The sequence below is a fragment of the Terrabacter aerolatus genome (assembly GCF_007991735.1).
In the GTDB taxonomy this organism is placed as follows: Bacteria; Actinomycetota; Actinomycetes; order Actinomycetales; family Dermatophilaceae; genus Terrabacter; species Terrabacter aerolatus.
This window is the reverse complement of sequence record NZ_BJYX01000009.1, coordinates 1-56,475: the sequence shown is the minus strand read 5'-3', so window position 1 is coordinate 56,475 and position 56,475 is coordinate 1. Positions and strand designations below refer to the sequence as shown.

General features: G+C 72.8%; 53 protein-coding genes, 3 tRNA genes and 1 pseudogene (1 of these 57 only partly in view). 27 read left to right on the top strand and 30 right to left on the bottom strand.

The window, feature by feature from the left end:
- The 3 genes from nusG to TAE01_RS10155 all read right to left on the bottom strand — a co-directional run.
- A protein-coding gene (nusG, locus tag TAE01_RS10165; protein ID WP_186815145.1) for a transcription termination/antitermination protein NusG crosses the window boundary here: on the bottom strand, positions 1 to 861 show its 5' portion. 18 nt of this gene lie to the left of the window's left edge; the window shows 861 of its 879 coding nt (coding positions 1–861); its start codon is at positions 859 to 861; its stop codon lies off the left edge, out of view.
- A gap of 83 nt (positions 862 to 944) precedes the next feature.
- Positions 945 to 1,214 (bottom strand): preprotein translocase subunit SecE, encoded by a 270-nt coding sequence (gene secE, locus TAE01_RS10160; RefSeq protein ID WP_186815144.1) that lies wholly within the window; start codon positions 1,212 to 1,214, stop codon positions 945 to 947.
- A gap of 113 nt (positions 1,215 to 1,327) precedes the next feature.
- A tRNA-Trp gene (locus TAE01_RS10155) sits at positions 1,328 to 1,400 on the bottom strand.
- Positions 1,401 to 1,668: 268 nt separating this feature from the next.
- Between TAE01_RS10155 and TAE01_RS10150 the strand changes: the two genes are divergently transcribed.
- From TAE01_RS10150 to TAE01_RS10135, 4 genes are all read left to right on the top strand, one after another.
- Positions 1,669 to 3,042: an aspartate aminotransferase type Ic gene (locus tag TAE01_RS10150; protein WP_147066055.1), complete on the top strand. Its 1,374-nt coding sequence runs from the start codon at positions 1,669 to 1,671 to the stop codon at positions 3,040 to 3,042.
- Positions 3,039 to 3,560, top strand: coding sequence for a DUF5709 domain-containing protein (locus tag TAE01_RS10145; protein WP_147066053.1), 522 nt, complete (start codon positions 3,039 to 3,041; stop codon positions 3,558 to 3,560). Before TAE01_RS10150 ends, TAE01_RS10145 begins: the two co-directional genes overlap by 4 nt.
- A gap of 136 nt (positions 3,561 to 3,696) precedes the next feature.
- Positions 3,697 to 4,722 (top strand): adenosine deaminase, encoded by a 1,026-nt coding sequence (locus TAE01_RS10140; RefSeq protein ID WP_147066051.1) that lies wholly within the window; start codon positions 3,697 to 3,699, stop codon positions 4,720 to 4,722.
- Positions 4,723 to 4,846: 124 nt separating this feature from the next.
- Positions 4,847 to 5,530 (top strand): hypothetical protein, encoded by a 684-nt coding sequence (locus TAE01_RS10135; protein ID WP_147066048.1) that lies wholly within the window; start codon positions 4,847 to 4,849, stop codon positions 5,528 to 5,530.
- Positions 5,531 to 5,654: 124 nt separating this feature from the next.
- Here TAE01_RS10135 and TAE01_RS10130 read toward each other — a convergent pair whose 3' ends face one another.
- The 6 genes from TAE01_RS10130 to TAE01_RS10105 all read right to left on the bottom strand — a co-directional run bounded on the left by TAE01_RS10130 (position 5,655) and on the right by TAE01_RS10105 (position 8,371).
- A complete protein-coding gene (locus tag TAE01_RS10130; protein WP_147066046.1) occupies positions 5,655 to 6,728 on the bottom strand; it encodes a UDP-N-acetylmuramate dehydrogenase in 1,074 nt (357 codons plus the stop codon).
- A 14-nt stretch (positions 6,729 to 6,742) separates the two neighbouring features.
- Positions 6,743 to 7,252 carry a MaoC family dehydratase gene (locus tag TAE01_RS10125; RefSeq protein ID WP_147066043.1) on the bottom strand — a complete coding sequence of 170 codons (510 nt, stop codon included), beginning with the start codon at positions 7,250 to 7,252 and terminating at the stop codon, positions 6,743 to 6,745.
- Positions 7,252 to 7,698, bottom strand: coding sequence for an FAS1-like dehydratase domain-containing protein (locus TAE01_RS10120; protein ID WP_147066041.1), 447 nt, complete (start codon positions 7,696 to 7,698; stop codon positions 7,252 to 7,254). Before TAE01_RS10120 ends, TAE01_RS10125 begins: the two co-directional genes overlap by 1 nt.
- A gap of 126 nt (positions 7,699 to 7,824) precedes the next feature.
- Complete coding sequence (rpmG, locus tag TAE01_RS10115) at positions 7,825 to 7,995, bottom strand: 50S ribosomal protein L33 (RefSeq protein WP_020143294.1); 171 nt, start codon at positions 7,993 to 7,995, stop codon at positions 7,825 to 7,827.
- Positions 7,996 to 8,160: 165 nt separating this feature from the next.
- Positions 8,161 to 8,237, bottom strand: a tRNA-Met gene (locus TAE01_RS10110).
- Positions 8,238 to 8,298: 61 nt separating this feature from the next.
- Positions 8,299 to 8,371, bottom strand: a tRNA-Thr gene (locus TAE01_RS10105).
- Positions 8,372 to 8,520: 149 nt separating this feature from the next.
- Here TAE01_RS10105 and TAE01_RS10100 point away from each other — a divergent pair.
- On the top strand, positions 8,521 to 9,762 hold the full coding sequence (locus TAE01_RS10100; protein WP_147066039.1) for an AI-2E family transporter: 1,242 nt from the start codon (positions 8,521 to 8,523) through the stop codon (positions 9,760 to 9,762).
- Positions 9,763 to 9,790: 28 nt separating this feature from the next.
- Here the strand turns inward: TAE01_RS10100 and TAE01_RS10095 are convergent, their stop codons facing one another.
- On the bottom strand, positions 9,791 to 10,684 hold the full coding sequence (locus TAE01_RS10095; RefSeq protein ID WP_147066037.1) for a hypothetical protein: 894 nt from the start codon (positions 10,682 to 10,684) through the stop codon (positions 9,791 to 9,793).
- Between the two features lie 59 nt (positions 10,685 to 10,743).
- Between TAE01_RS10095 and TAE01_RS10090 the strand changes: the two genes are divergently transcribed.
- Positions 10,744 to 11,565: an MBL fold metallo-hydrolase gene (locus TAE01_RS10090; RefSeq protein ID WP_147066035.1), complete on the top strand. Its 822-nt coding sequence runs from the start codon at positions 10,744 to 10,746 to the stop codon at positions 11,563 to 11,565.
- 12 nt (positions 11,566 to 11,577) lie between these two features.
- Here TAE01_RS10090 and TAE01_RS10085 read toward each other — a convergent pair whose 3' ends face one another.
- On the bottom strand, positions 11,578 to 11,781 hold the full coding sequence (locus TAE01_RS10085; protein WP_147066033.1) for a hypervirulence associated TUDOR domain-containing protein: 204 nt from the start codon (positions 11,779 to 11,781) through the stop codon (positions 11,578 to 11,580).
- A gap of 110 nt (positions 11,782 to 11,891) precedes the next feature.
- Here TAE01_RS10085 and TAE01_RS10080 point away from each other — a divergent pair, with 110 nt between their 5' ends.
- A complete protein-coding gene (locus TAE01_RS10080) occupies positions 11,892 to 12,095 on the top strand; it encodes a hypothetical protein (RefSeq protein WP_147066031.1) in 204 nt (67 codons plus the stop codon).
- Between the two features lie 351 nt (positions 12,096 to 12,446).
- The gene (locus TAE01_RS10075; protein WP_246111254.1) at positions 12,447 to 13,352 is read left to right on the top strand and encodes a cupin domain-containing protein; all 906 of its coding nucleotides are present in this window, start codon (positions 12,447 to 12,449) and stop codon (positions 13,350 to 13,352) included.
- A gap of 91 nt (positions 13,353 to 13,443) precedes the next feature.
- Here TAE01_RS10075 and TAE01_RS10070 read toward each other — a convergent pair whose 3' ends face one another.
- Together TAE01_RS10070 and icmF are read right to left on the bottom strand one after the other, a co-directional pair.
- Complete coding sequence (locus tag TAE01_RS10070; protein ID WP_371860832.1) at positions 13,444 to 14,208, bottom strand: helical backbone metal receptor; 765 nt, start codon at positions 14,206 to 14,208, stop codon at positions 13,444 to 13,446.
- 32 nt (positions 14,209 to 14,240) lie between these two features.
- A complete protein-coding gene (icmF, locus tag TAE01_RS10065; protein ID WP_147066028.1) occupies positions 14,241 to 17,510 on the bottom strand; it encodes a fused isobutyryl-CoA mutase/GTPase IcmF in 3,270 nt (1,089 codons plus the stop codon).
- Between the two features lie 62 nt (positions 17,511 to 17,572).
- On the opposite strand from icmF, the gene TAE01_RS10060 reads away from it, so the two are divergent.
- On the top strand, positions 17,573 to 18,160 hold the full coding sequence (locus TAE01_RS10060; RefSeq protein ID WP_147066026.1) for a MarR family winged helix-turn-helix transcriptional regulator: 588 nt from the start codon (positions 17,573 to 17,575) through the stop codon (positions 18,158 to 18,160).
- A gap of 47 nt (positions 18,161 to 18,207) precedes the next feature.
- Here TAE01_RS10060 and TAE01_RS10055 read toward each other — a convergent pair whose 3' ends face one another.
- Positions 18,208 to 18,402: a BldC family transcriptional regulator gene (locus TAE01_RS10055; protein WP_147066024.1), complete on the bottom strand. Its 195-nt coding sequence runs from the start codon at positions 18,400 to 18,402 to the stop codon at positions 18,208 to 18,210.
- A 195-nt stretch (positions 18,403 to 18,597) separates the two neighbouring features.
- Here TAE01_RS10055 and TAE01_RS10050 point away from each other — a divergent pair, with 195 nt between their 5' ends.
- On the top strand, positions 18,598 to 19,077 hold the full coding sequence (locus tag TAE01_RS10050; RefSeq protein ID WP_147066022.1) for a MarR family winged helix-turn-helix transcriptional regulator: 480 nt from the start codon (positions 18,598 to 18,600) through the stop codon (positions 19,075 to 19,077).
- 16 nt (positions 19,078 to 19,093) lie between these two features.
- Here the strand turns inward: TAE01_RS10050 and TAE01_RS10045 are convergent.
- From TAE01_RS10045 to TAE01_RS10030, 4 genes and pseudogenes are all read right to left on the bottom strand, one after another.
- Positions 19,094 to 20,336: pseudogene (locus TAE01_RS10045) on the bottom strand (D-arabinono-1,4-lactone oxidase).
- Between the two features lie 66 nt (positions 20,337 to 20,402).
- A complete protein-coding gene (locus tag TAE01_RS10040; protein ID WP_147066020.1) occupies positions 20,403 to 20,729 on the bottom strand; it encodes a hypothetical protein in 327 nt (108 codons plus the stop codon).
- Positions 20,730 to 20,810: 81 nt separating this feature from the next.
- On the bottom strand, positions 20,811 to 21,134 hold the full coding sequence (locus TAE01_RS10035) for a hypothetical protein (RefSeq protein WP_147066018.1): 324 nt from the start codon (positions 21,132 to 21,134) through the stop codon (positions 20,811 to 20,813).
- A gap of 97 nt (positions 21,135 to 21,231) precedes the next feature.
- Complete coding sequence (locus tag TAE01_RS10030; protein WP_147066016.1) at positions 21,232 to 21,423, bottom strand: hypothetical protein; 192 nt, start codon at positions 21,421 to 21,423, stop codon at positions 21,232 to 21,234.
- Positions 21,424 to 21,496: 73 nt separating this feature from the next.
- On the opposite strand from TAE01_RS10030, the gene TAE01_RS10025 reads away from it, so the two are divergent.
- The gene (locus TAE01_RS10025) at positions 21,497 to 21,973 is read left to right on the top strand and encodes a MarR family winged helix-turn-helix transcriptional regulator (protein WP_147066014.1); all 477 of its coding nucleotides are present in this window, start codon (positions 21,497 to 21,499) and stop codon (positions 21,971 to 21,973) included.
- Between the two features lie 73 nt (positions 21,974 to 22,046).
- On the opposite strand, the gene TAE01_RS10020 is transcribed toward TAE01_RS10025, so the two are convergent.
- Genes TAE01_RS10020 through TAE01_RS10010 form a run of 3 tightly spaced genes read right to left on the bottom strand, consistent with a single transcriptional unit; the run spans position 22,047 to position 26,148 of the window.
- Positions 22,047 to 22,904: a class II glutamine amidotransferase gene (locus tag TAE01_RS10020; protein ID WP_147066012.1), complete on the bottom strand. Its 858-nt coding sequence runs from the start codon at positions 22,902 to 22,904 to the stop codon at positions 22,047 to 22,049.
- 2 nt (positions 22,905 to 22,906) lie between these two features.
- Positions 22,907 to 24,628 carry a thiamine pyrophosphate-dependent enzyme gene (locus TAE01_RS10015; RefSeq protein ID WP_147066010.1) on the bottom strand — a complete coding sequence of 574 codons (1,722 nt, stop codon included), beginning with the start codon at positions 24,626 to 24,628 and terminating at the stop codon, positions 22,907 to 22,909.
- Complete coding sequence (locus TAE01_RS10010) at positions 24,625 to 26,148, bottom strand: FMN-binding glutamate synthase family protein (RefSeq protein WP_246111253.1); 1,524 nt, start codon at positions 26,146 to 26,148, stop codon at positions 24,625 to 24,627. Before TAE01_RS10010 ends, TAE01_RS10015 begins: the two co-directional genes overlap by 4 nt.
- 246 nt (positions 26,149 to 26,394) lie before the next feature.
- Between TAE01_RS10010 and lysX the strand changes: the two genes are divergently transcribed.
- From lysX to TAE01_RS09990, 4 genes are all read left to right on the top strand, one after another.
- Positions 26,395 to 29,793, top strand: a complete 3,399-nt coding sequence (lysX, locus tag TAE01_RS10005) for a bifunctional lysylphosphatidylglycerol synthetase/lysine--tRNA ligase LysX (RefSeq protein WP_147066008.1) — start codon at positions 26,395 to 26,397, stop codon at positions 29,791 to 29,793.
- Positions 29,784 to 30,899, top strand: a complete 1,116-nt coding sequence (locus TAE01_RS10000) for an alpha/beta hydrolase (RefSeq protein WP_147066006.1) — start codon at positions 29,784 to 29,786, stop codon at positions 30,897 to 30,899. Before lysX ends, TAE01_RS10000 begins: the two co-directional genes overlap by 10 nt.
- Positions 30,892 to 31,974 carry an SGNH/GDSL hydrolase family protein gene (locus TAE01_RS09995; protein WP_147066003.1) on the top strand — a complete coding sequence of 361 codons (1,083 nt, stop codon included), beginning with the start codon at positions 30,892 to 30,894 and terminating at the stop codon, positions 31,972 to 31,974. The genes TAE01_RS10000 and TAE01_RS09995 overlap by 8 nt, the downstream gene beginning before the upstream one ends.
- Before the next feature lie 255 nt (positions 31,975 to 32,229).
- Complete coding sequence (locus tag TAE01_RS09990) at positions 32,230 to 33,072, top strand: sigma-70 family RNA polymerase sigma factor (protein ID WP_147066001.1); 843 nt, start codon at positions 32,230 to 32,232, stop codon at positions 33,070 to 33,072.
- 9 nt (positions 33,073 to 33,081) lie between these two features.
- Here the strand turns inward: TAE01_RS09990 and TAE01_RS09985 are convergent, their stop codons facing one another.
- The gene (locus tag TAE01_RS09985) at positions 33,082 to 33,843 is read right to left on the bottom strand and encodes a GAF and ANTAR domain-containing protein (protein ID WP_147065999.1); all 762 of its coding nucleotides are present in this window, start codon (positions 33,841 to 33,843) and stop codon (positions 33,082 to 33,084) included.
- A 127-nt stretch (positions 33,844 to 33,970) separates the two neighbouring features.
- Between TAE01_RS09985 and TAE01_RS09980 the strand changes: the two genes are divergently transcribed.
- From TAE01_RS09980 to TAE01_RS09960, 5 genes are all read left to right on the top strand, one after another.
- Positions 33,971 to 35,341 carry a cation:proton antiporter domain-containing protein gene (locus TAE01_RS09980; protein WP_147065997.1) on the top strand — a complete coding sequence of 457 codons (1,371 nt, stop codon included), beginning with the start codon at positions 33,971 to 33,973 and terminating at the stop codon, positions 35,339 to 35,341.
- A gap of 199 nt (positions 35,342 to 35,540) precedes the next feature.
- Entirely contained in the window at positions 35,541 to 36,632 is a 1,092-nt protein-coding gene (locus tag TAE01_RS09975; protein WP_147065995.1) for a glycosyltransferase family protein, read from the top strand.
- Entirely contained in the window at positions 36,632 to 37,714 is a 1,083-nt protein-coding gene (locus tag TAE01_RS09970; RefSeq protein WP_147065993.1) for a glycosyltransferase, read from the top strand. Before TAE01_RS09975 ends, TAE01_RS09970 begins: the two co-directional genes overlap by 1 nt.
- Positions 37,711 to 38,802, top strand: a complete 1,092-nt coding sequence (locus TAE01_RS09965) for a glycosyltransferase (protein WP_147065991.1) — start codon at positions 37,711 to 37,713, stop codon at positions 38,800 to 38,802. The genes TAE01_RS09970 and TAE01_RS09965 overlap by 4 nt, the downstream gene beginning before the upstream one ends.
- Positions 38,799 to 39,743, top strand: a complete 945-nt coding sequence (locus tag TAE01_RS09960) for a glycosyltransferase family 2 protein (protein ID WP_147065990.1) — start codon at positions 38,799 to 38,801, stop codon at positions 39,741 to 39,743. Before TAE01_RS09965 ends, TAE01_RS09960 begins: the two co-directional genes overlap by 4 nt.
- A 52-nt stretch (positions 39,744 to 39,795) precedes the next feature.
- Here TAE01_RS09960 and TAE01_RS20510 read toward each other — a convergent pair whose 3' ends face one another.
- Positions 39,796 to 40,323, bottom strand: a complete 528-nt coding sequence (locus tag TAE01_RS20510; protein ID WP_186815143.1) for a universal stress protein — start codon at positions 40,321 to 40,323, stop codon at positions 39,796 to 39,798.
- Between the two features lie 181 nt (positions 40,324 to 40,504).
- Between TAE01_RS20510 and TAE01_RS09950 the strand changes: the two genes are divergently transcribed.
- From TAE01_RS09950 to TAE01_RS09930, 5 genes are all read left to right on the top strand, one after another.
- Entirely contained in the window at positions 40,505 to 41,176 is a 672-nt protein-coding gene (locus TAE01_RS09950) for a hypothetical protein (RefSeq protein WP_186815142.1), read from the top strand.
- A gap of 1 nt (position 41,177) precedes the next feature.
- Entirely contained in the window at positions 41,178 to 41,681 is a 504-nt protein-coding gene (locus TAE01_RS09945) for a pyridoxamine 5'-phosphate oxidase family protein (protein ID WP_147065984.1), read from the top strand.
- 131 nt (positions 41,682 to 41,812) lie between these two features.
- A complete protein-coding gene (locus tag TAE01_RS09940; RefSeq protein WP_147065982.1) occupies positions 41,813 to 43,531 on the top strand; it encodes a sensor histidine kinase in 1,719 nt (572 codons plus the stop codon).
- Positions 43,507 to 44,331 (top strand): response regulator, encoded by an 825-nt coding sequence (locus TAE01_RS09935; RefSeq protein WP_147065981.1) that lies wholly within the window; start codon positions 43,507 to 43,509, stop codon positions 44,329 to 44,331. The genes TAE01_RS09940 and TAE01_RS09935 overlap by 25 nt, the downstream gene beginning before the upstream one ends.
- Positions 44,332 to 44,584: 253 nt before the next feature.
- Positions 44,585 to 45,142, top strand: a complete 558-nt coding sequence (locus tag TAE01_RS09930) for a copper chaperone PCu(A)C (RefSeq protein WP_147065980.1) — start codon at positions 44,585 to 44,587, stop codon at positions 45,140 to 45,142.
- Here TAE01_RS09930 and glsA read toward each other — a convergent pair.
- The gene (glsA, locus tag TAE01_RS09925; RefSeq protein WP_147065978.1) at positions 45,139 to 46,182 is read right to left on the bottom strand and encodes a glutaminase A; all 1,044 of its coding nucleotides are present in this window, start codon (positions 46,180 to 46,182) and stop codon (positions 45,139 to 45,141) included. The genes TAE01_RS09930 and glsA overlap by 4 nt on opposite strands.
- A gap of 63 nt (positions 46,183 to 46,245) precedes the next feature.
- Positions 46,246 to 47,763, bottom strand: coding sequence for a leucyl aminopeptidase family protein (locus TAE01_RS09920; protein WP_246111252.1), 1,518 nt, complete (start codon positions 47,761 to 47,763; stop codon positions 46,246 to 46,248).
- Positions 47,764 to 47,882: 119 nt separating this feature from the next.
- Here TAE01_RS09920 and TAE01_RS09915 point away from each other — a divergent pair, with 119 nt between their 5' ends.
- Complete coding sequence (locus TAE01_RS09915) at positions 47,883 to 49,688, top strand: SLC13 family permease (RefSeq protein WP_147065976.1); 1,806 nt, start codon at positions 47,883 to 47,885, stop codon at positions 49,686 to 49,688.
- Here the strand turns inward: TAE01_RS09915 and TAE01_RS09910 are convergent.
- The 5 genes from TAE01_RS09910 to arsB form a co-directional block, all read right to left on the bottom strand.
- Positions 49,663 to 50,658, bottom strand: coding sequence for a lysylphosphatidylglycerol synthase domain-containing protein (locus tag TAE01_RS09910; protein WP_186815141.1), 996 nt, complete (start codon positions 50,656 to 50,658; stop codon positions 49,663 to 49,665). The two genes, TAE01_RS09915 and TAE01_RS09910, sit on opposite strands and share 26 nt — an antisense overlap.
- A 108-nt stretch (positions 50,659 to 50,766) precedes the next feature.
- Positions 50,767 to 50,973, bottom strand: a complete 207-nt coding sequence (locus TAE01_RS09905) for a DUF8691 family protein (protein WP_147065972.1) — start codon at positions 50,971 to 50,973, stop codon at positions 50,767 to 50,769.
- 96 nt (positions 50,974 to 51,069) lie between these two features.
- Positions 51,070 to 54,102 (bottom strand): winged helix-turn-helix domain-containing protein, encoded by a 3,033-nt coding sequence (locus tag TAE01_RS09900; protein ID WP_186815140.1) that lies wholly within the window; start codon positions 54,100 to 54,102, stop codon positions 51,070 to 51,072.
- A gap of 350 nt (positions 54,103 to 54,452) precedes the next feature.
- On the bottom strand, positions 54,453 to 54,875 hold the full coding sequence (locus tag TAE01_RS09895; protein ID WP_147065969.1) for an arsenate reductase ArsC: 423 nt from the start codon (positions 54,873 to 54,875) through the stop codon (positions 54,453 to 54,455).
- Positions 54,872 to 56,005, bottom strand: coding sequence for an ACR3 family arsenite efflux transporter (gene arsB, locus TAE01_RS09890; protein WP_147065967.1), 1,134 nt, complete (start codon positions 56,003 to 56,005; stop codon positions 54,872 to 54,874). Before arsB ends, TAE01_RS09895 begins: the two co-directional genes overlap by 4 nt.
- A gap of 132 nt (positions 56,006 to 56,137) precedes the next feature.
- Between arsB and TAE01_RS09885 the strand changes: the two genes are divergently transcribed.
- The coding region (locus TAE01_RS09885) for an ArsR/SmtB family transcription factor (RefSeq protein WP_147065965.1) at positions 56,138 to 56,475 on the top strand (338 nt) is incomplete at its 3' end.

The following is a 56,475-nucleotide window of genomic DNA, read 5'->3' as shown; positions in this document are numbered from 1 at the left end:
GGCGAAGGAGAGCTCGACCGGGGTCTCCCGGCCGAAGATCGAGACGAGCACCTTGAGCTTCTGCGTGTCGGCGTTGATCTCGGAGATCGTGGCGGGAAGGGTCTCGAACGGCCCCTCCATGACGGTCACGGACTCGCCGACCTCGAAGTCGACGACGCGGACGTCCTTGGGTGCGCTCGTGCCGGACGCGGCACCCGAGCCGTCGGCGCCCTGGGCGGCCTCGAAGGTCGGCGCGAGCATCGTGAAGACCTCGTCGATCGACAGCGGGACCGGCTGGTGGGCGTTGCCGACGAAACCGGTGACGCCCGGCGTGTGGCGCACGGCGCCCCAGCTCTCGTCCGTGAGGTCCATGCGGACGAGGACGTAACCGGGCATCCGGACCCGACGGACCTGCTTCTTCTGGCCGTTCTTGATCTCGGTGACCTCCTCCATGGGGACCTCGATCTCGAAGATGAAGTCCTCCATGTTGAGCGTCTGGATACGCGTCTCGAGGTTGGCCTTCACGCGGTTCTCGTAACCGGCGTAGGAGTGGATGACGAACCAGTCGCCGAAGCGGCTGCGCAGGTCGGCCTTGAAGTCGGCGACCGGGTCACCGCTGCCCTGGACGGCGGGAGCCTCGTCGTCGGAGCCCTCGACGGCCTCCGCGTCGGTGTCCTCGGTGTCCTCAGCATCCGCGTCGTCGGCGTCCTCGGCGTCGTGGGAGTCCTCGGCGTCGGCCTCGGGCACGTCGGAGCCGGTGTCACCAGCAGCCGACTCGACGTCGGACGCCGTGAGGTCGCCGGTCAGGGCCGCGGGGTCGACGACGTCGCTCTCGGTGCTCTCGCCGTTCGGGGCGCCCTCGTGGGCGAACTGCTCGGACACGCTCTGACCTGCTTCCTTGCTCGTGGACCAGCCGGTGGGGGCTGGCGGTGACATCCCGTTGACGCGGGCCGTGGGCTCGTGCGTCAGGTGGGCGAGCCCGTGAAGGCCCAGGAGATGAGCCGGCTCAGACCGAAGTCGAGACCCGACACGAGGGCCATCATGATCACGACGAACACGACCACGACGGTCGTGTAGCGCACGAGCTCGGGACCGGTGGGCCGCACGACCTTGCGCAGCTCGTCGAGGATCTGGCGCACGAAGAGGCTGATCGCCCCGAAGAGGCGCGACACCGGGTTGCCGCCGCGAGCCTTGTCGGCACGGCCGGACCCGCGCTTGGCGCTCGTCTCGGTCACGATTCCTTCTTTCTGCCTGGGTGTCGGCCCGCGACAGGAGCCCGCCCGTGGAGGACCACGTCTGGGCAGAAGTCGCGTGCCGCCTTGCACGACGACCACATCACTGGGATGCGCAGGGCAAGAGGGACTCGAACCCCCAACCGCTGGTTTTGGAGACCAGTGCTCTACCAATTGAGCTATTGCCCTTCGCCGGAAACGTTGGGATCTCCGGCGGGACGGCATGCGTCAGCATGGCCAGCGATGCCGTCCGAGGGACGATCATACGGGACGGATGCGGCCCAACGCGAACCGACCTCGTGAGCCCCTCCGCGAGGCTCTCCCGACCGTCTCGTCCAGCCTACGCCGGCAGGCGCGAGCACCCCACCCCGACGACCGCGCGGCCGACCCCGGCGCCCGCGACCCGGCATACGGACTCGGCCGCCCTGCCCGGGCCACGCAGTGGCAGGATCGAGGCGTGACGAACCCGCGCACCTCCCTCGCGTCCCTGTCCGACGACGACCTGGCCGGCTTCCTCGCCGAGCAGCAGGCGGCCTACACGGACCTGCAGTCCCGTGGTCTCAAGCTCGACCTGACGCGGGGCAAGCCGTCCGCCGCCCAGCTCGACCTCTCGAACGACCTGCTGCACCTGCCGACGACGACCAAGGACCGCGCCGGCGTCGACGTGCGCAACTACGGCGGCCTCGAGGGTCTGGCGGAGCTGCGCGAGATCTTCGCCGAGCTGCTCTGGGTCGAGCCGAGCCAGGTCATCGCCGGTGGCAATTCCAGCCTGACGATGATGTACAGCACCATCGTCGACTTCCTGCTCTTCGGAGGCGTCGACTCGCCCCGGCCGTGGGGCCGGGAGGAGAAGGTCCGCTTCATCTGCCCCGTGCCCGGCTACGACCGCCACTTCTCGATGCTCGCCTCGTTCGGCATCGAGATGGTGACCGTCGACATGCACGAGGACGGACCGGACGTCGCCGCGGTGGAGGCGCTCGTCAAGGACGACCCGAGCATCAAGGGCATCTGGATCGTGCCGACCTACGCGAACCCCTCCGGCGCCGTCGTGTCGCAGGAGATCGCGGCCCGGCTGGCGGCCATGCCGACCGCCGCCCCCGACTTCACGATCTTCTGGGACAACGCGTACGCCTTCCACCACCTCACCGAGGACGAGGCGAAGAGCGCCGACATCATCAGCCTCGCGGCGGCCTCGGGCCACCCGAACCGGCCGATCATGTTCGCCTCGACCTCGAAGATCACCTTCGCGGGCGCCGGCGTGGCCGTGCTCGCCGCGAGCGCGGCCAACGTCGCGTGGTACCTGAAGCACCTCGCGATGGGCTCGATCGGGCCCGACAAGGTCAACCACCTGCGCCACGTCGAGTTCTTCCGCGACGCCGACGGCGTGCGCGCCCACATGCGCAAGCACCGCGAGATCATCGCGCCGAAGTTCGCGGCGGTCGACGAGGCACTGACCAGCGGCCTCGCCGGGCTCGAGGTGGCCGAGTGGAGCCACCCGACCGGCGGCTACTTCGTCAACCTCGACGTCCTCGACGGCACCGCCTCCCGGGTCGTGGCCCTCGCCAAGGACGCCGGCATCGCCCTGACCCCGGCCGGCGCGTCCTTCCCCCTCGGCCACGACCCGCGTGACCGCAACATCCGTCTCGCCCCGACCTTCCCGGTGCTCGAGGAGGTGCGCACGGCCATGGCGGGGGTCGCCACGTGCGTCGCGCTCGCGGCGGCCGAGAAGCTGACCGCCGAGCGTGCGTCGCGGGTAGGGGCAGAGGGCGGTGGCTCGACGCTGCCGGCACCGAACGCGACGAACGCCACCACCGAAGGAGCCCCGCGATGAGCGACACCGGTCCCAACGAGAACGTCTCCGACGACCTGACGACCTACAGCGTCGACGACGAGGACCAGCTCCAGCCCGAGGACACCCTCGAGGACGGCGACCTCGAGGACGTGCTCGACCGTGGATACTCCCCCAACGACCGCCCGCAGGGCGTCACCGCCCACGGCACCACCGCCTACGAGGAGTCCGTCGACGAGACGATCGACGAGCGAATCCGCCAGGAGGTGCCCGACCCCGACTCGGCCTACGGCGCCCCCGACAACGAGAGCGGGCTCGACGACGACCGGGTCGGCGGCGACGACCCCGACTCGATCGACGCCGAGGACGACTGGCTCGGTGACAACGAGGTGGGCGACGCGCGCGCCGGCCGCCTCGTCGCCGACGACGAGGGTGCCCACGAGGACGACGAGAAGCAGGTCTGGGCCACCGACGTGGGCGTCGACGGCGCCGGCGCGTCGGCCGAGGAGGCCGCCATGCACGTCGTCGACGAGATCGCCGACGAGCCCGACGAGGGCTGAGCCCTCGCCGGGTGCCCGGCCTGCCCCCGCGCCCGCGCCGGCCTGTCGCCGAGCCCGCCCCGGCCTGTCGCCGCGGTCCGTGCGCTCCGTCGAGGAGCCCGCGGACCGGGCGGGGCCGGATGGCACACTGGCCCGCATGACGCGCTCGGTGCAGGACCTGCCCAAGGCCCACCTGCACCTGCACTTCACCGGCTCGATGCGGGTCGAGACCGTGCGCGAGCTCGCCGCCTCGCACGGCATCCGGCTCCCCGACGCCCTCGTGACGGACTGGCCGCCCCGGCTCGCCAAGGCCACCGACGAGCGCGGGTGGTTCCGCTTCCAGCGCCTCTACGACGCCGCGCGGTCCTGTGTGCGCAGCGAGGACGACATGCGCCGCATCGTGCGCGAGGCCGCCGCGGACGACGCGTCCGAGGGGTCGCGCTGGCTCGAGATCCAGGTCGACCCGACGTCCTACGCCCCGTTCGTCGGCGGCATCACGCCCGCCCTCGAGATCGTGCTCGACGAGGCCCGCACGGTGTCGGCGCAGGGCGAGATCGGGGTGGCCGTCGTCGTCGCCGCGAGCCGCATGCGCCACCCCCTCGAGGCGCGCACCCTCGCCCGTCTCGCCGCGCACCATGCGGGCGACGGGGCGGGTGACGTCGTCGGCTTCGGTCTGTCCAACGACGAGCGACGCGGTCTCGTCGCCGACTTCGCCCCGGCCTTCGCCATCGCCCGCCGTGCCGGGCTCGCGCTCGTGCCCCATGGCGGCGAGCTGCTCGGCGCGCAGTCGGTCATGGAGACGCTCGAGCACCTCGACCCCGACCGCATCGGGCACGGTGTGCGCAGCGTCGAGGACCCGCAGGTGCTCGACGCGGTGGCCGAGGCAGGGGTCACGCTCGAGGTCTGTCCCGGCAGCAACGTCGCCCTCGGTGTCTACGCCGCGGCGAAGGACGTGCCGCTCCGGCGCATCCTCCGGGCCGGGATCCCCGTCGCGCTCGGCGCGGACGACCCGTTGCTCTTCGGCACGCGCCTCACGGCGCAGTACGCCGCCGCGCGTGAGCTAGGCCTCGACGACTCCGAGCTGGCCGGGCTCGCCCGTGGCTCCATCGAGGGCAGCCGTATGCCGCAACACCTGCGCGCCGCCGCCCTCGCCGACGTCGAGACCTGGCTCACCGCGGGGTGAGACCGACCACACGCAGCACCCGGCCCAACCGGGACAAGCCGGACACCGCGTGGGGCCGTGGGGGACGCCGGGAGCGGCACCGGGTTTGCTCAGCATTGGTGCGCCCGGTCATGCTGGTGGGGAGATGAAGACTTCTGCCGCCGCCCCCGCACGCCCTCTGACCGCTTCCCGCAGCCGCCTGCGACGCCTCGCCGTCGTCGGTCTGGTGGCGCCTGTCGTCGCGCTCGCGGCCTGCAGCGGCGAGTCGGCCGTGACGGCCGACCCGACCGCACCCGGCGGCACGAGCCCGGCGACGACGAGCGCACCCGCCAGCTCGTCCGCGAGCTCGGCCACCACGAGCGCCGGCACCGATGCCGTGCCGGTCGACAAGCCGGTCTCCACGGCCATCACCGCCACGATCAAGGACCCCGACCTCGGGCACACCATCACCGCCAGCCGCATCGTGCGCCACTTCTCGTGGCCGTCCGAGCAGCCGGTCGGGGCGAGGTCCTTCGAGATCGTGGGGGTCTGGGTGACCTTCTCCGCGGGCTCGCGCTACTCGGCCTCGATCGACCCGTCGATGCTGTCGCTGGTCGCGGCCGACCCGAGCCAGAAGGTCGTCCCGACGACCGAGTTCGCCAAGCGGTGGGGCGCCACCCCGCTCAAGGCCGCCAAGCGGGCGCAGCGGACGGGCGGCTGGGTCTTCTTCAAGGTCAACCGCGGCACGACGAACGCTCTGAGCCTGGCCTTCAACCGCCCGGCCTACCAGGTCAGCACGACCGACAAGAACATCGGCGCCAAGACCTTCACCGTCGTCCTGACGAAGTAGGCCCTGAGCCGCGCTCGAAGTAGGCCCTGAGCCGCGCTCGACGCAGCGGGCCCCGGTTCCCTCGGGAGCCGGGGCCTGCTGCGTACGAGGCGGTGGACGAGCGCCGGGTGGCCCGGCGCGGGCGTCAGAGCTGCTCGCCCACGAGCACGGGCTCGTTGACGAGGGAGACGCCGAACGCGTCGCGGACCCCGTCCCGCACCTGACGGGCCAGGGCGAGGACGTCGGAGGTCGTCGCACCTCCACGGTTCGTGACGGCGAGGGTGTGCTTCGTCGACAGCGCCGCCGGGGCCGGCAGGCCGAACCCCTTGGCGAAACCGGCGTGCTCGATGAGCCACGCGGCGCTCGTCTTGACGCGGCCGTCCGGCTCGGCGAAGCGGGGCGGGGTCGGGCCCTCCCAGCCGACGCGCTCCCCCACGCGCTCGACGAGGGCGTCGAACTCCTGCCGGCTGAGGATCGGGTTGGTGAAGAAGGACCCGCACGACCACGTGTCAGGGTCGTCGGCGTCGAGCACCATCCCCCGGGACCGGCGCTGCTCGAGCACCGCCTCACGGGCGTCGGAGAGCGGGACCCGCGTGCCGAGCTCGACCCCCAGGCCCTTCGCCAGGGCGGCATACGCCACGGGGCGGCTGAGGTCGGCGACCTCGAACTGGAAGAGCACGTCGAGCACGACGTAGCGCGAGTGCCCCTTGAAGCGGGAGTGGCGGTAGGTGAAGGCGCAGTCGACGTTCATGAACGTGCGCACGGCCTGCTCCTGGCGGTCCCAGGTGCGCACCTGCGCGATGGTCTGGGAGACGTCCTGGCCGTAGGCTCCGACGTTCTGCACGGGCGTGGCCCCCGTGAGCCCGGGGATGCCGCTCAGACCCTCGACCCCCGCCCAGCCCTCGGCGACCGCGCGGGCCACGACGTCGTCCCACACCTCGCCCGCGGCGACCCGGACCACGGCGCCGCCGCAGAAGTCGGCGGACTCGGGCGTGATGCCGGAGGTGGCGACGTGCACGACCGTGCCCTCGAAGCCGTCGTCGGACACGATGAGGTTGGAGCCGCCCGACACGACGAGCAGCGGCTCGTCGGCGTCGTCGACCTCACGGACCGCGTCGACGAGCTCGTCGGTGCTCGAGACGGTGACGACCCGGGCCGCGGGGCCGCCGACGCGCATCGTCGTCAGCGTGGACAGGGGGACGTCGTGTTGCTCACGCACAGGGGTCGGCCGCGTCAGTCGAGGGCGACGACGGCGAGGGCCCGCCCGAGGACCTTCTCGCCGCCCGAGGTGGCGGTGAGCTCGACGGTGACGCGCCTCGTCTGCGGGTCGGCGGACTTCACGACGCCCGACACCTCGATGTCGGCCCCGGTGTCGTAGGGCACGACGACAGGCTTGGTGAAGCGGACGCCGTACTCGACGACGCGCCCGGCGTCACCGGCCCAGTCGGTGACGAGGGTGACCGCTGAGCCCATGGTGAACATGCCGTGGGCGATGACGTCGGGCAGGCCGACCTGCTTGGCGAACGGCTCGTCCCAGTGGATGCGGTTGCGGTCCAGCGACGCCCCGGCGTACTGGACGAGCCGCGCGCGGTCGACGTGGACGGTCAGGGGCGGGAGCACGTCGCCGACCGACACCCCGGAGAAGGCTCGGACGGGCGCGGGCGCGGGCGCCGTCGCGGCGGCCGCCGTGTCGGACCCGGTGCTGGACCCGGTGCTGGACCCGGTGCTGGACTCGGTGCTCATCACTCGCCTCCTCGGATGACGATGGTCGACGTGGCCGTGCAGACGGCCTCGCCCTGCTCGGTGGCGAGCTCGGTGCGGGTGGTGACCATCGCGTGGCCACCGGCCTCGCGCACGGTGTCGACGTGCAGGGTGCCGACGACGGCGTCACCGGCCGTCAGCGGGCGGTGGTGGGTGAAGCGCTGCTCCCCGTGCACGACGCGGGAGAAGTCGATGCCGGCCTCGGGGTCGCGGATCAGCTGTGCGTCGCACTGCTGGGCGATGAGCACGGCGAACGTCGGCGGCGCGATGACGTCCGCGTAGCCACGGGCGCGTGCCACGTCCGCGTCGACGTGGACCGGGTCGGAGGACCCGACCGCCTCGGCGAACTCGCGGATCTTGGCGGCACTGACCCGGTAGGTCTCGGTGGGCGGGTAGACCCGGCCCTGGAAGTCTGCGTTCACCGGCATACCGGCACCCTACCGACCGACGGCGACGACGGCCCGGGCCGCCCACGACGGCCGCGGAACGGGCCCGGGAGACGACAACGCTCCCCCGGCCCGAGGGCCGAGGGAGCGGTGGACGTCGAGTCGCGCTCAGCGGGTCTCGCGGTGCTCCGTGTGCTTGCCGCACTTCGGGCAGAACTTGTTCATGGCGAGACGGTCGGGGTTGTTCCGACGGTTCTTCTTGGTGATGTAGTTGCGGTCCTTGCAGTCCACACACGCCATCGTGATCTTCGGACGGACGTCGCTGCTCTTGCTGGCCACGGCAACCTGCTCTTTCGGAAACGTACTCGGGTGTTCGGTCGTCTTGCGACGGGTGTCGCGCGGCGCGTCACGCGTTCCGGACTCCCGGGGTGGCACGCAGGCGCGACGTCCAAGGTTACGCGACACCCCGATGAATCGAGAAATCCGTCCGGGTGCACGCGGAAGTGGTAGCGGGAGCGGGGCTCGATCCCGCGACCTCACGATTATGAGTCGTGCGCTCTAACCAGCTGAGCTACCCCGCCATGGGCTGTCGTCCTCCGACCCTGCCGCGACCGCGACACGGGCCGGAGACCGACCGACCAGAGCCCCAATAGGGAATCGAACCCTAGACCTTTTCCTTACCATGGAAACGCTCTGCCGACTGAGCTATTGGGGCACGGCCGACCCGGTGAAAACGTCGTGAGAACGCCTTCAGGTCGACCTGTTGTGCGACGGTGAGACTACACGGTCGGCGGCGCGGATACGAAATCGACCCGATCCTCGCGACCTCCGGTGGTGACCGGCTCGGGCTGGGAGGATCCACCCATGAGCGAGTCGCCGCCGCCGACCGGGGAACAGCTCCCGCCGCCCGAGGACAGGTCGGACGTGCGGGTCCGGTTCGACCGGCAGAGCGTCTGGCGCTCGGGCTGGACGCTCGTCGGGGTGGTGGCGCTCGCAGCCCTGGGCAAGTGGGTGCTCGACGACGGCGGCAGCGTCATCTTCACGCTGACGATGTCGATGATCGCGGCGATCGCGATGGAGCCGGCCGTCGCGCGCCTGTCGCTGCGGATGCGACGCGGCGTCGCCACCTTCGTCGTCATGTTCGGCACGATCCTCTTCCTCGTCGTGTTCCTCATCGCCTTCGGGCAGCTGCTGGCCGAGCAGCTCGCGACCCTCGTGCGCGCCGTGCCCGAGCTCGTGCGGCAGGCCACGACGTGGGCCGGTGAGCGGTTCGGGATGACGCTGGACTACGAAACGATCCTCAAGGAGCTCGGCATCGGCACGTCGGCGCTGACGTCCGCCGCGACGAGCCTCGCGGGCGGCCTGGTCGGCGCGGTCGCGACCGTGCTCGGCGCGGCCTTCAGCAGCCTGACCTTCGCCTTCTTCACCTTCTACCTCTCGGCCGACCAGCCGCGGCTGCGCCGTTGGGTCGCGCGCCTCGCGCCGCCGCGCCGTCAGGAGATGATCTCCACCGCGTGGCAGCTGGCCATCATCAAGACCGGGGGCTACGTCTCGGCGCGGCTCGTGCTCGCGGGCATCTGCGGCGGCCTCTCGGCCACCTTCATGCTCGTCATCGGCATGCCCTACTGGCTGGCCCTCGGGATCTGGACGGGCCTCGTGGCGCAGTTCGTACCGACGGTCGGGACCTACATCGCGATCGCGCTGCCGGTCTTCGTCGGCCTCGTGGGCCAGCAGCCGTGGCAGGGGGTGGCCATGCTGGGGTTCGCCCTCGTCTACCAGCAGGTCGAGAACCTCACGCTCGAGCCGAAGATCTCCGCGCAGGCGGTCGACGTCCACCCGGCCGTGTCGTTCGCGGCGGTCCTCTTCGGCGCCGCGCTCTTCGGCGTGGGAGGGGCGTTCGTCGCCGTGCCCGTGGCGGCGCTCATGCTCGCGCTCTTCGAGATCTACTCGCGCACCTACGAGCTCATGCCGGAGCTCGCGGCGATGCAGCCGGGTGAGCGGCCGCCGGGGACCGACGGCGAGGACGAGGACGAGGACGAGGAGCCCACCACGGCCGCGGGGCGCCGGCTCGTCGAGCGCGTGCGCCGGCGGTTGCGCCGGGCCTGACCGCGGCCAGGGCGCGTCGAGGTGGCCGTCAGTCGCCGTCGTCGAGGGCGTCCAGCGCCTGCTGGGCCGCCGCCTCCTGATGCTCGGACCGGTCGCGTATGCCGGCAGCCTCGTCGAGCTCGCCGGTGACCTTCTCGAGCCGGGCCCGAGCGGTGGCGAGCCGCCGCTCGAGGTCGGCGATGCCCTCGGTGACCTCCTCCTGGCGGGCGGTCAGGACGGCGACCTGGCGGTCGGCGGCGCGCAGGTCGGACCGGGCCGCGTCGAGGGCTGCCTGGAGCCGCGACCGCTCGACCGTGCGCCGGGAGCGTCGTCGCTCCTCGAGGTCGACAGGGTCACCACCGCCACCCGGCAGCACGGACAGCGACGGGCGCGAGCCGGTGCCGCACTCGACCTCCTCCCCGTCCTCGTCGAGGTCCCCGAGGGCGACGACGTCGGCGACGTCGACGGAGCCGAACCCGGAGTAGCTGAGCGCCCGGACGAGGGCTCCCGTGAGGACCGACGCCTCCGCCTCCTCGTCGGCGATGAGAGCCGTCAGCGTCTCGCGCACCTCCTGGGACACGCCGGCACCCAGCTTCTGGCCGTCCTGCGCCGCCACCTCGGCGATGCGGTCGGCGAGGGCGTCGACGCGCGTGGCCCGCTCCCGTCCGAGCAGCCGCAGCTGGTCGGCGTCGAGGGTGCGCTGGGCCTCGCGCAGCAGCGCCGCGAAGGAGCGCAGCTCGTCGAGCTCGTCGCGGTGCTCGCGGACGAAGTGGTTGACCGCCCAGGCGGCGACCGTCGGCTTGCGCAGGGCCCCGATCGAGGTGGCGAGGGCCTTCTCCCCGGCCGCCCTCGCGTCGGCCACCAGCTCGGAACGCAACGGCGTGAAGCGCGCGGGCGGGACGGCATACAGCTGCTCGACGGCGGCGCGCACGTGCAGGATCACCCGTGCATCCTCCCCCACTTCCGCTGGTGCGCACGGGCAGTGCGAGGCAGGCTGGGCCCGTGATCTGGATCTGTGGCACCTGCGCCGTCGAGACCGCCGACCTGCCGACGCCTCCCGACGCGTGCGAGATCTGCGAGGACGAGCGCCAGTGGGTGCCCGCCGCCGGGCAGCGCTGGACCACCCTCGAGGAGCTGCGCGCCGCGGGGACGCGCATCACGGTCGACGAGGTGGAGCCGGACCTCTGGGGGCTGCGTGCCGATCCCGAGGTCGGCATCGGGCAGCAGACCATGGTCGTGCGCGCGCCAGAGGGGGTGCTGCTCTTCGACTGCGTCGGCTACGTCGACGACGCCGCCCTGGAGCGGGTGCGCTCGCTCGGGCCGACGCTCGCCGTGGCCGCGAGCCACCCGCACATGTACGGCGTGCAGACCGAATGGGCCCGAGCGCTCGGCGGCGTGCCGGTGCTCGTCGCCGCCGCGGACGCCGAGTGGGTGCGCCGTCGTGACCCGCTCCTCGAGACGTACGACGACCGGCGGGTCGTCGCGCCCGGCCTGACCCTGCACCGCGTCGGAGGACACTTCCGAGGGCAGGCGGTCGTCGAGTGGACCGCCGGCGCCGACGGACGCGGCGTGCTGCTCGCCGGCGACGCCGTGTTCCCCAACCCGGACCGGCGGTCGGTGAGCTTCATGAGGAGCTACCCGAACCGGATCCCCTTGTCGGGCAACGTGGTCCAGCGCATCGCAGGCCAGCTCGAGGAGCTGCACTTCGACCGCCTCTACAACAACTTCGGCACTGCGGTGCCCGCTGACGCCAAGGCGGTCCTCAGGCACTCGGCCGACCGGCACGCGGCCTGGACACGTGGGGACTTCGACCACCTGACCTGAGGGTCGGGCGGCCTAGCCGCCGTCGAGGGTCGACTCCTTGTGGGCCGCCTTCGCGCCCGTCTTCGTCGACTCGACGATCCAGTAGGGGTCGTCGGCCGAGGCCTTGAACGTCTGCCCGTCGAAGGTGAACTCCTTGACGCGCTTCTCGACGGCCGTGCCCGTGGTGCGGCCCTGCGACGTGTTCCAGTGGACGGTGTCACCCTTGCTGATCGCCATGGACCAGATCACAACACGCCGGACGGGGTTGTGCCAGAGGCGCTGCGAGCGGGTAGGACCACGAGGACGGCGTCGTCCGGCGCCGCGGCACACCCTGTGGAGGAGAAGCCATGAGCGACAACCCGCTGGACCCCGTGAGCGACGACCCGACGACCGAGGGTCCCGCTGACGGCGGCGCCGACACCAGCACCCACGACGGTGGCGCGGACGGCGGCGCCGACTCCGAAGGTCCCGCCGACGGCGGCGCCGACACCAGCACCCACGACGGCGGTGCCGACGGCGGCGCCGGAGCGGACCCGGCCACCTCGATCTGATGTCCACCGGCACGACGAGCCGAGTGCCCGCGCACCAGCGTGGGCACTCGGCGCTGCAGCGCCTCGTACCGCTCGACCCGGAGGACTTCGCCCGGGACCAGTGGGCGCACGCGCCGGTGGTCACCCGGGCCTCCGAGCTGCCGGGAGGCCTTCTCGAGCTCTTCGGCGAGGACTCGGTCGACGAGCTCGTCTCGAGGCGAGGCTTGCGCGCCCCGTTCCTCCGGGTCGCCCAGAACGGCCGCACCCTCGGGGACCGGGAGTTCACCCAGGGAGGCGGCGTCGGCGCCTCGGTCGCGGACCAGGTGAGCGACGACAAGCTGCTCCAGCTCTTCGCGGGGCGGCTCGACCCTCGTGCTGCAGGGACTGCACCGTACGTGGGGGCCCCTCATCGACTTCACCCAGCAGCTCGCCCAGGAGCTGGGACACCCCGTCCAGGCCAACGCCTACGTGACGCCGAGCCAGAGCACCGGCTTCACCGACCACTACGACGTCCACGACGTCTTCGTGCTGCAGATGGCGGGCGAGAAGCAGTGGCGGGTCCGGCCCCCGGTGCACCGCTCGCCGCTGCGCGACCAGCCGTGGACCGAGCACCGCACCGAGGTCGAGGAAGCGGGTCGGCGCGACCCGGAGCGTGAGTTCACCCTCCGGCCGGGCGACGTGCTCTACCTCCCCCGCGGCTGGATCCACTCGGCGACCGCCCTCGGCGGGGTGAGTACCCACCTGACGCTCGGCGTCCACGTCTGGACCCGGCGCCACGTCGCCGACGAGCTCGTGTCGATGGCGCTGGCCCGGGCCAGCCTCGACGAACGCGTGCGCGACTCGCTCGCCGTCTCGCCGTCGGGCTTCGACCACGAGACCATCGCCCCGGACATCGACCTCGTACGGGCCGCCCTGGTGCGGGCCCTCGACGAGATCGAGCCGTCCGCGGTCGTGGACGCCCTCGAGGCGCGAGCGCGCGGCACCCAACGCGCCGCACCCCTCGGTCCGCTCGCCCAGGTGGCCGCCGCCGAGTCCTTGCGCCCCGAGGCCGAGCTGCGCCTGAGGTCCCACGTCGCGCCCCGCCTCGTCGCCTGCGACGACGGGTCGGCGACGCTGCGCAGCCGGCTCCCGGACTTCGCGGTGGAACCACACGACGTCGGCACGTTCGTGGCGCTCGTCGACGGGGGGATCCTGCGGGCCGACATGGTCGGGATCGACCTCGCCCGCCGGCTCATGCTCGCCGGCCTGCTCGTCGTCGCTGCCGAGGCCGTGTCCTGACCGTCGAGAGGCCGGAGTTCGCCCACGGGTGACCGTCGAGAGGCCGGAGTCCGCCCACCGATGACCGTCGAGTGGGCACGAACCGGAACGGTCAGGGCTCGACGGCGGCGCTCAGGGCGGACCGGGCGCCGACGAGGCTCGGGCCGTACCAGGTCAGCAGCCGCCCGCTCACGAGGGCGGTGCGGGCGCGCGTGAACGCCTCGGGACCGTCGTCTCGTGTGAAGACGTAGGGTTCGTCCGGCAGCAGCACCGTCAGGCCGTCGCGGTCGAGCTCGCCCACCTCGACGTGGGGATAGCGGTCGGCGGCGTCGGCCAGGACGTTGCGCCAGCCGAGCCGCGACACGAGGTCGCCGGTGAACGTGTCCCGGCCGACGGCCATCCAGGGGTCGCGCCAGATCGCCACCGCCACGTCGAGCGACGGGGCGGGCACCGGACCGCCCCACTCGTCCCGTGCGGCACCGAGCCAGTCGGGCGCGCCGACTTCGAGCACGTCTACGAAGAGCCGTTCGAGCGAGTCGAGCGCCCCCGGCACCGTCTCGATGTCGGTGACCCACACGGGTATGCCGTCACCGCGCAGACGCTGGACGTCGTGCTCGCGGTTCTCCTCCTTGTTGGCCACGACGAGGTCGGGCTGCAGCGCCGCGATCGCGCGGAGATCCGGGTTCTTGGTGCCCCGAACCCGTTGCACCGCAAGGCCGCTCGGATGCGTGCACCAGTCCGTGGCGCCGACGAGTCGCTCCGGGCAGGTCGCCGCCAGGGCCTCGGTGATCGACGGCACCAACGACACGACCCGCCGGGGCGCGCGGGCGAAGGACACGGCATACGCAAGATCGTCGGTCAGGGTCACGGGAGACACGCATCGGCCTCTCGACGGTGGGAGGTGGGGGGTCAGACGTTGCGGCGGTACTGGCCGCCGACCTCGAAGAAGGCCTCGGTCACCTGCTGGAGCGAGCACACCCGTGCCGCGCGCATGAGGACGTCGAAGACGTTGCCGCCCTCGATCGCAACCGCCTTGAGCTCCTCGAGCGCGGCCCTCGCCTCGACCTCGTGAGCCGAGCGGAACGCCCGGACCCGCGAGAGCTGGCCCTGCTTCTCGTCCTCGGTGCCGCGGGCGAGGACGACCTTGCGCGGGGTCTCGCCCTCGTGCGGGTTGCGGAAGGTGTTGACGCCGATGATCGGCAGGCTGCCGTCGTGCTTGCGGTGCTCGTAGAGCATCGACTCGTCCTGGATGCGGCCACGCTGGTAGCCGGTCTCCATGGCGCCGAGCACGCCGCCGCGCTCGGTGATGCGGTCGAACTCCTTGAGGACCGCCGCCTCGACGAGGTCGGTGAGCTCGTCGATGACGAACGATCCCTGGAGCGGGTTCTCGTTCATCGCGAGGCCCCACTCGCGGTTGATGATGAGCTGGATCGCGAGCGCGCGCCGCACCGACTCCTCGGAGGGGGTGGTGACCGCCTCGTCGAAAGCGTTGGTGTGCAAGGAGTTCGCATTGTCGTAGATCGCGATGAGCGCCTGGAGCGTGGTGCGGATGTCGTTGAAGTCCATCTCCTGCGCGTGCAGGCTGCGACCCGACGTCTGGACGTGGTACTTCAGCTTCTGGCTGCGCTCCCCGGCGCCGTACTTCTCCTTCATCGCGACGGCCCAGATGCGCCGGGCGACGCGGCCGAGCACGGAGTACTCGGGGTCCATGCCGTTGCTGAAGAAGAAGGACAGGTTGGGCGCGAAGTCGTCCACCTTCATGCCGCGGGCGAGGTAGCCCTCGACGTACGTGAAGCCGTTCGCGAGGGTGAACGCGAGCTGGCTGATGGGGTTGGCCCCCGCCTCGGCGATGTGGTAGCCGGAGATCGACACCGAGTAGAAGTTGCGCACCTGGTGCTCGATGAACCACTCCTGGATGTCGGCCATCATCTTCAGGCTGAACTCGGTGCTGAAGATGCAGGTGTTCTGCCCCTGGTCCTCCTTGAGGATGTCGGCCTGCACCGTGCCCCGGACGTTGGCCAGGGCGTATGCCGTGAGCTCCTGGCGCTCGTCGTCGCCGGGCTCGCGCCCCTCGCGCGCACGGAAGGCGTCGACCTGCTGGTCGATCGCGGTGTTGAGGAAGAAGGCGAGGATCGTCGGCGCCGGGCCGTTGATCGTCATCGACACGGAGGTGGTCGGCGCGACGAGGTCGAAGCCGTCGTAGAGCACCTTCATGTCGTCCAGCGTCGCGACGGACACGCCGGACGTGCCGACCTTGCCGTAGACGTCGGGGCGCGGGTCCGGGTCGCGGCCGTAGAGCGTCACCGAGTCGAACGCCGTCGACAGGCGCGTGGCCGGCTGTCCCTCGGAGAGCAGCTTGAAGCGACGGTTGGTGCGGAACGGGTCGCCCTCGCCGGCGAACATGCGTGCCGGGTCCTCGCCCTCGCGCTTGAACGGGAAGACGCCGGCGGTGAACGGGAAGTAGCCGGGGAGGTTCTCGCGGCGCAAAAAGCTGACGAGCTCGCCGTGGTCGCGGTAGCGGGGCAGCGAGACGCGCGGGATCTTGTTGCCGGACAAGGACTCTCGCGTCAGGACGTTGCGGATCTCCTTGTCACGGATGCGGACGACCTGCTCGTCACCGGAGTAGGACTCGACGACCGAGGGCCACGAGCCGAGCGCCGCGGCGACGTCGGCGGGGACGTCGGTCCGGGCACCGTCGAGGAGGGCCTCGACCGCCTCGACCGCGCTCTCGGCGCTGCTGATCTCGTCGGCGTGGGCGGCGGCCGCGAGCTCGCCACGAACGGCCTCGAGCCGCTGCACCCTGCTGGCGGCGGCGGCATACCGCTCGGTGTTCTCGTGGAAGCCGCGGACCGTGTCGCTGATCTCTGCGAGGTAGCGCACCCGTGCGGCGGGGACGATGGTCGCGATGCGCGTGGACTGGCGCGTGGTGACGCGCGGGAGGACGCCCTCCTCGACGGTCATCCCCTTGTCGGACAACAGGTCTCGCAGCTGCTGGTAGAGGGCCGTGACGCCGTCGTCGTTGAAGGTGGCAGCGGACGTGCCGAAGACCGGCATGTCAGACGGGCTCTTGCCGAACGCCTCGCGGTTGCGCACCATCTGCCGACCGACGTCGCGCAGGGCGTCCTCGGCCCCGCGGCGCTCGAACTTGTTGATGGCGACGACGTCGGCACGGTCGAGCATGTCGATCTTCTCGAGCTGGCTGCTCGCACCGAACTCGGGCGTCATGACGTAGAGCGAGACGTCGGCGTAGTCGACGATCGCGGCGTCACCCTGGCCGATGCCGGGCGTCTCGAGGATGACGAGGTCGAAGCCGGCCGCACGCACGATGTCGAGGACGTCGCCGAGGTGGGTCGGCACCTGCGAGCCACCGCGCGTGGCGAGGCTGCGGAAGAAGACGCGGTCGCCGTCGAGCGAGCTCATGCGGATGCGGTCGCCGAGGAGGGCGCCGCCGCCGCGGCTGCGGGTCGGGTCGACGGCGAGGACGGCCACGCGCAGCTTGTCCTGCTGGTCGAGGCGCAGGCGGCGGATCAGCTCGTCGGTGAGGCTCGACTTGCCCGAGCCTCCGGTGCCGGTGATGCCTAGGACCGGGACGTGGCGACGGCCGGCCGCCTCGCGGACGCGCCCGAGCGTCGCTGCGTCGATGTCGCCCTCCTGCGCACCGGTGATGAACCGTGCCACCGCGGCCCGCTCACCGGCGAGGACGGCCTCGAGCGCCGGCTCGCTGGTCTCCCAGGGGTCGAAGTCGCAGTCGGCGACGACCTGGTTGATCATGCCCGCGAGCCCGAGCCGCTGGCCGTCCTCGGGACTGAAGATCGTGACGCCGGAGTCGCGCAGCCGTGCGATCTCCTCGGGGACGATGACGCCACCCCCGCCGCCGACGACGCGGATGTGCCCGGCGCCGTTCTCCTCGAGCAGCCGCACGAGGTACTCGAAGTACTCGACGTGCCCGCCCTGGTACGAGCTGACGGCGACGCCCTGGACGTCCTCCTCGATCGCCGCGTCGACGACCTCCTGGACGGACCGGTTGTGACCGAGGTGGATGACCTCGGCGCCCTGCGTCTGCATGATGCGCCGCATGATGTTGATCGACGCGTCATGACCGTCGAAGAGGCTGCTCGCGGTGACGAGCCGCACGTGGTGGGTCGGCTGGTGCAGGTCACGCTTCGGTGCGTCAGGCATGCGAAAATACTAGGACTTCCTACTAATGGACGTCAACGTGTCGGCGACCCTACGATGGCGCCATGAGCGCGCAGACGAGGACGGCAGCCGAGGCAGCCGAGGTGGCCGGGGTGGCCGTCGAGGCGAGCACCGGGCCCACCGGCGTCGCGGCGGGCTCGGGGCTCGGCTTCGACCCCATCGCCCGGGCACGTGAGCAGTGGGTCGAGCAGGGATGGGGGCCGGCCGCCGACGGCATGGCGGCGATCACCTCGCTCATGCGGGCCCACCAGATCGTCCTGGCCCGGGTGGAGGCGACGCTCAAGCCGCTGGGCGTGACCTTCGCCCGCTACGAGGTGCTCATGCTCCTGTGGTTCAGCCGGCGCGGGTCGCTCCCGATGAAGGTCATCGGCAGCCGCCTGCAGGTGCACCCGACGAGCGTCACCAACGCCGTCGACCGCCTCGAGGACGCCGACCTCGTGACCCGCTCGACGCACCCGGAGGACCGCCGGGCCATGCTCGTGGCCCTGACGCCGGCGGGTCGGGAGCTCGCCGAGCGCGCGACGACCGCGCTCAACACCGAGGTCTTCGAGCAGCCGGACCTCGGGGCCGAGGACGTCCGCTCCCTCGTCGACGTCCTGACGCGCCTGCGGCGCGGCGCCGGCGACTTCTGAGCCCCCCGACGGTCAGGGACCCGGCCCGAGTCATCCGGTCGCGGGACCTACCCGTCCTGGTGCTGCTCGAGGAGCGCCCAGATCTCGCTCTCGGGATAGCGTCGATGACCCCCGAGCGTGCGGAGGGCGTGGAGCTTGCCCGACCTGGCCCACCGGCTCACGGTCTTGGGGTCGACCCGGAAGATCGTCGCGACCTCCGCCGGGGTGAGCAGTCGTTCGACCACCGCGCTGTCGCTGTCCATGTGAGCCGCCTTGCTGGAACGCAGCACCGTGTGGAGGTCCCCGGACGCCGGGGCTGGCTGCTCAACCCCGGGTCCGACGGATCCGCCACGGGCCGGGGGGCCTGCCGTGATACCGATGTCCTTCACGGTACGGGCAGTTCATTTGACAATCAAGCGATCAGACATTCAAGCGACATCGGTCACTACATTGGTGGCATGAGTCCACCCGCGGCCCCTCGCGATGCCGCGACCGCCGCCCTGCGCGAACTGATCCTCGCCGGCGAGCGCTACCGCCTGGCCGTGGCGAGCCATCTCGACCTGACCGTCAACGAGAGCCGGGCCGTCAGCCACCTGCTGGCCCGCGGACCCATGGGCCAGACCGACCTCGCGACGGCGCTCGGGCTCACGACGAGTGCGACGACGACCCTCGTCGACCGGCTGGAGCGGCGCCAGCTCGTCGCACGGGTTCCCGACCCCACCGACCGACGTCGCAGCACCGTCGAGATCCCCGAGTCCGGGCAGCGCCGGCTCCAGCAGGTGCGCGACTGGATGCCCCGGGCCTTCGACGTCATCAGCCCCGCCGACCTCCCCGAGGTGGCCGACCTGCTCGAGACCCTCGCCGGCTCCCTGCTCGAGGTGACCGGTGACATCGAGGCGAGTCGGACGCCGACCCCCGGACAGCGCAAGCGTCGCTGAGACGGCGCCCAGCAGGTCAGCCGACCGTGCGGTCGACGAAGGCGTTGCCGAAGACCCGCCCGGGGTCGACGCGGTCCCGGAGGGCGCGGAAGTCGGCCATCCGCGGGTAGAGCGGCTCGAGCTCACGGACCCCGGCGACGAAGCACTTCCCCCAGTGCGGGCGGGCCCCCAGCGGCAGCAGCGCCTGCTCGACGACGGGCAACACGGCATACACGCGCTCGGGGTCGCAACCACGTGAAGTGCACCCCGACGACGTCGTGGCCGTAGGAGGTACTGAGCCAGTGACGGTCGGCGGCGACCGTGCGCAGCTCCGACACCTGGAGCACCGGGGCGAGCAGGTCGCGCAGGCCGCGCAGCCGGTCGACGGCGGTCAGCGCGTGCTCGCGCGGGAGGAGGTACTCGCTCTGCAGCTCCTCGCCGCGGCTGGGGGTGAGCTCCCGGCGGAAGTGCGGCAGCCGGTCGAGCCACGGCCCGGCGACACCGCCCTGCGTGGTCACCGACTCGATCGCGCCGCCGTCGAGCATGTGCAGCGTGGCCGTCGCGGCCGGCGCCCCGTGGAGCTCGACCGGGGCCGCGGCGGAGCGGCTCTTGAGCCACACCTGCTCGACCCCGTGCTCGCCCCACCGCGTGAAGAGGCTGACGCTGTAGGCGCTGCCCATGACCGCGTCGATCTCCGCCGCCAGCGTCGGCCAGGAGAGGCCGGTGCGGACGACCTGTCGCACGTCGTAGGTCGGCTCGACCTCCAGCGTGACCGCGGTGACGATGCCCAGGGCCCCGAGCGCCACCACGCTCCCCTCGAAGTCGGCGTCGCCACGGCGCACCGACCGGATCTCACCGTCCGGTCCGACGATGTCGAGAGCAGTGACCGCCGTTGCGAGAGAACCGTTCTCGACACCTGAACCGTGGGTCCCCGTCGACACGGCGCCGGCCACCGAGATGTGGGGCAACGACGCGAGATTGGCCAGCGCCCACCCGCCCGCCTGGAGCCGGGTCGCCACGTCGCCGTATGCCGCGTGCCCCGTGACGCGTGCCGTGCGCGCCGTCTCGTCGACCTCGACCGTCGTGGGCAGGTCGACGCACGAGACGAGGACGCCACCGTCGGCGTCGGTGATGTCGGTGAGGTCGGTGAAGCTGTGCCGCGAGCCCAGGGCGCGCACCCGTGGCGAGGCGGCCACGACCTCCTGCAGGTGCTCGACGGAACGGACCCGCTCGATGCGCGCGCGGTAGGTGTGGTTGCCCGCCCAGTTCGTCTCCGCCATCCGGCCAGTCTGCCCCGCACGAGGCACCTCCCCCGGCACCCGCGCGCGCGTCACCCGTCGCGACGCCTAGTGGCGGTGGCGGCGCCCGCGCTCCTCGTGCAGCTCGGGGTGGACGTCCTCGGGCAGCTCGTCGAGCTCAGCCCCCTCGCCGGGACGGGCCACGCCCCAGCCGTCCGACGTGATGGTGTCGACCGGCGGGTTGCCCACGAGATGCGACCTCTCGGCCCCCTCGGGATGGTCGAGCCGCGCCCGCTCCGTGTCGTCCCGGTGCCCGTTGAGGGACTCGCTCGAGTCGCGGCCCCGGCGAGCGCTCCGAGGAGCGACGACGAGGAGCCCGACCACGAGGATCACGACGACGGCCAGCATGACGATGAGCCCTACACGATCACCCATGGCACCTCCCGGGTCCGATCCTGCCTGTCTCGACGGTACTCCCGAGCGGGGCACCGCGGACACGAACGAGGACCGGCGAGGTCAGGCCTGGTCGGGAGAGCCGGCCACGTCGTCGGGCCGGGCGCGCAGGGGGTCACGCACGTCGGCCGTCTCACCCCCGGCCCCGGCACCGGCGACCGCCGTGCCCTCCCCGGACGCGGACACCGTGTCGACGGGCGGGCTGCCCACCAGGCGGTCGGTGTCGGGCAGCGCCACGGGGCGACCACCGGCCGCCTCGACCTCGGGGTTGAGCGTCTCGTGCTCGACATCGCCACCGCCGTGACGCCGCGGGCGCATGACGAGCAGGATCATGACGAGCAGAACGGCGATGCCCAGCATGACGAGAAGGCCTCCGCGGTCGCCCATGTCTCTCCCTCGCTCGGTGGTCGGTCTCGCCGGGGACATACCCGACGCCGCCGCTCCGACACGTCCGACGACCGGTAGGGCGCCGACGGGAATCGGCTCAGTCGTCGCCACCCGGACTCGTCGTCCGGGCGGCGGCCACCTTGGCGGCACGCTCGCGCTCGAGGCGCGCCTTGGGGTCGTTGCCCTCGCCGAGCTGCGCCGGGCCGAAGATCGTCAGGCCGATGAGGCGCAGCCGGTAGCCGATGCGGTAGCCGATGGACAGTCCCCTGCTGGATCGCGAACGCGCCACGAGAGCTCCTCAATAGTTAGTGCACTAACTGTTAGTGTACACATCAATCGACACGACCCGGAGGACGACCGCGATGGCCCCACGCCCACCGACGCACCCCGACACGGCGAGCGTCTCCCCCGACGACCTGCTCCAGCTCGACCGGCAGGTGTGCTTCGCCCTCGCCGTCGCCGCCCGCAACGTCATCGCCCTCTACCGGCCCGTGCTCGAGCCGCTCGGCCTGACCCACCCGCAGTACCTCGTCATGCTCGCCCTCTGGGAGCGGTCCCCGCTCACCGTCCGCGAGATCGGCGACCAGCTGAGCCTCGAGCCGGCGACCCTCTCGCCCCTGCTCAAGCGGCTCGAGGGCGCCGGGCTCGTGACGCGCGACCGGCACCCGCACGACGAGCGGGCCCTGGCCATCACGCTGACCGAGCGCGGCCGCCGCCTGCGCGAGAAGGCTCTCGAGGTGCCGCCGCAGATCGTCGCCACGCTGGGCATGGACGTCGAGGAGCTCCAGGCCCTGCACGCGTCGCTGAGCCGCGTCATCGCGGCGTCCACGCCCCGCTAGCCACCACACGGAGGACCAGCTCCGTCAGCTCCCGGTCAGCTCCCGGTCAGCTCCGTCAGCTCCGTCAGGCTCGTCAGTGCCCGGTCGGCTGCTGGGAGGCGGCGGCGGCGCCGAGGTCGGCCAGGCCGAGCCGGTGCACCGGGTCGTGGTCGACGACGAGACGCTCGCTCACCTGCAGGTCCGGTCCGACGCGCACGAGCACGCCCGGACGCAGCAGCCGCCACCCCGGGTCGTCGTCGAGACGTTCGCTCGCCACGACGATGCTCGGCGCCTCGCCCAGGTCGTCGCTGACGACGCGGGTGCCGGCCTCGCTGCGGTGGTCGAGCCCCGCCGCCGGGTCGCGCCGGTCGAGCAGCCACAACGCGTGCGTGTCGGGGTAGCGGCACGCCCAGAGCTCGGTCGGGGTCACGAGGACGAGGTTGACGGCATACACGGGCAGGTGTCGGGCGACCCAGGACAGCGCGCGCTCGATGCCGACCGCGACGTCACCCCCGGCGGCCCTCGTCCCGGCCGTCACGAGCGCGAAGAGGCGCTCCGAGTCGGTGTCGCCGCGGACCATCGCCATGGCGTCACCGAGGTGGCGTTCGAGCGCGGGCAGCCCCTCGACGACGCCGTTGTGGGCGAAGAGGCGCCCGTCGAGCTCGAACGGGTGGGTGTTGTCGGCGAGGGGTGCGCTGCCCGACGAGTGCCGCACGTGCGCCACGAAGGTCGAGCTGCGCCGCTCCCTCGCCTCGCTCGCGAAGGCCGGGTCGTGCCAGGCCGCGAGCGGCTGCTTCTCGACGACCGGGCGCCCCTCGGCGTCGAACGTGCCGAGCCCCGTGCCGTCGGGGTTGGCGTGCGACTGGCGGCGCAGGCTGTCCGGGGAGTCGAGCAGCCAGAAGGTCGCCGACACCCGGGCACGCCCGGCGCTCAGGCCGAAGAGGCGGCACACGGCTACCGGCTCTCCACGACTTCCTTGGCCTTGGCGATGGCGAAGCCCCAGCCCTGGGCTAGCTTGGGCTTGGGCGGGATCGCGACCTCGTCCGGGTTGGTGACGACGTCGAGGAGCACCGGCCCCTCGGCCGCGAGCGCCCACGTCACCGCGTCGTCGAGGTCGGCGGGATCGGTGACCCGGCGACTGGCCAGCCCCATCGCCGCGGCCACGGCCGCGATGTCGGGGTTGTCGAGCTCGGTCCCGAACTCGGGCAGGCCGCCCTGCTCCTGCTCGAGCTTGACCATGCCGAGACGCCCGTTGTCGAAGACGACGACGACGACCGGCAGCCGGTAGGTCACGGCGGTGCGCAGGTCGCCGAGCAGCATCATGAGTCCGCCGTCTCCGGCGAACGCCACCACGGGGCGGGTGCGGTCGAGGGCCTGCGCCCCGAGGGCCATCGGCATGGCGTTGGCCATGGAGCCGAGGTTGTAGGACCCGACGAGCCGTCGCGTCCCACGCATCGTCACGAAGCGGGCCAGCCAGGCCGTCGACATGCCGGTGTCGCTCGTGAAGATCGTCGAGTCCGGCGCCAGCCGGTCGACGGCGGCGGCGAGCGCCTCGGGACGGATCCGGTCGTCGGGGTTGTCGAGGACGGCCCGGGCGCGCCCGAGGAGCGTGCGGTCGTGGTGCGGGTCGAGCAACGAGCGCTGCCGCTCCTGCCACGTCTCGTATGCCGTACGCGCCGCCTCGAGGTGGCCGCGGTCCTCGCGACGGCGAAGACGCGGCACGAGACGGTCCAGGGTGGCCGCGGCGTCACCGACGAGGGCGTGCTGGACGGGGGTGCGCCGCCCGACGTGCTCGCCGCGGGCGTCGAGCTGGATCACGGTCTTTCCGGTCGGGTACCAGTCGCGGTAGGGGAAGTCGGTGCCGATGAGGACGAGCACCTCGCAGTCGTCCATGGCCTTGGCGGCGGCATGGTTGCCGATGAGGCCGGACTGGCCCACCTCGAAGGGGTTGTCGCGTTCGAGCCCCTCCTTCGCCTTGAGGGTCAGCACCATCGGGGCGCCGAGCACGTCGGCGAGCTCGAGCACCTGCGAACGGGCCCCGCGCGCACCGCAGCCGACGAGGAGCGTCACCGGGGCGTCGCCCGCGAGGGCCGCCACGGCGGCATCGACCTGGGCGTCCGGTGCCGGAGCGGGCACCCCGGCCGGCGCGAACGTCGCCGGTCGCACCGCCTTGTCGACCGTGAGGTCGCCGACGTCCCCGGGCAGGGTCAGGACGGCGACGCCGCGCAGCGACTGGGCGGCGTTGACGGCCTGCTCGAGCAGGTAGGGCAGCTGCTCGGCCGACGTCAGGGTCTGGCTCCACACGGACACGTCGGCGAAGAGGGCGTTGTTGTCGACCTCCTGGAAGAAGTCGGTGCCGATCTCGGGGCTCGGGACCTGACCGCAGATGGCGAGGACCGGCGCGTGCGACTTCTTGGCGTCGTAGAGGCCGTTGAGCAGGTGGATCGAGCCCGGGCCGACCGTGCCCATGCAGACCCCGATGGTGCCCGTCAGCTGGGCCTGGGCGCTGACGGCGAAGGCGGCGACCTCCTCGTGGCGCACCCCCACCCACTCGACGCGGTCCTCCGTGCGGATGGCGTCGGTCAACGGGTTGAGGGCGTCACCGACGACACCCCAGACCTGGGTGACTCCCGCGTCGGCCAAGGAGGTGATGATGTGCTCGGCGACGGTGGTCATGACATCCTCCCGCCGAAGTGGTCCGCGCTCGCCGCAGCCCAGTCGTGGGCCCAAGCCTCCGGGGGCTCGGCGAGCAGCTGGCCCGGGGACAGCCAGTCGTAGAGCGCGGCATACGACTGGTTGTCGGTCGCGGAGACGTTGAGCCGCAGCTGGTGCGGCGACAGCCGTGACGGGTCGGTGACCCCCATGGCCGCCATGATGCGCATCGCCTCGTCGACGGTGGCCTGCTGGTAGCGGTGCACCCGCTCGCTCTTGTCACCGACGTCGAGCGCCCTCGCCCGCCGTGGGTTCTGGGTCGCGACGCCGCTCGGGCACTTGTCGGTGTGGCAGCGCTGGGCCTGGATGCAGCCGGCCGCCATCATCATGGCCCGGGCCGAGTTGGTGTAGTCCGCGCCCTGGATGAGGCGCTTGACGATGTCGTTGCCGGCCGCGACCTTGCCACTCGCGCCGATGCGCACCCGGTCGCGCAGCCCCACGCCGACGAGGGCGTTGTGCACGGTCATGAGCCCGTGGGTGAGGGGCATGCCGACGTGGTCCTCGAACTCGAGCGGAGCCGCTCCGGTGCCGCCCTCGGACCCGTCGACGACGATGAAGTCGGGGGTCGTGCCGACCTCGAGCATCGCCTTGCAGATGGCGAGGACGTCGACCCGCGAGCCGACGCAGAGCTTGAAGCCGGTGGGCTTGCCGCCCGCCAGCTCACGCATGCGGCCGATGAACTCGATGAGCTCGACGGGGGTGTGGAAGACGCGGTGGCTCGACGGGCTGACGCACTTCTCGCCCTGCGGCACCTGCCGGATGTCGGCGATCTCCTTGGTCACCTTCGCGCCGGGCAGCACGCCGCCGATGCCCGGCTTGGCACCCTGGCTCAGCTTGAGCGAGACACACTTCACCGAGTCGCCGGAGGCCTTGTCGGAGAAGGTCGCCGGGTCGAAGTCGCCGTCCTTGGTGCGAGCGCCGAAGTAGCCCGTGCCGATCTCCCAGACGATGTCGCCACCGTTCTCGAGGTGGTAGGGCGAGAGGCCCCCCTCACCGGTGTCGTGGGCGAAACCACCGAGGGCGGCACCCTTGTTCAGGGCCCGGATGGCGTTGGCCGACAGGGCCCCGAAGCTCATCGCCGACACGTTGAGCAGCGCCATCGAGTACGGCTTCGTGCAGTCCGGTCCACCGACGAGCACGCGGGCGGGCTGCTCCGGCGGGTCGGCGGGTGCGGCCGAGTGGACGAGGTACTCGTAGCCGACCTCGTTGACGTCGAGCTCCGTGCCGAAGGGCCGCTCGCCGTGGATGCCCTTGGCCCGCTCGTAGACCACGGACCGGGTGTCGCGGTCGAAGGGTCGACCGTCCCAGTCACGCTCGATGAAGTACTGCTGCAGCTCGGGGCGGATGTCCTCGAGCAGGTAGCGCAGGTGCCCCACGACGGGGTAGCGCCGCAGGATCGTGTGCTTCTTCTGGAGGACGTCCCAGGCCGCCAGCCCCGCTGCGCCCACGCCCGCTCCGCCGAGCACCCATCTACCTCTCGCCACGACTGCCTCCTCGTCGATCCGACGGGCCGGGTCACGGCCCTTCCGCCTGCCGGGAGTGCGCGTCCGGAAGGCGCACTCCGTCGTTCGCGTCCACCACCGACCTACCCTTGACGAGGACCAGCCCACCTGAGAGCTTCCTGAACCTCCGCCCAGCCTGAATCCTGTACACCGTCTGGGTGTCTGCTGCGAGCGCTCTCGCAGCAGACGTCCAGCAACCACCCAGCAACGCGAGGGATCGTCTGTGTCATGAGCACCCGAACACGGCGGGCGCGGGCTTCGCACCGTCCCGCGCGACTGCTCACGGGCCTCTACGCGCTCGCCACCCTGGTGGCGCTGCTGCTCACGCTCTTCGCCCGACGCCGGCCGCACCCGCTCCTCGCCGAGAACTTCTTCGGCCTGCTCAACGTGCCCGTGGCGCCCACGTTCGTGTCGGTGGTCGTGCTCGCACTCGCCACGCGGGCGCTGCTCGGGCGCAAGCGCATCGCCCTCTGGTTCGTCGCCGTCTTCCAGGTGCTCGGGATCTACGTCGGGTTCGTCGCGCTCGTGCCCGCCGCGCGCCTCCCGCGCACCGGCATGTGGGTCAGCCGCGGCAGCCTCGGCCGCGAGCTCGACATCGTCTCGACCCTCGTCGCCGTGCTGGCCCTCTGGTGGCTCTGGCGGCTCCGCCGCGAGTTCACCGGCCGGCTCCAACGAGGATCGTGGGGACTGGCTCTCGCCGCCCTCGTCGTCGGGTCCGCGGCGACCGTCGGCGTGGCGTGGCTGCTCCTCGGGGTCGTGGGCGCGCCCCGGTCCCAGGTCGACCCGCTCGTCGACACCGTGCTCGCGGTGTTCGGCGGCGTCAGCCGGCAGACGCTCTCGCTGGTGCCGGTCTGGGTCGTGGACGTCGTCGCGGTGTGCGCCGGCCTGACGATCCTCTCCGCCGTCACCCTCTTCCTCGCCTCCGCCCGGCCCCGCAGCCGGTGGTCGCCCGACCGCGAGGTCGCCATCCGGGGGCTGCTGGCTCAGCACGGGTCCGAGGACTCCCTCGGCTACTTCGCGACCCGGCGTGACAAGGCCTCGGTCTTCTCCCCCGACGGCCGCGCCGCCGTGACGTACCGGGTCGTCGCCGGGGTCTCGCTCGCGTCCGCGGACCCCGTGGGGCATCCCGACAGCTGGCAGCCCGCCATCGAGGCGTGGCGCGCCGAGGCCCGCGAGTTCGGCTGGGTGCCGGCCGTGCTCGGCGCGAGCGAGCACGGCGCCCGGGCCTATGCCGCGGCCGGCGGGATGCGCGTGCTGCTCCTCGGCGACGAGGCCGTGCTCGACGCCGGACGCTTCGACCTGCGCCGGGCATCGCTGACGCCCGTCCGCCGCGCCGTCGCCCGGGCCACCCGCGCCGGCCTCACGGTGCGCATCGCTCGCCAGCGCGAGCTGCGGCTCGAGGAGCTCGAGGAGATCGGCGACCGCGCCGAGGCCTGGCGCGGCAGCGAGTCCGACCGCGGCTTCTCGATGGCGCTCGGGCGTGCGGGAGACCCCGCCGACAACGACGTCCTCCACGTCACCGCCCACGACGCCGACGGGGTGCTCGTCGGGGTGCTCTCCCTCGTGCCGTGGGGGCGCACCGGCGTCTCGCTCGACGTCATGCGCCGCTCCCCCGAGGCCCCCAACGGCGTCACGGAGCTCATGGTGAGCGAGCTGCTGGCCCAGTCGCGCGAGCTGGGCCTCTCGCGGCTCTCCCTCAACTTCTGCATGTTCCGGGCGGTCTTCGAGGACGCCGAGCGTCTCGGTTCGGGATCGCTGACGCGCATGGGCGCCTCGGTGCTCGGCCTCTTCGACCGCTTCTGGCAGCTCGAGCGGCTCTACCGCTCGAACGAGAAGTACGAGCCGACGTGGGTGCCCCGCTTCCTCTGCTACGACGACGCGGTCTCGTTGCCGCAGGTGTCGGTCGCGGCTGGCGCGGCCGAGGGTTTCATCCGCTACCCCGCACTGCGCACGCCGCGCGCCGAGCTCGACGCGGAGCACCTCGCGCAGGTGGCTGCGCTCGCCACGACGCACGTCGACGTCTCGGCCCTCGGGCCGCGACGCACCGACCAGTTCCGCCACCGGCTCTCGACCCTCGAGCGGATGCGCGAGGCGGGCCTCGAGGCCTATCCCGTCGGCGCCGCCTCCGTCGCCACGACCCCCCTCGGCGCCCTCACCGGCCTCCTCGACGCGGACCCGCGGCGAGCGGAGGGAGCCGGTCCCGAGGCCGCCGCCATCTCCGTCGTCGGTCGCGTGCGACACGTCCGCGACCACGGCGGCGTCGTCTTCGCCACCCTCGTCGACGGCGACGCCCGGCTGCAGGTGCTGCTCGACGCCGCGCGCCTCGGGTCGCACGTGCTCGGACAGTTCACGGCGTTCGTCGATGTCGGCGACCTCGTGCGCGTCGACGGCACCCTCGGACGCTCCCGCAACGGCACCCGCAGTCTCCTGGCCGGGTCCTGGCGCATGGAGGCGAAGTCGCTGCACCCCGTGCCGTTCCAGGCCTTCGACGACCCGGCCGCCCGCGCCCGCCAGCGCTCGACCGACCTGCTGGTGCACCCGCGCGACGTCGAGCTGCTGCGGCTGCGCTCCGGCGTCGTCGCGTCGGTGCGGCGCACCCTCGGTGACGCCGGCTTCCTCGAGGTCGAGACCCCGATGCTCCACACCGTCCACGGTGGCGCGAGCGCCCGCCCCTTCCACACCTTCATCAACGCCTACGGAGTCGATCTCTCCCTGCGCATCGCTCCCGAGCTGCACCTCAAGCGGCTCCTCGTCGCCGGGCTCGGTCCCGTCTTCGAGCTCGGGCGCAACTTCCGCAACGAGGGTGCCGACGCCACGCACAACCCCGAGTTCACCTCGCTCGAGGTCTACCAGCCGCACGCCGACTACACGACGATGCGGCGGCTCACCGAGCGGATCGTCCGCGAGGCGGCCCGCACCGTCCACGGACGCGAGGCCCTGCCCCTCCCCGCCGCCGGCGCGGCCCGCGGACGCTCGGACCAGCGCCGAGGTGCGGCCGGCACCGACGTCAGCCGGGAGGTCGAGCTCGTCGACATCAGCGGCGAGTGGCCCGTCGTGCCGGTCCTCGACGCCGTCTCCGACGCGGTCGGGCAGCGGATCACCATCGACACCGACATGGACGTGCTGCTCGAGCTCGCCGAGGAGCACGGCATCCCCGTGCGACCGCAGATGCGCGCCGGGGCGGTCATCGAGGAGCTCTACGCCGAGCTCGTCGAACCCGCGACGATGCTGCCCACCTTCTACACCGACTTCCCCGTCGAGACCTCGCCCCTGACGCGGCCGCACCGGAGCGAGGCCGGGCTCGTCGAACGCTGGGACCTCGTCGTCGCAGGGATGGAGGTCGGCACGGCATACAGCGAGCTCACCGACCCCGTCGACCAGCGGGCCCGGCTCACCGAGCAGTCGCTCAAGGCGGCGGCCGGCGACCCCGAGGCGATGGAGGTCGACGAGGACTTCCTCCAGGCGCTCGAGCTCGGCATGCCGCCCAGCGGCGGCATGGGTCTCGGCGTCGACCGGCTCGTCATGCTGCTCACCGACACCTCCATCCGGTCGGTGCTCACCTTCCCCTTCGTGCGTCCCGTCTCCGCACCCCGACCCGACCGCGAAGCGAGCCCTGCATGGAACTGACCGACACCAGCCTCATCGTGCTCCTCGGCATCCTCGCCCTCGTCATCTTCGCCCTCGTGGTCGTCGGGCTGCCCCGCTGGGGCAACGCGATCGTGCGCGGCGGGGTCAGGGGTGTGCAGGTCGTGCTCCTCAACGTCGTCGTCCTCGCCCTCGCCGGTGCGGCGCTCAACGACCAGTACCTCTTCTACTCCAGCTGGGCCGACCTCTTCGGCTCGCACTCGACCTCGGTGCAGGTGCACCACGGCGGCACGACCCCCGAGGTCGTGACGGCAGCCGTGCGGGGCCCCGGGTTCAAGGGCATGTCGACCCCGGCGGTGCTCCCGGCCCTGCCGCAGCCCGGGTCGCGGACGCAGAGCTACAACGTCGTCGACAAGCGCTCCAACGCCGAGGGCCAGGTCTTCGTCTACCTCCCCGTCGGCTACGACCCCAAGTCGTCGCGGACCTACCCGGTCATCGTGGGCCTGCACGGCTTCCCGGGCGGGCCCCGGGGCTTCCTGCACCTCGACTTCGTCAACACCGTCGACACGCTGACGGCCGAGCACCGGCTCGCGCCCTCGATCGTCGTCGTCCCCCGCATCGACACCCCGGCGAGCCTCGACACCGAGTGCGTCAACGGTGGCCCGGGACAGCCCCAGACCGACACGTGGCTCTCGCACGACATCCCGGCGTGGACCGCGAAGCACTTCCGGGTCGAGCGATCGAGGACGTCGTGGGCCACGCTCGGCTACTCGTACGGCGCCTGGTGCGCGGCCTCGCTCTCGATGCGCCACCCCGACGTCTTCGGCGGAGCCATCGTGCTCCTCGGCTACTTCCGACCCGACTTCAGCGCGGCCTACGACCCGCTGAGCACGGCCGCCGAGCGCGGCTACGACCTCGTGACCCTGGCGCACACCGCGCCCCCACCCGTCGCCATGTGGGTGCTCACCTCGAGGGAGGACGCCCTGTCGTACCCGACGTCGTCGAAGTTCCTCAGCGTGGCCAAGCCACCCCTCGACGTGACTGGGAACGTGCTGGCCCACGGTGGCCACCGCGACTCGGTGTTCACGCCCTACATCCCCGCAGCGCTGGCCTGGCTCGCGCAGACCCTCCCCGGGTTCCGTGCCTGACCGCCGGGAGGGTATGCCGCGTCGCGACCGCCCGGACGCCGCCGCAGGCCCGTCGTCGCGCCGGTCGGGACGCCCGGGCGCCCACCGGGGGGACCGCTCCACCTTCCGCGCGCGGCCGCACCACGTGCTCGTAACGCTCCTCGGCGTGGTCGTCCTCGTCGCGCTCGCCGTGAGCGGTGTGGTGCCCGGCCTCAGGACCCTCTCGTCGGCCGGTGGGCCGGGCCTCCCGACCACCTCGGCGGCGCCGTCCTCCGCGACGACACCGACGACATCGACGAGCCGGTCGAGCGGCACGACGACCCCGGCCGCGCCCACGACGTCACCGGCCGTCCCGCCTGGACCGCTCACCGTCGTCGGGCTCGGCGACTCCGTGCCGTCGGCCGAGACGTGCGGGTGCGTGGGCTACGTCGAGCAGGTGGGCACCCAGCTCGCGGACCTGACCCACCGCAGCTGGGTGGTGCACAACGACGCCACCGGCGGATGGACGACGGCCGACGTCGCGGACGACCTCGGCTCCGCCTCGACCCAGGCCCACCTCTCCTCGGCCGACCTCGTGCTCGTCGAGGTGGGCGCCAACGACTTCAACCTCGACCGCGTCGACGACCAGGGGTGCTTCCCGGCGGCCGGCTCGAGCTGCTGGGCCTCGACGATCACGGGCCTGCACGACGGGTTGGTCCGGATCATCCAGGGCATCCACAGCATCGACCACCGGCCCGACCTCCGCATCGCCCTGCTGGGCTACTGGAACGTCACCGTCGACGGTCAGGTGGGGCGCCGACTGGGTGAGGCCTTCGTGCTCGGCAGCGACGAGCTGACCCGGCTCGTCAACACGACCGTCGACCAGGTGGCGACCGCCACCGGCAGCGTCTACGTCGACGCCTACACCCCGCTCAAGGGCGTGTCCGGTACGCGTGACCCCACGGCCGACCTCCTCGACGACGGCGACCACCCCAACGCGACCGGCCACGTCCTTCTCGCCAACGCGGTCCTCGACGAGCTGCGCACCTCGGGGTCGCTGGGGCCCTGGACCCTGCCGGTCGGTCCCGGTCGTCCGCCGACGCCCAGCGCCGGATAGGTCGGGCCGCCCGGTCTGCGGTCCGCGGACCGCGGACCGCGGCAGCGAGTGCGCGCGTGCGGTTCTGCCGCTCGACGAGGTGACCCGCCGCGAGAACCGCCGCGCCACCGGCATCCTCGCTCCCGTCGCGAGCCCGTGACGAGGGACTTCTCGCCCGACCATTGCGCGACGGCCCGGCGTCGTGGCACTGTCGAGACGTCTGAGCGGTCCAACCACAGCGCCGACTCCGTCATCCGACACTCCCGGAGATGAGTCATGGCGCCGTCCGCCCACCACCCCCGACCGTCCTTCGCCGAGCGTGACGCCGAGACGTCCGAGCTCTTCGACCAGCTCGCCTCGAGCACCACCGAGCAGGAGTCCGAGCACGTCGTCGAGCAGATCGTGCTCCTCTACCTCGACCTGTGCACGACGATGGCGGGTCGCTACGACGGCCGGGGCGTCGAGCACGACGACCTCGTCCAGGTCGCCCGTCTCGCCCTCGTCAAGGCCGTCCGGCGCTACGAGCCGGGGCACGCGCCCTCGTTCGCCGCGTATGCCGTCCCGACCATCTCGGGTGAGCTGAAGCGCTGGTTCCGCGACCGCGGCTGGGTCGTGCGGCCACCGCGCCGGCTCCAGGAGCTCCGGGCCGACCTCCAGACCGTCCGGGCCCGGCTCGAGCAGGAGCTGGGCGCCACCCCGACCGACGCGGACCTCGCCCGTGCCGTGGGGGCCACGGTCGACGAGGTGCGCGAGGCGACGTGCGCCGCGACCGGCTTCCGACCGCTCTCGCTCGACTGCAGCACGGCCGACGACGACCGCCCGGGGATGTCGGCGTTCCTCGCCGCCGACGACGAGCGCCTCCAGGCCGCGGACGACCGCGTCTGTCTCACCGAGGCGCTCACCGCCCTCGACGACGACGAGCGCGAGCTGCTCCTCATGCGCTACGTCGAGGGCATGACCCAGCGGGAGATCGGGCAGGCACGGGGCGTGAGCCAGATGCACGTGTCGCGCAGCCTCCGGCGGATCACGGTCCGCCTGCACGACCACCTGGCCGATCGTGCAGCGGAGGCCGTGGCCGACGCCGAGCTCGAGCCCGACCGGATGAGCACGGCCTCCTGAGCCGGGTCGTCAGTCCGCGACGTCCTCGCGCTGGCGCCGGTCGCCACCGATCGGGGGCAGCGCACCGGTGTCGGAGACCTGCAGGGCCACCTCGTGCAGCTTGCGGTTGGCGTTCTGGCTCGCCATGCGCAGGAGCCCGAAGGCCTGGTCCCGGGTGACGTGGTGCCGCGCCATGAGGATGCCCATGGCGACCCCGATCTCGCGGTTGGTGACGAGCGCCCTCTGGAGGTTCTCGACCTGGAGCTGGTTGGCCGACAGGGCCACCGCCAGGGCACCGTGGGTGGCGAGCATGAGCCCGACGAGCTCGGCCCGTTCGTCGAACGCCGCCACCTCGTCCGCGTAGATGTTGAGCCCGTCGATGGTGTCGCCCACCTCGTGGCCGAGGCGGTAGCTCAGCATGCTGAGCAGGCCCAGCTCGCTCGAGACCTTCGCGCCGTACTCCGGCCACCGGTCGTCGTGGCGCAGGTCCTTGGGGCGGTAGAGCGTGTCGTCGACGATGGCGTCGAGGCAGGGCCCGGATCCGAGGGCGTACTGGATGGCATCGGCCCGCCGGGCCAGGTCGTCGGTGGCCGCCACGGTGCGGAACCGCCCGTGCTCGTAGCTGGTGATGCTCGCGCAGCGGGTACCGGGCACTCGCTCCACGGCCAACCTGGCGAGCGCGTCCAACGTCGCCGTCGGGTCCATGGACTCGAGCTCGGTACCCAGGCGGGCGAACGACTCGGCGACCTCTCGCAGCTCCTCGTCCGCCTGCTGCCGCTGGTCCCCACCCATCTCGACACCACCTTTCGTCGTTGTCGACCGTAGACCCTCGGGCCAGGCCGGGGCGAGCACGATCGGTGCGTCGCTCCGCCGGGTAGGTCACACTGAGGCCCAACCCGAGGAGTACCCGCGTGTCGTCATGTCCATCAACCTGATCTACCTCATCGCCGGAGTCGCGATGTTCCTCGCGGCGGTGCTCCCCTCCGTGCTCGACCGGTATGCCGTGTCGGCGGCGATGGTGCTCCTCGTCCTCGGCATGGGCATCGGTCTGCTGCCGCTGCCCGCCGGCATGCGACTGGACCCCGTCGCCATCCGACCGCAGGTCGAGCGGGTCACGGAATTCACCATCCTCGTCGCCCTCATGGGCGTCGGCCTGGCCATCGACCGGACGTTCACCTGGCGCAGCGGCTCGGCGTGGGCGACGTGGTCACCGACGTGGCGGCTGCTCGTCGTCGCGATGCCCCTGACGATCGCCTCCGTGGCCCTGCTCGGGTGGGGCCTCGGCATCGCTCCCGCCGCCGCGCTCCTCCTCGGCGCCGCCCTGGCGCCCACCGACCCGGTCCTCGCCAGCGACGTTCAGGTCGAGGGGCCCCGGGTCGAGACCGACGAGGAGGCCGCCGAGAACGAGAGCGCGGACGGCGACGACCGCCCCGCCGAGGCGGCGCTCGGCGAACCGGTCGACGAGAAGGACGACGTGCGCTTCGCCCTGACCTCCGAGGCCGGCCTCAACGACGGGCTCGCCTTCCCGTTCGTCACGGCCGCCGTCCTGCTCGCCTCCGCCGGAGGTCTCTCCTCCGTCGGGTCCTGGGGTCTGCAGTGGTTGGCCTGGGACCTCGTCGGCAAGGTCGTCGTCGGTGTCGCCGCCGGTGTCGCGGTGGGCTGGGGCCTGGCCAAGGTCGCCTTCCGGTCACCCCGCAGGTCGCTGCGTCTCGCCGAGCAGGGCGAGCCGCTCCTCGCGCTCGCCGCGCTCGTCATGACCTACGGGGTCAGCCAGCTCGTCGGAGGCTACGGCTTCATCTCCGTCTTCGCCTGCGGGATGACGCTGCGGGCAGCGGAACGCAACCACCGCTACCACCGCTCGATGCACGAGGTGGTCCAGCGGCTCGAGCGGCTGCTGACGCTCATCATCCTGCTCATGCTCGGCATGAGCATGACCAAGGGCGTGCTCGACGAGCTCGACTGGCGAGGCGTCGTCATCGCGCTCACCCTCGTCTTCGTGCTCCGTCCGACCGCCGGCTGGCTCAGCCTGCGCCTCAAGGCCCGCGCGCAGGGTCTCCCGGGCGGGCTCGGGCGCAAGGAGACGCTCGCGACGGCGTTCTTCGGGGTGCGCGGCATCGGCTCGCTCTACTACCTCGCCTTCGCGGCAGGCGAGCACCCGTTCCCCGAGGAGCGCTGGCTCTGGTCGACGGTGGCGTTCACGATCCTGCTGTCGGTCATGGTCCACGGGACGCTCGCGACCCCCGTCATGCACTACCTCGAGCGGCGACGCGACCGCGCCGGGGTCGCCTGACCGCACTGACGGCATACGGCACGGTCGACCGGCCGCAAACCTCGCAAACCTCGCAAACCTCGCACGATCCGGCGGATCGGTGTCATCGAGAGGACGCGGGGGTATGGGCCCTACGGAGGCTCCAGCCCAGCGGCCCCCAGACCCGCGCCGGCGCCCCCTCCATCGGTGCGTCGGGCGGTGCGCACCGAGAGGCACCCGGTTGAGTCCCGTCATCGCATCCGTCCCCGCAGGCCATGTCTACGTCCGGCACCTCTCGCCCCCCGATGGCGACACGACGGTCCGCCGGCTCCCGGACCCGCGGCCGCGCGCCGACGTCCCGGACGCGCAGTGGTGGCCGCCGAGGATGCTCGAGCCCGGGTGGGTCGACGAGCACGCGGGCGAGTTCGACGTCATGCACGTGCACTTCGGCTTCGACGCGGTGTCGCCCGACGAGCTCGCCGACGTCGTCGCGAGCCTGCGTCGCCACCGGCGCCCACTCGTCGTCACGGTTCACGACCTGCGCAACCCGCACCACCACGACCGTGCGCTGCACGACGCCCAGCTCGGTGTCCTCCTCGACGCGGCGGACGCCGTGCTGACCCTGACGCCGGGGGCGGCGGCGGAGATCGAGTTGCGGTGGGGCCGCGCGGCACGCGTCGTCCCGCACCCGCACGTCGTCGAGGAGCCACGCCTCTCCCAGCCCCGGGTGGCAGGTTCGGGCTTCGTCATCGGGGTGCACGCGAAGAGCCTGCGGGCCGGGATGGACCCGCTGCCCGTCATCGAGGAGATCGTCGCCACGCTGCCCGACCTGCCCGGCGCCCGCCTGCGGGTCGACGCGCACACCGACGTCATGACCCCGGGCCATCCCCGGCACGTCACCGACCTCGAGCCACGGCTGCGCGAGCTCGCCGCCCGCGACGAGGTGGACCTGCACGTGCACGACTACTTCTCCGACGACGAGCTGTGGGACTACCTCCAATCGCTCGACGTGTCGGTCCTGCCCTACCGCTTCGGCACGCACTCGGGCTGGCTCGAGGCCTGTCACGACCTCGGCACGACCGTCGTCGCGCCGGACTGCGGCCACTACGCGGACCAGGGGCCGTGCCTGCTCTACGGCGCCTCCGGAGCCACCCGGTCGACCGGCGAGGGCGGCGCGCCCCCGCTGCGCGAGGCGCTCCTCGCGTCCCACCGGGACCGCCCGTCGTGGCGGGCCGACCCCGCCCAGCGCCGCCGCGAGCGCCACGAGATCTCCCGCGTCCACGAGCAGGTGTATGCCGCAGTCCTGGCCGACGTCGCGAGCCGGAGCGCCTGATGCACGTCGCCGTTCTCGGGTCGTCGAGGCACCCGATCGCCGAGCCGTTCGCGGGCGGCCTGGAGTCGCTGACCTGGCACCTGGTGCGAGGCCTGCGCGAGCGCGGCATCGAGGTGACCCTCTTCGCGGCACCCGGCAGCGACCCGGCCCTCGGGGCCCTCGAGCTCGACATCGTGCCGCTGCACCTCAGCGACTCGGCGCGCGCCGACGTGTCGATGGTGCCGGAGGCCTGGCTGCGCGAGCACGACGCCTACCTGCAGGTGATGGTGGCCCTCCAGCGCCGCGACGACGTCGACGTGGTGCACAACAACAGCCTCCACCACCTGCCCGTGGCCATGGCGCACTCGCTGCGCGCGCCGGTGCTGACCACCCTGCACACCCCTCCCACCCCGTGGCTCGAGCCGGCCATCGCTATCGACGCACGATCGCGCCAGGTCGCGCGGCACGGGCACTTCGTGGCCGTCAGCGACCACACCGCCCGCGCGTGGTCGCACGTCGCTACGGCCTCGGTCGTGCACAACGGGGTCGACGACCGGCGCTGGGTCGCGGGGCCGGGCGGCGACGACCTCGTGTGGGTCGGACGCATCGTCCCCGAGAAGGCCCCCCACCGGGCCATCGCCATCGCCCGTGCCGCGGGTCGGCGGCTGCGCATCGCCGGCCCCGTCGGTGACGTGGACTACTTCGCCCGGCACGTGGCCGGCGAGCTCGGCGACGACATCTCCTACGTCGGCCACCTCGACACCGACGGCCTCGTGGCGCTGGTCGGTGCGAGCGCCGCCATGCTCGTCACGCCGGACTGGGACGAGCCCTACGGCCTCGTGGCCGCCGAGTCGCTGGCCTGCGGCACTCCGGTCATGGCCCTCGACCGTGGCGGCCTGCGGGAGTTCGTCGTGCCCGGCGTGGGCATCCTCGTCCCGCAGGACGCCGGTGACGACGACGCGGCGCGGGCCGTCGCACGTGCTGTCGTCCTCGACCGGGCCGCCTGCCGTGCGCACGCCGTGGTCGCCTGCTCCGTCGACCGCATGGTCGAGCAGTACGTCGGCCTCTACCGTTCTCTCACCGAGCTGTCCGATGCCGCGTGATCGGCTACTACGTCCACCACCAGGGCCTCGGCCACCTCACCCGTCTGGAGGCCCTCGTCGAGCACCTGCGCTCACCGGTGACGGGGCTCAGCTCTCTACGACGGCCGACGTCCTGGGAGCAGGGGTGGGTGCAGCTCGACCCTGACGACACGATGCCGCCGGCGGAGGCGGCGGCTGCCGACCCGACCGCGCACGGGGTGCTGCACTGGGTCCCACGACACGACCGGGGACTCGCGAGGCGCGCCGCTGCCGTGACGGAGTGGATCGACCGCGCCGATCCGGTGCTCATCGTCGTCGACGTGTCCGTCGAGATCGCCGTGCTGAGCAGGCTCAGTGGGGTGCCGGTGGTCGTGCTCGCGATGCCGGGCGTCCGGACCGACCCGGTCCACGCCCTGGCCTACGAGATGGCCGACGCCCTGCTCGCGCCCTGGCCCGAGACGGCCCACACGGAGAGCTGGCCGGCGCACTGGCGCGCGAAGCTCTGGGCCGTCGGCGGCCTGTCGCGCTTCGACGGCCTGACACCCTCGTCCGTCCGACGGGTCGCACCTGTGGCCCACGCAGGGCCCGCCCGCCTCGACAACCCGGCGACGCCGACGGCGCCGACCGCGCCGCGACGGGTTCTGCTGCTGTGGGGCGGTGGTGGGCGCGGGACCTCGGCTTCGGAGGTTGCGAGCGCCCGCGCCGCCACGCCCGGCTGGGAGTGGGTCGAGCGAGGACCCGACTCGCCGTCGCCCGACCTGTGGTCCGAGCTCGCGGCGGCCGACGTCGTCGTGACCCACGGGGGCCAGAACGCGGTGGCCGAGGTCGCTGCGGCACGTCGGCCCGCAGTCGTCGTGGCCCAGCCGCGCCCGTTCGACGAGCAGGTGGCCACGGCGCGGGCGGTCGAGCGCCTGGGCGTGGCGGTCGGCGTCGACTCGTGGCCACAGGCGGACCGCTGGCCAGGGCTGCTCCACCGGGCCGTCGCCCGTGGCGGTGACGGGTGGCAGCGGTGGTCCACCGGTCACGGCGCAGCGTCGGCGGCCGTCCGGCTCGACGCGCTCGTGGCGCACCACCGTCCGGTGACGTCCTCCGGAAGAACCGCGTCGTGAGCGGCCCGGACGGCAGCCTCGCCGTCGTGACCATCGTGCACGGCCGGCACGAGCATCTCGAACGCCAGCTGTGGGGGCTGCGCCGGCAGGACCATCGTCCCGACACCCATGTCGTCGTCGCCATGGACGACCCGGGCGTCGAGGCCGTCGCCCGCAGGCATCGCGGCGACTGGGACGTGCACGTGGCCGCGACGGCGCGGCGCGACGGTCACCTGCCCCTCGCCGCCGCCCGGAACCTCGGCGTCGACGTCGCCGCCCGGGCGGGCGCCGACCGGGTGGTGCTGCTCGACGTGGACTGCATCCCCTCGCGGGGGCTGGTGGGGAGGTATGCCGGCGTGCTCGCCACCCTGGGCCGACGACGCCCCGACGTGGCGCGGTCACAGAGCCCGTCCGGGCCCGACCACGAGCCGCAGCACGCTGTCCCCGTCGGCGCGCCAGTCCCGACGGTCCTCGCCGGCGAGGTGGCCTACCTGCCGCCCCCACCAACGGGTCGCGACTACCGCGACCTCGGACTCGAATCACTCGAGGTCCTCGCCGACCCCCACCCGGCCCGACCCGTCCTGTCCCCCGACGAGGTGCGTCCCGCGACGGACCTGCGACTCTTCTGGTCGCTGTCCTTCGCCCTCACCGTGCGCGACTGGCGCGCCGTCGGGGGTTTCGACGAGGGCTACGTCGGCTACGGCGGAGAGGACACTGACTTCGGGCAGCGCCTCGGCGCCGCCTCGGGCCGCCTGCTGTGGGTCGGCGGCGCCCGGGCCCACCACCAGCACCACCCGACCTCCTCGCCCCCGGTCCAGCACGTCGACGACGTCGTCGCCAACGCCAACCGGTTCGCCGAGCGCTGGGGATGGTGGCCGATGGAGGGCTGGCTCGAGGCCTTCGCCGCACGCGGACTCGCGGCCAGGACCACCGACGGGCGCTGGCAGGCCACCCCACGATGACCCCGGCTCGGTGACCACCGCGCCTGCCACCGCGACCGTCTGGACCGAGCCGTCAGCGGGCGAGGACCACGGTGCTCAGCGCGTGCTCGAGGACGGCCCGGCTGGTCGAGCCGAGCGACATCCCCGCGAAGCCGCCGCTGCCGGTCGCGCCGAGCACGACCTCCTCCGCCGCGGCCGAGAGGTGGATGAGCTCCTCGGCCGCGTGGCCGGAGAGCACCTTCTGCTCGATCTCGACGTCGGGGAAGTCCGCCTCGACCTCGTCCACGACCTCCCCGAGGTAGGCCGCGGTGGCCTCCTGCGGGTCGGTCGTGAACCACCACGGCGACGCGCCGACACGGTCGGGCGGCGCCAGCGGGTAGAGGTGCCACACCGCGACCGCGACGACGACGTCGCCCTTGGCGCGTGCGTCGGAGCAGGCCCACCGCAGGGCGATCCGGCTCTGCTTCGAGCCGTCCACCCCCACCACGATCCGGGCCCTCCGCCCGGGCACGCCGGCTCCGGTCACCGCCTCCACGCGTGCTGCCGTCGGTGTGACACCAGCAGCTGCCGGACCGCCGTCGGGGCGTGTCGTCTCGTCCATCGCGCTCACCTCTGCTCCCAGACTGCGCCGTGGCCGGCTCGCGCGGCAGGTGCATCGGTCCTGTCCGATCCGGGACCTTGGTCCCACGGTCGGCGCGACCTTCGGCCGTACCCTCACCGGCTCAGCCGCGTGCACCATCGACGCAGCGCCGCGCCCGGCGGCTACGACCTGGGAGAGCACCATGTGCACCGTCCTCATCACGTACTCCACTCCGCAGCCGCCCGGCGAGACCACGGCCGCGGCGACGGTCCCCACCGACGAGGCGGACCACCGAGCCACTCCGGCGCCCGGCCCGCTCCCCGCCGAACCGTCCTTCGCGGCGACCACGGCCGGCATCGACGAGGCGATCGCCGCCACGGTCGCCGACGAGCTGACCCGGGCCGGTCACCGCGTGGCCTGCCGCCCGAGCGTCGCCGTGACCACGACGAACGGCTTCGACCTCGTCGTCGCCGTCCACCACCTCCGTGTCAGCCACTCGAACGGTGGGCGCCCCCGTCACGTCGACCCAGAGGACCCGGAGGGGGCGGCGGGCCACGGAGCCGCCCGGTCCTCGGGCGACCAGCACCCCGACGAGGCCTCGACGATCCCCATGACGTGGTGCGCCGACTGGCGCGCCGTCGACGCCTGGGCACGGAGCGTCGGCGACCACCTCGTCCACGTGCTCGAGCTGCGCACCGAGCTGGCTCGCGTGCAGGCCGAGCTCGACCGCTGCCGCGCCATGCTGCGGGCCGCGACACCCGAGCCACGCGCGCTGTCCGCCGTCGAGCTCGGGCGCCCGACCGCCCGGAACGTGCCCCACGGCAGCCACCGCGCCCACCGGCCCGCCGCGGCGGCCCAACCGACAGGAGCATGAGATGACGACCTTCGACCGCCGGGTCGGTCAAGAACGGGCGTCGGCGCCGCGCGGTCAGCGCACGAGCCGAAGGATCAACTACGCCGACCTGGCCTTCGCGGAGTGCCAGGCGCTCCTCGAGTCGCGTGACATCGGCCGGATCGGCTGGAATGCCGGCCACGGGCCGCAGATCTTCCCCGTCAGCTACGCGTGCGTCGCGGACATGATCGTCTTCCGCACGTCCCCGTTCGGGGTCCTGTCCGAGCTGGTCCGGCCGACCCAGGTGGTGTTCGAGGTCGACGACCTCGACGCGACCCGTCACACGGGGTGGAGCGTCATCGCCCACGGACGCGGGCAGGCCGTCGCGTCGCCGGCACTGCTCACCCACCTGTGGACGGTCGACGGGGCCGAGCCGTGGGCCGGTGGGGTGCGCAACGTCTTCATCGGGATCACCGTCGAGCGCCTGTCCGGTCGTTCCTTCGGTTCCCAGCGGGTGCCCTCCGCGGCGCGCAGACCTGCTGACTGACGTCACAGCCCCGACCTCGCCACAACGCTCCCCCGCCGGCTGGGCCGGGCCTAGCCTTGGGGCATGACGTCGACGCGTGCGACGAACCGTCGGGCCCGGATTCCCCTGGGCACGGCCCCCGGGGCCGGCTGATGGTCGAGCGCGTCGCCGCGGCCCCACCGCCCGGGGCACCCGGCTCGGCGGAGGACCGTCTGCGCGGACTGCTCGCCGCCAACCGCTCCGTCGTCTCGGAGCTCGCCCTGCCCGCCGTGCTCCGCCGCATCGTCGAGGCGGCCCGCGACGTCGCCGGCGCCCGCTATGCGGCACTGGGGGTCATCGGCCCCGACGGTGGGCTCGAGCAGTTCATCCACGCCGGGATGGACGCCGCCACGGTCGAACGCATCGGGCACCTGCCCACCGGGCGCGGCGTCCTCGGAGCACTGATCGAGCACCCCGAGCCCATCCGCCTGCACGCCATCTCAGACGACCCCCGCTCGGCCGGGTTCCCCGCGGGGCACCCGCCCATGCGCGGCTTCCTCGGCGTCCCGTTGCGCTCGCGCGGCGACGTGTTCGGCAACCTCTACCTCGCCGAGCGGGTCGACGGCTCCGACTTCGGGCCCGACGACGAGGACCTCGTCGTCGCCCTGGCCGCCAGCGCCGGGGTGGCGATCGAGAACGCCAGGCTCTACGAGGAGTCGCGACGTCGGCAGGAGTGGCTGCGCGCCTCGGCGGAGATCAGCCGTGACCTGCTGAGGCCGGGCCTCGGTGACGCGGTGCTCGTCCGCATCGCCGATGCCGTGCTCCGGCTCGCCGACGCCGATGCCGTGACCATCGACTTCCTCGAGCAGGCCGACGGGGCCGAGCCGAGCCCCACCGCGCCCGACGACGGCGCGATGCTCGTCATCGAGGTCGCGCGCGGGCCGGGCACCGACGACCTGGTCGGCACGGCATACCCCGCCGGCCCGTCGCTCGCCGGCACGGCCATGCGGGAGCGACAAGCCGTCGTGGCCGACGAGAGTGCCACGGCCAACCTGACGCCCATGGTCACGGCCGGGACGTGCGGTCCGGCCATGGCCTGCCCCCTCGTCGGCGAGGCGGGAGTGCGCGGCGCCGTCGTCGTCGCACGTCGCGCCGGCAACCGGACCTTCAGCCGTGCCGAGGTCGAGATGGCCGAGCAGCTCGCCCTGCACGCCGCCGTGGCGCTCGAGCTCGCCGACGGACGGCGCGACGAGGCCCGGGTCGCCCTGCTCGAGGACCGGCACCGGATCGCGCGCGACCTCCACGACCACGTGATCCAGCGGATCTTCGCCACCGAGCTGACGCTCGAGGCGGTCACGGGACGGGCGACCGAGAGGTCCGTGCGCGACGCGCTGCGGCGGGCCGTCGACGACCTCGACGAGACGATCCGGCGCATCCGCACGACGATCTTCGAGCTGCAGGAGACACGGTCGTCCACCGACCCCCGCGGTGTGATCCTCGAGGTCGTCGCCTCCGCGACCGCCGGCCTCGACGTCGAACCGACGGTGCGGCTCGAGGGACCGGTGGCCACCATGGTCGACCCGCCGTTGCTCCACGACGTCACGGCCGTCCTGCGCGAGGGCCTGACCAACGTCGTCAAGCACGCGCGGTGCGCCGCCGTGGAGGTCCGGGTGGCGGTCACGTCGTCGTGCGTCACGGTCGAGGTCATCGACGACGGGGCACCGGCGTCGTCGGTCGGAGCGGTCCACCACGACCGCGACACGGCCCCGGACCGCCCGCACCGCGGTCTCGACAACCTCACGAGCCGGGCCCGGTCCCGGGGCGGCGACTGCACCCTGACGACGGACGAGAGGGGCACGGTGCTCGCATGGACCGCTCCGCTGACCACGTGACCACGCCGATCACGGTCTTCCTGCTCGACGACCACGAGATCGTCCGCCGGGGACTCATCGACCTGCTCGAGTCCCACGACGGCTTCCGGGTCGTCGGCGAGGCGGGCACGGCGGCCGAGGCGCTGCGTCGGATCCCGACGCTCACGCCGCAGGTCGCCCTGCTCGACGCGCGCCTTCCCGACGGGAGCGGCATCGACGTGTGTCGCGAGGTGCAGGTGAGCAGCCCGGGCACCCGCTGCCTCATCCTCACCTCCTACGACGACGACGACGCCCTCTTCGCCGCGGTCATGGCCGGCGCCTCGGGCTACCTGCTCAAGCAGATCCGCGGCCCCTCGCTCACGGAGGCGGTGGCGCACGTCGCCGCCGGGCACTCCCTCATCGACCCGGCCCTCGTCGAGCGTCTGCTCGAGCGCATCCGCCGGCCGGGCGACGACGCGGCCGACGCGAGCCACGACGCCGAACGGGCCGGAGCGGGTCACGGAGGGCGGCCGGGACACCCGGCACAGTGGTCGCCGGCGGACTCACTGACCGACCGCGAGCAGGAGATCCTCGGCCTCATCGCCGAGGGTCTGACGAACCGGCAGATCGGCGCTCGCCTGCACCTGGCCGAGAAGACGGTGAAGAACTACGTCTCCGGGCTGCTCGCCAAGCTCGGCTTCGAGCGCCGCACCCAGGCGGCGGTCTACGGTGCCCAGCACGGCCACGACCCGGGTGCCGGCACGCCACCCGGGACCCGGCCCGAGACCCACCACGCGACGCCGCACGGGGCCCGGCGCGCCGAGGGGCGCGGGCGGGCGTGACGGCATACGCCCTCGGGTGTCTGTAACGCATCGTCGCGAACGGCGATGGTGAGGGTGAGGCGGCACCCGATCCCCCGAGCGGGTGCCGTCTCGCTGTCCGCCGACGACCCGACGCCACCGCCGCCCCTGCTGGTTGAAGGGCGACGATGCCGCCACGTGCCCAGTACCCGACGGGGGCGGGCGCGAACAAGACGCCCCGGATCACCCCCGACGGGGGAGTCGCGCGGCGACCTCGGCTCCTAGCGTGGCCGACATGAGGCCCCGCTCGATCGTCGTCGCCGCTCTCCTGACCGCCGGCCTCGGGCCGCTCGCCGCGTGCTCGTCGCAGCCGGACGCGGTGCAGTCACGCATCACCGACCCCGCCCGGGGCACGAGCGTCAACGCGCAGGTGGGCAGCCTCCGCCTCCTCGCGACGCGCATCGACGCCCCGGAGGACCGCAAGCTGCTCGGCGGGTCCAACACGGGCCTGTTCACGACGCTCGCCAACGACGGCACGGCCGCCGACCGGCTCGTGGCCGTCAGCACGGTCTACGCGCGACAGGTCGTCATGCGCCAGGGCACGGACGGCGCCGAGGGCCCGGTCCAGGTCGACGTCCCGGCAGCAGGCGTCGTCTCGCTGCAGTACCCCGGCGGCCTGCACCTCGAGATGGTCGACCTCAAGGTCGACGTCCGGGCCGGGCGGCTGCTGCCCGTGACCTTCCGGTTCGAGAAGGCCGGCAGCGTCACGGTCAACGTCTTCGTCGACGGTTTCGGGTTGCCCACCGTCTCGCCGGTCTCGCCCGCCTCGCCCGCGGCCCCTGCGACGAGCTAGTCGCGGCGCGGCTCCACGACGTGCGGGTCGGCCGCGGAGGCGAAGACGTTGAGGCCCATCGACCGGCTCAGGGTCCGGGTGACGAGGCCGCCGCGGACGCTGTTGCCGGCCGCGTCGAGCGGCGGCGACCACACGGCGAGGCCACCCTTGCCCGGCGCCACCGTCACGACGGCACCACTGACTCCGCTCTTTCCGGGCAGACCGACCTCCCAGAGCCAGTCGCCCGACAGCTCGTAGAGCCCTGCGGTCGCCATGACCGCGAGCACCTCCGAGCACGTCCGAGCCGAGACGACCCGCTCCCCCGTGAGCGGGTTGACGCCGCCGTCGGCCAGCGTCGCCGCCATGACGGCGAGGTCGTGCACGTCGACGGACACCGAGCACTGCCGCGTGTAGAGGTCGGTCGCGAGGTCGGGGTCGCAGTGGAGGCGACCGTGGCTGTGGACCAGGTGGGCGATGCCGCGGTTGCGCAGGTTGGTGCCCGACTCGCAGGCGTAGACGTCCTCGTCGACGTCGAGGCGCCGCCCCGCGAACGCCGACAGCCCGTCGATGACGACGTCCCAGTCCTCGCACGCCCCGCCGTGGTGACCGCGCGCAGCGGCGATCTCGGGGACCAGGCTCGTCGTCGCGATGGCGCCGGCGTTGACCATGGGGTTCATGGTGCGGTGGTCGTGCAGCTCGACGGCCATGACGGAGTCGAACGGCAGCCCGGTCGCGTTGGCGCCCAGCAGGTTCCGTGCCCGTTCACCCCCGACCGCCTCCACGACGAGGGCGAGCACGAAGGGCTTCGACACGCTCTGGATCGAGAAGCGCGCGTCGACGTCGCCGACCTCGAACGCACGTCCTGCGACCGAGGCCACCGACGCCGCGCACGACGTGGGATCGGCTTGCGCCAGCTGCGGGATGTAGGTCGCGACGGCGCCGTCGACGACGTGCCGGTGCTGGTCGTATGCCGCCTGCAGCAGCTCGCGGACCGTGGTGTCCTCGGGCAGGTGCCCGGTCGACACCTGCCTGAAGACGCCCTCGCTCGACACGTCGCTCACGGCCCGCTCCGCGACCGTCGGCGGGGCACCACGGGTCGCCGGTCGGTCCCGGTTGCCGTCCGCTCACGCTCCACCCGCGGCAGGCCTCTCGAACGCACAGGCGAGCTCGATGAGCAGCCGGCTGCCGAAGCCGGTGGCTCCCTTGTTGCGCCAGCCGTCGGCCTCCGGCAGCTGCGCGGTGCCGGCGATGTCGATGTGCGCCCACGGCCCGCCGCCGACGAACTCCTCGAGGAAGAGGCCCGCCGTGATCTGTCCCGCGTTGGGGCCTCCGAGGTTGGTCATGTCGGCGATGGGTGAGTCGAGCTGCTTGCCGTAGGCGCGGTGCAGCGGCAACGGCCACACCGGCTCGTCGACGGCGTCGCCGGCCGCTCGCACCTGCTCGACGAGGGCGTCCGAGTTGCCCATGACGCCGGCGATGTCCACGCCGAGCGCGCGGAGGCAGGCCCCGGTCAGGGTGGCGATGTCGACGATGGCGTCGACCCCCAGCTCCACCGCGAGCGAGAGCGCGTCGGCCATGACCAGACGGCCCTCCGCGTCGGTGTTGCGCACCTCCACGGTCTTGCCGTTGCGCATCTGGAGCACGTCGCCGAGCTTCAGGGCCGACCCGGAGGGCATGTTGTCGGTGCACATGAGGTAGCCGGTCACCTCGGTCCGGCACCCGGCGTCGCGCAGGGCGGTCATCGCGGCGAGCACGGTCGCGGCCCCGGTCATGTCGTTCTTCATCTGCGCGTGCGACTCGTCGCTGGGCTTGATGCTGATGCCACCGGAGTCGTACATGATCCCCTTGCCCACGAGCGCGAGGTGGCCACGGGAGACCCCTTCCGGCACGTAGTGCAGCCGGATCATCCGCGGCCCCTCGACGCTGCCGAGGTTGACCCCCAGCAGCCCGCCGCAGCCGAGCTCGACGAGCTCCTCCCTGCCGACGACCTCGACCTCGAGGCCGGCCGGCGGTCCGACCTCCTCGGCCACCTCCCCCATACGGGTGGCGGTGAGCACCGCCGCGGGACAGTTGGCCAGGTCGCGACCGAGGGCCGCGGCGCGCGCGAGCACCTCACCGCGACGCACCCCCTCGAGGACCTCGTCGGAGTGCGCGGCCGGGGCGACGATGACGAGGCGCTCGAGCGCACCTCCGTCGTCGGCATCACTGATCCGGAACCGCCAGCGGCCGAGCAGGACCCCCTCGGTGACGGCGCGCGCGAAGTCGCGGGGAGACAGCCCGATCTCGCGCTCGGGCAGCTCGACGGCCAGGCGCGTGTGCTGGGGCACCGCCCGCGCGAAGGTGGCCGCCAGGTTGCGCACCGCAGCCTCGTCCACGTCGTCGGCGGCCCCGATCCCCAGCGCCACGAGGGCACGCCCCCCGCTGGGCAGCACGTGCGTCTGCCCGCGCCGACCGGTGAATCCCACTGCGGCGAGGGCGGTCGCGTCCTGCCCGAGGTCGCCCGGAGGGTCGGCGCCCTCGGCGACGGGCACGGCGACCGCGCCGACCTCGTCGGCGTCGGGCAGCTGCGAGACGACGTCGACGGCGGCATACGACCGGGTCGACGGGACGGGGTCCACGGTGCGCATGGCGGGAGTGCTCACGCCGGCTCCTTCCGGAGGCATGGGTCTGGGGTCCCTCCGAGCATGTCCGCCCGACGCTTCATCCCGATTCACCCGTCAGGGGTGACCGCGCCACGGGCCTGCACCCGGACGATGGGATCGTGAGCCCGGCCACCACGAGCCTGGTCGTGCTGGCTGCGACCGTCGCCCTGTTCGTCTGGAACCGCCTGCCCGTCGGTGGAGTGGCCGTGCTGACCTGCCTCACCCTCTACGCGACGGGCCTCGTCGACGCCCACACCGCCCTGTCCGGCTTCGGCGACCCCGTCGTCGTCTTCATCGCCTCGCTCTTCGTCGTCAGCGAGGCCATCGACTCCGCGGGCGTGACGACCTGGGCCGGCCAGCGCCTCATCGACGTCGTCGGGGAGGGTGCGGTGCGGCTCACGGTGGCGGTGCTCGTCCTCTGCGCGGTCCTCACGGCCGTCATCACCCTCAACGGCTCGGTCGCGGCGCTGCTGCCCATGGTCCTCGTCCTCGCCACCCGGATCCGGCGCCCACCGTCCCAGATGCTCATGCCGATGGCCTTCGCCGGCAGCGCGGGGTCCCTGCTCGCCCTGACGGGCAGCCCCGTCAACGTGATCGTGTCCAACGCGGCCGTGGATGCCGGCGCGCAGCCCTTCCGGTTCTTCGACTTCGCGGTCGTCGGGCTGCCGCTCGTCGTCGTCACCGTGGCACTCGGGGTGCTGCTCGGACCGCGGGTGCTGCCACGCCGGTCGTCGTCCCAGCCGGTGCGCGACCTCGGCCGTCACGCCAGCCGGCTCGCGGCCTACTACGAGCTGCACGACGGCTTCTACCGGCTGCGGGTGCGCCCCGGCTCCCCCGTCATCGGGGTCCCGGCGGCGCGGCTCGACCTCGCGGCCTACCCCGGCGTGACGCTCATCGGCGTCCAGGGGTCGGGCGGGCACGCCGTGACCGGGACGGCCGAGGTCGCGGACGACGACGTCATCGTCGTCAGCGGCGCCAGCGATGCGGTCAGCCGCCTCGTGTCCGAGCTGCGCCTCGCGGTCGCGATGCAGCCGATCACGGTCGAGAGTGCCGGCATCATGAGCCGCGAGGTGGGTGTCGCCGAGGTCGTCGTGCCACCCCGGTCGCCCCTCGTGGGCGAGACGGCCTTCCCGGGACAGATGCGTGAGGCCGACCTCGTCGTGCTCGGCATCCGCCGTCTGGGCAAGGACGTCGGCGCCACGCCGCTCGAGCTCACGGCCGGCGACAGCCTGCTCCTGCACGGGACGTGGACCTCCATCGAGGAGCTCGTGCACGACCGTGACGTGCTCCTCGTCGACTCACCCGATCTCGTTCGGAGACAGGCAGTTCCGCTCGGGGCGAGGTCTGGTCGCGCCGTCGTCGTGCTCCTCGCCATGGTGGTGCTGCTCGCCGTGGGACTCGTGCCGCCCGCCATCGCCGGCCTGGCTGCCGCGACGGCCATGGTGTTGACGAAGGTGGTGAGCGTCAACCAGGCCTACCGCTCCGTCTCCTGGCAGACCGTCGTGCTCATCGGCGGCCTCATCCCGCTGTCCACCGCGATCGAGACGAGCGGCGCCGCCGACCTCGTGGCCCGCCGGCTCATCGACGTCGTGGGACAGGGGCGTCCGTACCTGTTGCTCGTCGCGGTCTTCGCACTCACGGCGGTCGTGGGACAGGTGGTGAGCAACACGGCCACCGTGCTCATCGTCGTGCCCATCGCCGTCGCGGCGGCGCACGAGACCGGAGTCTCCGTCGCGCCCGTCCTCATGCTCGTGGCCGTCGCCGGCGCCGCGTCGCTGCTGACGCCCATCGCGACGCCGGGCAACATGATGATCATGGGTCCCGGCGGATACCGCTTCGGTGACTACTGGCGGCTCGGGCTGCCGATCCTGCTCGTCTGGATGGGCGTCGCCGTCACGGTCATCCCGCTCGTGTGGCGCTTCTGACCGCATCGGCGTCGGCCGCGTGCCGCCGACGCCACCGGGTGACGGTCACCGTGCCGAGCGCGAGTGGCACGAGCATCCAGCACACCCGGAAGACGACGAGACCGGCGACCGCGGCTGCCTCCCACGGGCCCTGCTCGAGGCCGAGGATCGCGATGACCGCGGCGTCGAGCACGCCCACGCCCCCGAAGGGCAGGGCGGTGAGGGGGTAGCTGATGAGCAGCGCGACCACGACCGTGACACTCGACGCAGCCGATGCCGGCACCCCGGCGAAACGCAGCGACAGCAGCAGGAGCAGCGCCTCGCTCAGGACGAGCCCGAACTGGCACGCCATGGCCCGGGACCAGCCGCGGCGCAGCACGTGCCCGGCCTGCCGCACGAAGCCGGCAGCCCGGTCGGACCACGCACCCGGATCGACCCGCGCGGAGAGTCGGTGCGCCCGGGTGGCGACCCACTCGGCGGCACGGGCGGCTGGACGCTCACCCCGCGAGGCGATGACGAGGGCCGTCAGCACGGCGAGGCTGACCGCCCCGCTCGAGAGCGCGGTCCATGCATACGCAGGCTCGGCCTGACCGGCCGCCACGGCGAGCGCCAGCCCGAGCGTCGGCGACCCGAACCTCGCGACGTAGTAGGTCAGGGTGTTGAGTGAGATGCCGGCGATGCCCTCCGTGGCCTCGACACCCCACGAGCGGAGCATCGCGATGCGCAGCACCACGTCGCCGGGAGGGGGCGCGACCGTCGCGACGAGGTTGGCGGACAGGTCGTTCGAGACGGCCCGGCGCAGCCCCAGCGAGGGGACGAAGACGGCGAGGGGGCCGGCGTTGAGGCACTGGCGCACCGCCACGACCGCCAGCAGGGCGAGCACCTGGAGCGCGCCCAGCTGGGTGACGGCGTCCCAGACGGCAGGCCAGTCCACACGGCGCACGACGCGGGCGAACCACCACAGCGCGAGCACCGCCAGGACGATCTTCACGCCGCCCCGGAGCAGTCCGCGCCGACCCCGGGGACCGGGGAGAGGCCCGGGCGGCTGGGGTGGCTCCGGCTGCACGGCCGCCGCCGACTCGTCTGGCACGGCAGGCGTTTAGTCCGGCAGCCTGCGCAGCTCGAGCAACGTGAAACCGAGGTCCTGGAAGCGGTCGAGGATGCCGTGCAGGTGCGGCGCGTCGACGACGTCGCCGTACATGACCGAGCCCGTCGTCCCCGTCGCGACGGTCGACTCCTCGAGCTCCGGGAACGCCGAGCGGGCGACGTCCGGGATGTGTTCGACCAGGATGAACTCGTAGCGCACGCTGCTCCCTCCGTGGGCGGTCCGATGCGAAGCTCCTGGCTCGATCGTGCCGCGCCGCCCGGATCGGGGCGTCACCCCGGGCGGGTGAGCGTCGTCCTAGAGCAGGCCGAGGCGACGGGCGGCGGCGACCGCGTCGCGGCGAGAGCCGACCCCGAGCTTCTGGAAGAGGGACCGCAGCTGGGTCTTGACGGTGTTGCGGCTGACGGCGCGCGCCTCGGCGATCTCGGCCACCGTGAGCAGCGAGGGCAGCTCGCGCAGCAGGCTCAGCTCGCGGGCGCTGAGAGCCACGTCGAGGGGCATCTCGGCCGGGGCGGCCGTCACCGCGCGGGCGCGTCCACGCAGCTCCAGCACGAACGGCTCGAGCTCCCCGAACCGTCCCGCTCCCGCTGCGAGCACGTCGGCGACCTCGGGCGCGACCTCGAGGACCATCCGGAGCGCGCGCTGGGGTGCCGCGAGGGTCAGGGCTTCGACGAGCTCCTCATGGGCCACGGTCGGCTGGAGGTTGCGGTGGGCCAGGACGGCCGCGACGAGGTGCGCCGTCACCCGGACGCGCAGGCCGGGGGTCCCGTCGTCGGGGGCGTCGGGTCCCCGTGCGGTGGCTCGGACGGCCGAGAGCACCCGGGCCGCGGCCGCGCGAGCAGACGCGTCGTCGCCCTCCCGCAGGTGGCGGACGGCCGTCATGGCCGCGACCTCGGCCGCACCACCGGGCACGCCTTCGCTCAGCTGCTCGATCTCCCGGGCGAGCCGGGGGAAGCCGGCCAGCAGGACGATGCGGTGGGCGCGGGCCAGCTCGCCGCCGGCCATCCCGGGGGTCATCGTCACCTGACCCACGCTCCTGGCTCCGGCGAGGACCCGCTCTGCGACGTCCTGGCGGACCCCCGGCTGATCGGCCGACTCGACGAGGTCGAGGTTGGCATCGAGCATGCGGACCAGGCGCGCGAGCTGCTCGAGACCGCGTGCGGCCGTCGACGCGGACGCCGGCTGCTCGCCGGCTGTCGGGGTGGCGGGGACCATCCCCGCCATCAGGGAAGCCACCGCCTCGAGCAGCTCGTGTGCCGTCCGGTTGCGTTCTCGTGCGGTGGCATCGTCGAGGACGTTGAAGGCCGCCCACGCGGCGAAGACGTGGGCCGGCAGCAGCCGTGGCGACCGGGCCCACTGGGTGCCCTGCGCCTCGACGAGTGCACGCTCGGACCACGTCGCCATCTCGACGAGGTCCTCGCGTCCCGCGGCCGCCGAGGCCAGCCCCACCATGGCCTGCAGCGCGGCCATCTGGTGACCGGCGCTCCGAGCGGTGTGGAGGGCCGATCGGTAGGCTGCCCTCGCCTCGGCGAAGCATCCCGATCCGAGGAGGACGTCGCCGCTGTTCAGCTCGTCGAGCAGTGCGAGGTCGGCCTGGACGTGCGGCACGCCGCCGGCCGGTCGCCCGTGCTCGGGCTGACCGGTCGAGGCGACGACGTCGTCCCGGACGTCGTCGGAGAGGGACGGGGGCGTCACGTCCGCCGGCCGCGGGCGCACCTCGGTCCACGCGCTCAGGGTCGAGCTCAGCTCTGCGGCCAGGCCCTCGGCGAGCCGCTCGGCACCGGTCGCGACCAGCCCCGTGGACCTATCCTCGGCGTCCGCGACACGAGCGGGCGCCGTGCCCACGAAGGAGAGCCAGCGCAGGCCGACGGCCAGGAGCCGCTCGAGCGGCAGGGCCGAGGGGTCGACGGGTTCGCCGCCGAGCGGGTCGGTGTCGTCGGTGAACCAGCTGCCCGGCCGCGTCACGAGCGCCACGAGCTGGCGACGGGCAGCCTCGGGGTCGGCGAGGTCGAGGCTCGCCAGCGCCGCGACGACCCCCATGACCGGGTCGTCGGCCCGTACCGTGCGCACCGCCGCCTCGACGTCCGACGCCCGCCCGTCGAGCAGCAGGTGGAGGGCGTGCTGGTGGATGACGTCGCTCATGAGGTCGAGGTCGCCGGCGGCCTCCGCGTGACGGAGGGCCTGGCCGGGAACGTCGTGGGCGGCATACCACTGGGCGGCCCGCGCGTGGACCTCGCGGGCGCCACGGGCGCTGCCGGCCTCGAGCATGGCGCCGAGGTAGCTGCGCAGGAGCACGTGGTACCGGTAGGTCGGCGTGCCGACCCGGTCGACCGTGACCATGGCGTTGTCGGCGGACAGAGCGTCGAGGAGCGCCCCTGCGTCGTCCCTCCCGGTGACCGCGGCGCCGAGGTCCGCCGTGAGGTCCTCGAGCACCGACGTCGACAGGAGGAACTCCCTCGTCGGCGCATCGAGACTGGCGAGCACCTCCTCGACGAGGTAGCCGGACATGGCCCGGTCGCTGCGGGCGAACTCCCGCAGGAAGGCGTCCGCGTCACGGCCCCGGGCAAGCGACACGGCGGCGAGCGCGACACCGGCAGCCCACCCCTCGGTGAGCTCCTGGAGGTGACGCACCTGCTCGTCCTCGAGGGCGAGGTCGTGCCGGGAGAGCAGCTCGCGGGTGTCGTCGAGGGAGAAGCGGAGGTCGTGCTCCCGGACCTCGACGAGCCGCTCCTCCAGGCGTAGCCGAGGCAGGTGCAGGCCCGGCTCGGACCGGGTGCCGACGACGACGTGCAGATGGGCGGGGGCCCAGCGGACCAGCAGCTCGACGAGGTCGAGGCAGCGCGGGTCCCGCACGAGGTGGAGGTCGTCGAGGACGAGCCAGAGATCGTGGGGCGCCGTGGCGGCCAGCTCGAGGAGCCCGGTGACGAGGGCCTGGCCGAGCACACCCGGCACGGTCTCGTCCGCGAGACCGGGCACGACCGGACTGATCCCGGTCCGGACCGCCCCGAGCAGCGTCTCGGCCATGACCTGTGGATCGTTGTCCTCACGGTCGAGCGAGGCCCAACCGACGAGGTCACCGCGCCTCTCCAGCTCGCCGGCCCAGTCGGCGAGCAGCGTCGTCTTCCCGGTGCCCACGGAGCCGGCCACGAGCACCAGCGTCCCGGCCCCGCGCTCGGTCGCGGACGGCAGGGCCGAAGGTGCCGGAATCGACGCCCTCCGCACCGTGCGCCCCGAGATGCCGGGCGCCCGGTGCTTGGGCGACAGCCGGGGCGTCGCCACCTCGTCACGACCGGAACGGGTGCCGGTCGTCCTGACGCGCCCCGAGTCCATGATCGTCAGCGCCCGTCGCCGGACCCTGTGCAGCTGTTCGGCGCCCGGGTGAGTCCGGGCACCGGATCGGTGCGGGGAAACGACGGTCCAGTGGTCATCACGGGCTGCTTTCGGGAGGGGTAGGCCTGCGACACGTTCGGGGCCGACCGCTCGACCGCCGGGCACCGCGCCGTGACGCGCTGACCGACCACTCAGCCCGATTTTCACGCTACCGTCGCGCGTCGCCGTCGGCACCGGTTTCGGGACGAGCCGGCCCGCCCGTCCAGATGATGGCCAACACATGCCGGCTGGGGCGGCGGGGATCCCGCGGTGGTGCCGGGGTGGTCCCGGGGTGGTCCCGGGGGGGGACGTCAGGCTCGTCCGCCGGGCGACGTCACGCCGAGGGAATCGAGCAGGTCGAGGACCCGGTTGCGGATCTCGTCGCGGATGAGGCGCACCGACTCGATCCCCCGTCCCGCGGGGTCCTCGAGCTCCCAGTCCTCGTAGCGCTTCCCCGGGAAGATCGGGCACGCATCGCCGCACCCCATGGTGATGACGACGTCGGACTCCTGGACCGCTGCCGTGGTGAGCACCTTCGGGGTCTCGGCCGCGATGTCGATGCCCGCCTCTGCCATGGCGGCCACGGCGGAGGGGTTGACCTCGCTGGCGGGCGCGGACCCGGCCGACCGGACCTCGACCGCTCCGCCGCCCAGGTGGGACAGGAACGCCGCGGCCATCTGGGAGCGGCCGGCGTTGTGGACGCAGACGAACAGGACGCTGGGACGCTCGCTCATCGCGTGACCTCACCGGCCGCGACGTCGAGCACCCCGGCAGGCCCACCGTCGACGAATCGCCGGCGCAGGGCGAGGCTGACGTAGACGAGAGCGACGAGCGCCGGCACCTCGATGAGGGGTCCGACGACGCCGGCCAGTGCCTGCCCCGAGGCGGCTCCGAAGGTGGCGATGGCGACCGCGATGGCGAGCTCGAAGTTGTTGCCCGCGGCCGTGAAGGCGAGGGTCGTGGTGCGCGCGTAACCGAGACCTGTCGCCGCCCCGAGCCCGAAACCGCCGCCCCACATCACGGCGAAGTAGACGAGCAGCGGCAGCGCGATGCGGGCGACGTCGAGCGGCCGCGAGGTGATCGCCTGGCCCTGGAGGGCGAAGAGGATGACGATGGTGAAGAGCAGGCCGTAGAGCGCCCACGGTCCGATGCGCGGAATGAACGTCCCCTCGTACCAGGCGCGCCCACGTCGCCGCTCCCCCACGCGCCGGGACAGGTAGCCCGCCACGAGAGGGACGCCGAGGAAGATGAGGACGGAACGGGCGATGTCCCACGTCGAGGCGTCGATGCCGGTCTGCTCGAGGCCGAGCCACCCTGGCAGGACGGACAGGTAGAACCAGCCGAGCCCGGCGAAGGCGACGACCTGGAAGACCGAGTTGAGGGCGACGAGCACGGCCGCGGCCTCGCGGTCACCGCAGGCGAGGTCGTTCCAGATGATCACCATCGCGATGCACCGGGCCAGCCCCACGATGATGAGCCCGGTGCGGTAGGCCGGCAGGTCGGGAAGGAAGACCCAGGCGAGCGCGAACATCAGCGCCGGTCCGACGACCCAGTTGAGCGCGAGGGAGCCGACGAGCAGGCGTCGGTCGCCCGTCACCGAGTCGAGCCGGTCGTAGCGGACCTTGGCCAGGACGGGGTACATCATGACGAGGAGCCCGAGCGCGATGGGCAGGGAGACCCCGTCGACCTCGACCCGCGACAGTCCGTCGCCGAGGCCGGGGACGAGGCGTCCGAGCAGGAGGCCGGCCAGCATCGCGAGGCCGATCCACACCGGCAGGAAGCGGTCGAGCGTCGACAGCTGCGCGGCGACCGGGTCGTGGCCGGAGGGCCGGGACGAGACGGAGGGGCTGGTCGGGTGGGTCACCGGAGTCCTTCGAACGCGGGGCGTGATCGCTGCTCTGCTGCATCGACAGTGGTCGATACTCCAACGTTGGCAGTCGCATCAGCGTGTGTCAATATGGATCGTCGTCGATGCCGGTGAACGGAGGGTGAACCCGTGAGCGTGACCACGCTGAGCACGACCCCGCAGGACCTGTCCGCGTGCGGCACGGGCCCCGTCGACGTGCTCGACCGCGCCGAGGCCGAACGCCGGGCCGCGCTGCTCAAGGCCCTCGCCGATCCCGTGCGCCTCCAGCTGCTCAGCATCATCAGCGCCGCCCCGGGCCGGGAGGCCTGCGTGTGCGACATGACCGAGGCCGTGCAGGTGTCGCAGCCGACCGTGAGCCACCACCTCAAGACCCTCGTCGACGCGGGCCTGCTCACCCGGGAGCGCCGGGGCAGCTGGGCGTGGTTCCGCCTCGACGAGGCGGGGCTCGCCGCTGTGCGCGGCTTCCT

Coding starts and splice junctions, on each gene's coding strand:
- TAE01_RS10145 (WP_147066053.1), top strand. CDS start 3,039: ATGAGCGACACCGGTCCCAACGAGAACGTCTCCGACGACCTGACGACC.
- TAE01_RS10140 (WP_147066051.1), top strand. CDS start 3,697: ATGACGCGCTCGGTGCAGGACCTGCCCAAGGCCCACCTGCACCTGCAC.
- TAE01_RS10135 (WP_147066048.1), top strand. CDS start 4,847: ATGAAGACTTCTGCCGCCGCCCCCGCACGCCCTCTGACCGCTTCCCGC.
- TAE01_RS10125 (WP_147066043.1), bottom strand. CDS start 7,252: ATGAGCACCGAGTCCAGCACCGGGTCCAGCACCGGGTCCAGCACCGGG.
- TAE01_RS10120 (WP_147066041.1), bottom strand. CDS start 7,698: ATGCCGGTGAACGCAGACTTCCAGGGCCGGGTCTACCCGCCCACCGAG.
- TAE01_RS10100 (WP_147066039.1), top strand. CDS start 8,521: ATGAGCGAGTCGCCGCCGCCGACCGGGGAACAGCTCCCGCCGCCCGAG.
- TAE01_RS10085 (WP_147066033.1), bottom strand. CDS start 11,781: ATGGCGATCAGCAAGGGTGACACCGTCCACTGGAACACGTCGCAGGGC.
- TAE01_RS10080 (WP_147066031.1), top strand. CDS start 11,892: ATGAGCGACAACCCGCTGGACCCCGTGAGCGACGACCCGACGACCGAG.
- icmF (WP_147066028.1), bottom strand. CDS start 17,510: ATGCCTGACGCACCGAAGCGTGACCTGCACCAGCCGACCCACCACGTG.
- TAE01_RS10060 (WP_147066026.1), top strand. CDS start 17,573: ATGAGCGCGCAGACGAGGACGGCAGCCGAGGCAGCCGAGGTGGCCGGG.
- TAE01_RS10055 (WP_147066024.1), bottom strand. CDS start 18,402: ATGGACAGCGACAGCGCGGTGGTCGAACGACTGCTCACCCCGGCGGAG.
- TAE01_RS10050 (WP_147066022.1), top strand. CDS start 18,598: ATGAGTCCACCCGCGGCCCCTCGCGATGCCGCGACCGCCGCCCTGCGC.
- TAE01_RS10040 (WP_147066020.1), bottom strand. CDS start 20,729: ATGGGTGATCGTGTAGGGCTCATCGTCATGCTGGCCGTCGTCGTGATC.
- TAE01_RS10035 (WP_147066018.1), bottom strand. CDS start 21,134: ATGGGCGACCGCGGAGGCCTTCTCGTCATGCTGGGCATCGCCGTTCTG.
- TAE01_RS10025 (WP_147066014.1), top strand. CDS start 21,497: ATGGCCCCACGCCCACCGACGCACCCCGACACGGCGAGCGTCTCCCCC.
- TAE01_RS10015 (WP_147066010.1), bottom strand. CDS start 24,628: ATGACCACCGTCGCCGAGCACATCATCACCTCCTTGGCCGACGCGGGA.
- lysX (WP_147066008.1), top strand. CDS start 26,395: ATGAGCACCCGAACACGGCGGGCGCGGGCTTCGCACCGTCCCGCGCGA.
- TAE01_RS10000 (WP_147066006.1), top strand. CDS start 29,784: ATGGAACTGACCGACACCAGCCTCATCGTGCTCCTCGGCATCCTCGCC.
- TAE01_RS09990 (WP_147066001.1), top strand. CDS start 32,230: ATGGCGCCGTCCGCCCACCACCCCCGACCGTCCTTCGCCGAGCGTGAC.
- TAE01_RS09985 (WP_147065999.1), bottom strand. CDS start 33,843: ATGGGTGGGGACCAGCGGCAGCAGGCGGACGAGGAGCTGCGAGAGGTC.
- TAE01_RS09980 (WP_147065997.1), top strand. CDS start 33,971: ATGTCCATCAACCTGATCTACCTCATCGCCGGAGTCGCGATGTTCCTC.
- TAE01_RS09970 (WP_147065993.1), top strand. CDS start 36,632: ATGCACGTCGCCGTTCTCGGGTCGTCGAGGCACCCGATCGCCGAGCCG.
- TAE01_RS20510 (WP_186815143.1), bottom strand. CDS start 40,323: ATGGACGAGACGACACGCCCCGACGGCGGTCCGGCAGCTGCTGGTGTC.
- TAE01_RS09950 (WP_186815142.1), top strand. CDS start 40,505: ATGTGCACCGTCCTCATCACGTACTCCACTCCGCAGCCGCCCGGCGAG.
- TAE01_RS09945 (WP_147065984.1), top strand. CDS start 41,178: ATGACGACCTTCGACCGCCGGGTCGGTCAAGAACGGGCGTCGGCGCCG.
- TAE01_RS09940 (WP_147065982.1), top strand. CDS start 41,813: ATGGTCGAGCGCGTCGCCGCGGCCCCACCGCCCGGGGCACCCGGCTCG.
- TAE01_RS09935 (WP_147065981.1), top strand. CDS start 43,507: ATGGACCGCTCCGCTGACCACGTGACCACGCCGATCACGGTCTTCCTG.
- TAE01_RS09930 (WP_147065980.1), top strand. CDS start 44,585: ATGAGGCCCCGCTCGATCGTCGTCGCCGCTCTCCTGACCGCCGGCCTC.
- TAE01_RS09900 (WP_186815140.1), bottom strand. CDS start 54,102: ATGGACTCGGGGCGCGTCAGGACGACCGGCACCCGTTCCGGTCGTGAC.
- TAE01_RS09895 (WP_147065969.1), bottom strand. CDS start 54,875: ATGAGCGAGCGTCCCAGCGTCCTGTTCGTCTGCGTCCACAACGCCGGC.